Origin of the sequence: Klebsiella ornithinolytica, from assembly GCF_030505655.1 — a bacterium.
Lineage (GTDB): Bacteria > Pseudomonadota > Gammaproteobacteria > Enterobacterales > Enterobacteriaceae > Klebsiella > Klebsiella ornithinolytica.
The window spans coordinates 2,900,841-2,957,284 of record NZ_CP130153.1; the positions used below are offsets into that span (position 1 = coordinate 2,900,841).

Below are 56,444 nucleotides of genomic sequence, written 5' to 3' on the forward strand. Positions count from 1 at the left end.
GCGTAATGCGGACAATCACCAGCGTCTGGCAGCCCATGGTTGTCATTGAGAGTTTGTGCGGGCGAATGGTCGGGACATCAACCAGCCAGCTTTCAATGCGTTCTACGGTCGCGGTCATGTTTTCTTCCTGATCGTTAAATTCATAACTTTTTGTGACGCCAACCATAACGAAGGGTGACGGTGACTTTGACAATAGGGGGGAGCCGGTGAAATGGTCAACGGCGATAATCGAAATGTTGTGCGATTATCGACGCGCTTGTTAAAATGAGGTTAATAATGTGATCCGGGTGGTAAAACAGGCACATTCCGTCGCCGCCCTTTTTCCCCACGGTATAGTGGTGCCCGTGAGCTTTTGTTTTCGAATGGAGAGGAATTCAATGAGCGCGACACCGCCAACCCCCCTCAGCGCCAGGCAGGCCGAACACGACCCGAATTTCATGCTGTCGCTGGCGCGCGGGTTGGAAGTTCTCAGCGCCTTTACTCCCCAGCGCCAGCGGCTGACTATCTCGCAGCTCAGCCAGAAAACGCAGATTTCCCGCGCCGCCGTCCGCCGCTGCCTGTATACCCTGGCCGCACTCGGCATGGTGCACAGTCCTGACGGACGCAGCTATGAACTGTTGCCGCGGGTGTTGGCCGTCGGCCACGCCTATCTGGCCGGAACGCCGCTGGCGAAAGTGGCCCAGACCGCGCTGGATAACCTCGGTAAGAGCCTCGGCGAATCTTGCTCCGCCGCCACCCTCGATGGCGATAACGTGCTCTATATTGCCAGGGCCGCAGTCAATAATCTGCTGAGCGTTGATATCGGTCGCGGCAGCCGTCTCCCCGCATGGGCGACCTCAATGGGCCGCGTACTGCTTAGCGCCCTGGCGGAAGAGCAGCTGGACGTGACATTGTCACGCGCGAATTTAATTCGCTACACCCCGCATACGCTGTATGATTTAGCGGGATTGCGGGAGGAAATAACCAGAGTACGTATGCAGGGATATGCGATCGCCGATCGGCAAATTGAGGTAGGATTATGTTCGCTGGCGGTACCGCTGCTGTCACGCAGCGGCCAGGTGGTGGCGGCGCTCAACGTCGGCGTGCCCGCCAGTGCCATGAGCGCCGCCGCGCTGAGAGAGAAAGCGCTGGCCCCGCTGCGGCGGGCGGCCATGGAGCTTTCTCTCCAGCTGTAGGGCTAGTTCATTTTCGGCGCCTGCGCCAGACTGCGCCAGATCCCGGCTGCCAGCAGCAGCAGCAGCACCCCGGCGGTGGCCAGCACGATGCTGTGGGCGCTGATAAACGCGGTTTTCGCCGCTGCAATCAGCGAATGCGCCGGAACTGCGGGCAGCGATTGCGCCAGGGCGATCGCTTCGCTGATGGACGACGAGGCCTGCGCTGCGGCCTGACCGTCCACCCCGGCGGGCAGCACAATCGATGAACTGTAGCTGCGGGTCAGAATCAGGCCAAACAGCGCGATCCCCAGACCGGCCCCCAGCTCGTAGGCCATCGTTTCAATGGCGCCGGCCGCCGCCGCTTTCTCTTTCGGCGCCGCCGCCATAATGGCGGAGCCGGAAGCCAACAATGCGCTGGCGACGCTGAAGCCTAAGAGAATCATCAATCCCCATGCCAGCCACTGCTGGGAGCTGAAATCGGTCATCGACAGACCGAGGAAACTGAGCGCGCTCAGCAGCATACCGCCGGTTGCCACCAGCCGCAGGCCCAGGCGAGAAACCATCACCCCGGCAACAGGTCCGCTAAACCCGCTCGCCAGCATCAGCGGCAGCATAAACAGCCCGGCTTCAAACGGTGTTTTGCCGTGGACGAACTGTAGCTCCTGCGCCATCAGTAGCTCGAAGCCAACCAGGGTAATCAGGGCGGTCATCGCCATCATCACGCCGCTTAAGATAATGCGATGCGTAAACAGGCGCATATCGACCATCGGCGTCGCGGCGGAAAGCTGCTGGCGAACAAAGCGCACCAACAGCGCCAGGCCCACCAGCGCGATCGATCCGGTCAGCCATAATGCCATCTGCCCTTTCAGCGCCGATTTTGCGCTGAACACCAGCATCAGGATCGCCACAATCAGCATCAATGCCTGGGTCAGATTAAGCGGCTGTTCGCGCCGTGCCGGCTGGCGCGGCACCATCCGCGCACTGAAGGCGATAACCGCCAGCACGATGGGCACGTTGATCAGGAATACCGATCCCCAGTAAAAATGTTCCAGCAGGATCCCGCCCACCAGCGGGCCGAAGGCGGCGCCGCCAGAGCCAATCGCCGCCCACAGGCCGAGCGCCATGTTGCGGTGGCGCGCCTGAGAAAAAGTGTTACGGATACCGGCGAGCGTCGCCGGGACGATCATCGCCGCACCAATGGCCAGCAGCGCGCGGGAGGCGATCAGCGCCAGCGCAGTGGGTGAAAACGCCGCCGCCAGCGACGAAACGCCGAAAATAGCGCTGCCGAGCAGCAACAGCCGTTTAAAACCAATTTTATCGCCGAGCGCCCCCATCGGCAGCACCATACCGGCCATGACTAATGAATAAATATCAATGATCCACAGCAGCTCATTGCTGCTGGTCCCCAACGACATACTAAGCGTTGGCGCGGCGACATGCAGTACCGTGGCATCAATCGCCACCGGTAAATACACCAACAAAATCGCCACCAGGGTTAACCATTGCCGAGACATACTTTTTCCTCAATTTTGCAAATTGGACACGCGTCCAGGATTGCGATCCTGCCGGATTGTTGAACAACTGTCCAACTTTTTGTTACTATCGAAGAAAACCACGGCTCAGCGGGGAAATATGCACTACTTAAATCGGGAAGCGCGTCGGGAGGTGATCATGCTGGCGGCGATGCGTGTCGCGCTGCAGGGGGGCTTAGGCGCCATGACCGTCCGGCAAATCGCCGCCGAAGCTGGAGTCTCCACCGGGCAGTTGCATCACCATTTCACCTCCATCGGCGAGCTTAAGGCGCAGGCCTTCGTTCGTTTAATTCGTGAGATGCTGGATATCCAGCTGGTAGCGGAAGACGCCAGCTCGCGCGAGCGCCTGTTTTCAATGCTCGGCAGCGAAGATGGCCGCCTGGATCCCTATATCCGTTTGTGGCGCGAAGGCCAACTGCTCTCCGGGAGCGATAGCGACATCAAAGAGGCCTACCTGCTCACCATGTCGATGTGGCACGAAGAGACGGTCAATATTATTCGTCTCGGCAGCGAAAGCGGTGAATTTCATCCCGATGACAGCGCGGAGAATATCGCCTGGCGTTTAATTGCCCTGGTCTGCGGTCTGGATGGGATTTATGCGCTGGGAATGGAAGCGATCGACGACAGCGCATTTACACGCTATATAAACTACTATATAACGTTAGAACTACTGCGCCCACCAACCATTTAGCCAACTGAGCTTCTGAATGCACCGGGACGGCACGGTTGTCGGCCCGGCAGACCTGTCGCCGCTGCTGACAGGAGCGCAGTTTAAGTCACATTTCATTTACATTTAGTAACAAATAATAACCCCCTATTGCGCACGCGCTTTCCTGAAGCGTTTTTTTTTATCTATTCTTCAAACACTACAATAATTCATTCGACCAGCCTTAATCGCCTCTTCTGCTTAATTTGCGGTGTTGTCATCTTTAAATTTTCTTTGGTTACTGTGCATTCGAGGGCAATATGTCAAGAGAAAGTGAGAAAGATAATCATTACCTTTTAAAAGGGTGGCGCCCGGAAAATCCAGCATTCTGGGAAAATAAAGGCAAAGCTATTGCGCGAAGAAATCTTTTTATTTCAGTAAGTTGTTTACTTCTTGCCTTCTGCGTCTGGATGTTATTCAGCGCGGTTGCGGTGAATCTTAATAAAGTCGGCTTTAATTTCACTACCGATCAGCTTTTTTTATTAACCGCGCTTCCTTCGCTGTCCGGGGCAATATTACGCGTGCCCTATTCTTTTATGGTTCCTATATTTGGCGGACGCTACTGGACGGTGATCAGCACCGTTATTTTAGTGGTGCCCTGCCTGTGGCTTGGGATCGCGGTGCAAAACCCGGCAACCCCATTCTGGATATTTATTCTCATCGCTCTGCTCTGCGGTTTTGCCGGAGCTAACTTTGCCTCCAGCATGGGCAACATCAGTTTTTTCTACCCGAAAGCGAAGCAAGGCAGCGCCCTCGGCGTGAACGGCGGCCTGGGTAACCTCGGCGTCAGCGTGATGCAGCTGCTCTCGCCGGTAGTGATCTTCGTGCCGATCTTCACTTTTGTCGGCGTTCGCGGCGTCGATCAACCGGACGGCGCAACCCTGTGGCTCGGCAACTCGCCGCTCATCTGGGTGCCGCTGCTGCTCGCCGCTACCGTGGCGGCGTGGTTCGGGATGAACGATATCGCCGGTGCCAAAACCTCCATTCGCGATCAGCTCCCGGTGTTGAAACGCCCGCATATGTGGTTGCTGAGCCTGCTTTATCTCGCCACCTTCGGCTCGTTCATCGGGTTTTCCGCCGGCTTCGCGATGCTGGCCAAAACGCAGTTTCCGGATGTGAATATCCTGAAACTGGCCTTCTTTGGCCCGTTTATCGGCGCCCTGGCGCGCTCCTTCGGCGGCATCATTTCCGACCGTCTGGGCGGCGTCAACGTCACCCTGGTGAACTTCATTCTGATGGCGCTGTTTACCGGCCTGCTGTTCCTCACCCTACCCGGCTCCGGTTCCGGGAGTTTTCTGGCGTTTTACGTGGTGTTTATGGGGCTGTTTCTCACCGCGGGTCTCGGCAGCGGCTCTACGTTCCAGATGATCGCCGTGATCTTTCGCCAGATAACCATCGATAGCGTCAAGAAACGCGGCGGCAGCGATGAGCAGGCCCAGCACGAAGCGGTCACCGATACCGCCGCCGCGCTCGGGTTTATCTCCGCTATTGGCGCGGTCGGGGGCTTCTTCATCCCGAAAGCCTTTGGCACCTCGTTAGCCATGACCGGTTCCCCGGTTGGCGCCATGAAGGTTTTCTTTGTCTTTTATGTCGTTTGCGTACTGGTGACCTGGCTGGTCTACGGTCGTCGTAAACCGGCAAAAAAATAACGGCATCGTTGCCGGATGGCGGCTGACGCCTTTATCCGGCCTACGGGATCGTGCGGTCTTGCTGGCCGGATAAGGCGTTAACGCGTCGCATCCGGCAAGGGCTTGATGCCGGACATTATCGGAGCAGGAGAAACGTCATGAGTAAACTACTGGATCGCTTTCGCTACTTTAAGCAGAAACGCGAGACCTTTGCCAACGGCCACGGTCAGGTCCTGGATACCAACCGTGACTGGGAAGATAGTTACCGTCAGCGCTGGCAGTTCGACAAGATCGTCCGTTCCACGCACGGAGTAAACTGTACGGGCTCATGCAGCTGGAAAATTTACGTCAAAAACGGGCTGGTCACCTGGGAAACCCAGCAGACCGACTATCCGCGTACCCGCCCGGATCTGCCCAACCACGAACCGCGCGGCTGCCCGCGCGGCGCCAGCTACTCCTGGTATCTCTACAGCGCCAACCGACTCAAATACCCGCTGGCACGTAAACGGCTGATTGAGCTGTGGCGCACGGCGCTGGCCCGCCATCCCGACCCGGTCGATGCCTGGAACAGCATTATGGAAGATCCGCAGCAGTGTCTCAGCTACAAGCAGATGCGCGGCAAAGGCGGGTTCATTCGCTCGACCTGGAAAGAGCTGAACCAGCTGATTGCCGCCGCCAACGTCTGGACCATCAAGCACTATGGCCCGGACCGCATTGTCGGCTTCTCGCCGATCCCGGCGATGTCGATGGTCTCTTATGCCGCTGGTACCCGCTACCTGTCGCTAATTGGCGGTACCTGCCTGAGCTTCTACGACTGGTATTGCGACCTGCCCCCCGCCTCGCCGATGACCTGGGGCGAACAGACCGACGTACCGGAATCTGCCGACTGGTATAACTCCAGCTACATCATCGCCTGGGGCTCTAACGTGCCGCAGACCCGAACGCCTGACGCCCACTTTTTTACCGAGGTGCGCTACAAAGGCACCAAAACTATTGCTATTACGCCGGACTATTCGGAAGTGGCGAAACTGTGCGATCAGTGGCTGGCGCCGAAACAGGGTACCGACAGCGCGCTGGCCATGGCGATGGGCCATGTCATCTTAAAACGCTTCCATCTCGACAATCCGAGCGATTACTTCCTTAACTACTGCCGCCACTACACCGACATGCCGATGCTGGTGCTGCTCGACGATCGCGACGATGGTACCACCGTCCCCGGGCGAATGGTGCGCGCTTCTGACCTGCTGGACGGGCTGGGTGAGAGCAACAATCCGGAGTGGAAAACCGTGGCCTTCAGTTCCGCCGGTGAACTGGTCGCCCCCAATGGCTCTATCGGTTTTCGCTGGGGCGAAAAAGGGAAATGGAACCTCGAACCGCGGGCCGCCGGGAAGGAGACCGAACTGGCGCTGTCCCTGCTGAATATCAAAGATACCGTCGCCGCCGTGGGCTTCCCCTACTTTGGTGGCAACGAGAACCCGCATTTTCGCAGCGTTGAGCAGCAGCCGGTGCTGATTCATCGGCTTCCGGCCAAACGTCTGACCCTGGCCAGCGGCGAGAGCAAACTGGTGGTGAGCGTTTATGACCTGGTCCTGGCTAACTACGGCCTCGACCGGGGGCTCGACGATGAGAACGCGGCCGGCGATTTCAGCGAGGTGAAAGCCTACACTCCGGCCTGGGCGGAGCAGATTACCGGCGTTCCCCGCCACCACATAGAGCAAATCGCCTGGGAGTTCGCCGATACCGCGCATAAAACCCACGGTCGCTCGATGATTATCCTCGGTGCCGGCGTCAACCACTGGTACCACATGGATATGAACTACCGGGGGATGATCAATATGCTGGTGTTCTGCGGCTGCGTCGGACAGAGCGGCGGCGGCTGGTCGCACTATGTCGGCCAGGAAAAACTGCGTCCGCAGACCGGCTGGCTGCCGCTGGCGTTTGCCACCGACTGGAACCGCCCGCCGCGCCAGATGAACAGCACCTCTTATTTCTACAACCACTCCAGCCAGTGGCGCTATGAAAAGCTGACCGCCCAGGAGCTGCTTTCACCGCTGGCGGACGCCAGTCGATATACCGGACACCTGATTGATTTTAACGTGCGCGCCGAGCGCATGGGCTGGCTGCCTTCCGCCCCGCAGCTCAGCGTCAATCCGCTGACCATTAAGCAGCAGGCCGATGCCGCCGGCCTCTCACCCGCCGACTACACCGTGCAGGCGTTAAAATCCGGCGCCATCCGCTTTGCCTGCGAGCAGCCGGACAACGGTAAAAACCATCCGCGGAATATGTTTATCTGGCGCTCCAACCTGCTGGGTTCCTCCGGCAAGGGGCATGAGTACATGCTCAAATATCTGCTGGGCACCGACAGCGGCATCCAGGGCGATGAACTGGGGGCGACGGACGAGGTTAAACCGGAAGAGGTCGAGTGGCAGACCCCGGCGATTGAAGGCAAGCTCGATCTGCTGGTGACCCTCGATTTCCGCATGTCGAGCACCTGCCTGTTCTCAGATATCGTTCTGCCGACCGCCACCTGGTATGAAAAAGACGATATGAACACCTCGGATATGCATCCGTTTATCCACCCGCTTTCCGCCGCCGTCGACCCGGTCTGGGAAGCCAAAAGCGACTGGGAAATCTATAAAGAGATCGCCAACGTCTTTTCGACGGTCTGCGTCGGCCATCTCGACGCGGAGACCGATGTGGTGCTTCTGCCTCTGCAGCATGACTCTGCGGGCGAACTGTCCCAGCCTTTCGATGTGGTTGACTGGCATAAGGGCGAGTGCGATCTGATTCCGGGGAAAACGGCCCCGACCATTGCGGTAGTCGAGCGCGATTACCCTGCCACCTACGAGCGCTTCACTTCCCTGGGCCCGCTGCTGGATAAGCTGGGCAACGGCAGTAAAGGCATCAGCTGGAAAACGCAGGATGAGGTCGATTTCCTCGGCAAACTCAATTACGTCAAGCTCGACGGCCCGGCAAAAGGCCGCCCGCGCATCGACAGCGCCATCGACGCCACGGAAGTGATCCTCAGCCTGGCGCCAGAAACCAACGGCCAGGTGGCGGTCAAAGCCTGGCAGGCGCTGGGAGAGTTTACCGGACGCGATCACACCCATCTGGCTATCAACAAAGAAGATGAGAAGATTCGCTTTCGCGATATTCAGGCCCAGCCGCGCAAAATCATCTCCAGTCCGACCTGGTCCGGGCTGGAAAGCGAGCACGTCTCCTACAACGCCGGCTACACCAATGTCCATGAACTGATCCCCTGGCGCACGCTCTCCGGCCGCCAGCAGCTGTATCAGGATCATCCGTGGATGCGCGCCTTCGGTGAAAGTCTGGTGGTCTACCGGCCGCCGATTGATACCCGGAGCGTCAGCCATATGCATCAGATTCCGCCGAACGGCTTCCCGGAAAAGGCGCTCAATTTCCTCACCCCGCACCAGAAATGGGGGATTCACTCCACCTACAGCGAAAACCTGCTGATGCTGACCCTGTCGCGCGGCGGGCCGATCGTCTGGATCAGTGAAACCGACGCCAGAGAGCTTGGCATTGAGGACAACGACTGGATTGAGGCCTTCAACGCCAACGGTGCGCTCACCGCCCGGGCGGTGGTCAGCCAGCGCGTACCGCCCGGCATGACCATGATGTACCACGCGCAGGAGCGCATCATGAACATTCCCGGATCTGAAGTCACCGGCCGTCGCGGCGGCATTCATAACTCGGTGACCCGCATTTGCCCGAAACCCACCCACATGATTGGCGGCTATGCGCAGCTGGCCTACGGCTTTAACTATTACGGTACCGTCGGCTCCAACCGCGATGAGTTCATCATGATTCGTAAAATGAAAAACATTAACTGGCTGGATGACGAAGGTCGCGATCAGGTACAGGAGGCGAAAAAATGAAAATCCGCTCACAAGTTGGAATGGTGCTCAATCTCGACAAATGCATCGGCTGCCACACCTGCTCGGTCACCTGCAAGAACGTCTGGACCGGGCGCGAAGGGATGGAATACGCCTGGTTTAACAACGTCGAAACCAAACCCGGTATCGGCTACCCGAAAAACTGGGAAGACCAGGAAGAGTGGCAAGGCGGCTGGATCCGCGGGATCACCGGTAAGCTGACGCCGCGCCTCGGCAACCGCGTTGGCGTGTTGGCAAAAATCTTCGCCAACCCGCAGCTGCCGGGCATCGACGACTATTACGAACCCTTCACCTACGATTACCAGCATCTGCATACCGCGCCGGAGAGCCAGCATCTGCCTACCGCCCGCCCCCGTTCGCTGATTAGCGGTAAGCGAATGGATAAAATCAGCTGGGGCCCCAACTGGGAAGAGCTGCTTGGCGGCGAGTTTGAAAAGCGCGCCCGTGACCGTAACTTCGAAGCCATGCAGAAAGAGATGTACGGCCAGTTTGAAAACACCTTCATGATGTATCTGCCGCGCCTGTGCGAACACTGCCTTAACCCGAGCTGCGTCGCGACCTGCCCGAGCGGGGCTATCTATAAGCGCGAAGAGGATGGCATCGTACTGATCGATCAGGATAAATGCCGCGGCTGGCGCATGTGCATCAGCGGCTGCCCGTACAAAAAAATCTACTTTAACTGGAAGAGCGGCAAATCGGAGAAGTGCATCTTCTGCTATCCGCGGATTGAATCCGGCCAGCCGACGGTCTGTTCGGAAACCTGCGTCGGGCGCATTCGCTACCTCGGCGTGCTGCTGTATGACGCCGACCGGATTGAGGAAGCGGCCAGCACCGAACATGAAACCGACCTCTATGAACGCCAGTGCGAGGTATTCCTCGACCCGCACGACCCGGCGGTGATTGAAGAGGCGCTGAAACAAGGGATCCCGCATAACGTCATCGACGCGGCGCAGAAATCGCCGGTGTATAAACTGGCGATGGACTGGAAGCTGGCGCTACCGCTGCACCCGGAGTATCGCACCCTGCCGATGGTCTGGTACGTCCCGCCGCTGTCACCGATTCAGTCGGTCGCCGACGCCGGCGGCCTGCCAAATAATGGCAGCATTCTGCCTGCCGTCGAAAGCCTGCGCATTCCGGTGCAGTATCTCGCCAATCTGCTGAGCGCCGGCGATACCGGCCCGGTGCTGCGCGCCCTGAAACGCATGATGGCGATGCGCCACTACAAACGCTCACAGACCGTCGAAGGAGTGACCGATACCCGGGCTATCGAAGAGGTGGGCTTAAGCGTGGAACAGGTCGAGGAGATGTACCGCTACCTGGCCATCGCTAACTACGAAGATCGCTTCGTGATCCCCACCAGCCACCGGGAAATGGCGGAAGATGCCTTCCCGGAACGCAACGGCTGCGGATTTACCTTCGGCGACGGTTGCCACGGGTCGGATACCAAATTCAACCTGTTCAACAGCCAGCGCATCGATGCGATCAACATCGGGGAGAAAGAGTAATGCGGATCCTCAAAATTATCGGTCTGCTGCTGGAGTATCCGGATAGCCTGCTGTGGGACAACCGTGAAGAGGCGCTGGAGTTGGTCCGTGCCGATGCGCCGGCGCTACTGCCGTTTGTTGAATCGCTGCTGGCCGCCCCGCTGCTCGACCGCCAGGCCGAATGGTGTGAAGTGTTTGACCGCGGACGGGCCACCTCGCTGCTGCTGTTTGAGCACGTGCACGCGGAGTCCCGCGACCGCGGCCAGGCGATGGTCGAGCTGATGAATCAGTATGAGCAGGCCGGGCTGCACATCGACTGCCGGGAGCTGCCTGACCATTTACCGCTCTATCTGGAGTACCTCAGTAGCCTGCCGCCAGACGACGCCAGAGAAGGCTTGCAAAACGTGGCCCCGATTCTGGCGCTGCTTGGCGGGCGCGTCAAACAGCGCCAGTGTCAATATTATCAGCTGTTTGACGTCCTGCTGGCGCTGGCTGGCAGCGCGCTCAGCAGTGACAGTGTCACCAGGCAGGTGGCGGGTGAAAAGCGCGATGATACCCGCCAGGCGCTGGATGCGGTGTGGGAGGAGGAGCAGGTGAAGTTTATCGAAGATAACGCCACCGCCTGCGACAGCTCCCCGATGCAACATTATCAACGACGCTTTAGCCAGGACGTCGCGCCACAGTACGTCGACGTCGGTGCCGGAGGCCCGAAATGATACAGTACCTGAACGTCTTTTTTTACGATATCTACCCTTATCTGTGCGGGACGGTGTTTCTCATCGGCAGCTGGCTACGCTACGACTACGGGCAGTATACGTGGCGCGCCTCTTCCAGCCAGATGCTCGACAAACGCGGCATGGTGCTGTGGTCGAATCTGTTCCATATCGGCATCCTGGGCATCTTCTTCGGCCACCTCTTCGGGATGCTGACCCCGCACTGGGTTTACTCCTGGTTCCTGCCAATGTCGCAAAAGCAGCTAATGGCGATGATTCTCGGCGGGATCTGCGGCGTACTGACGCTGGTGGGCGGCGCCGGGCTGCTGATTCGTCGTCTGACCAACCCGCGCATTCGCGCCACCTCATCGACGGCGGATATTGTGATTCTGAGCATTCTGCTGATTCAGTGTGCGCTGGGTCTGACGACCATCCCCTTCTCCGCTCAACATCCTGACGGCAGTGAAATGCTGAAGCTGGTGGACTGGGCGCAGGCGGTGGTGACCTTCCACGGCGGCGCCTCGGCGCATCTTGATGGCGTGGCATTTATCTACCGCGTTCACCTGGTGCTGGGGATGACCATCTTCCTGATCTTCCCGTTCACTCGCCTGGTGCACGTCTGGAGCGCGCCAATAGAGTATTTGACCCGCCGCTACCAGCTGGTGAGATCCCGACGCTGAAGGTTTGACTCCCTCTCTGTCAACCCTTATGAGCTAACCCGTCAGCCTCCGCGCCAGGAGGCTGACGCTGTTAAAACAGGGGGAAAAGGTAAACCTGTAGTCGCTTCCCGCAATGACTTATACTGTTCCCGCACGTAATCTCTTCTCTTGAAACGCGCTGACTCAACCGGATGATACGTAGGTGAGGGAACCATGGGTAAATACGTCATTTTTATCAGCAGTCGCGGCGGGAGAGCCGTAGCAAAAGACGCAGTGACATCCTCTTTGCTTAAAGAGATGAAACGACAGGGATTCAGAAAACATCACGTTGAGGTAGAAGCTGAAAACGAAAACGATGCCGTTAAAGCGTTAAACAGATTTAATGACGATTATCTGACGGAGGTAAAGGAGTACACCGCGAGCGTCATATTTGTGTGCCTGTGCGCGATTGTTGCTTTCATCGTTTTTCTATTTTCAAACAGATAGCAAATTTACGCCTCCAGGCGCAACAAACAGATTAACAAGCGGATTTCAGCGCAAAGCGCAATTATCCGTCGGCGGCATATGCAGCGCAAAACAGGTGGTAATAGTGTGCAGCAGCAGTTTCGCCGGCCCGGTAAGCCGATTTTCATCGCCATATAATCCCACCCCAATGTCACCCGCCGCGGGCAATTTTGCGCAATCAACGATCTGCAGCGTAGCAGGCATGCCTATCGTTGTGCGTAGCGCCACCCCCAGTCCTGCAGATGCGGCAGCCCAGATTCCGTTCAGACTGCGACTGGTAAAGGCAATACGCCAGGGGATTCCGGCTTTATCTAACGCCGCGGTGGCGGCGGTGCGCATGACGCACGGCGCTTCAAAGGCCAGCAGCGGCAGCGGCTGGTTGCTGTCGAGATAACGGGCAACATCGAACGCCGCCGCCGCGATCCACTGCAGCGGCAGTCTCCCCAGCAGATGATCAAAAACCGGTGCGTCGCGCCCTTCCCAGCTCAGGGCCAGATCGAGCTCCTGGCGCATCATCGCCTCGCGCAGCGGCGCATTCCGCGTGACGGTAACCGCAATCTCCACCTCGGGACAGGCCCGGGAAAATTGCCCGAGGACCGCCGGCAGTAACACCTCGCCAAAGTCCTCCTGCAGTCCGAGACGAACCTCGCCGCTTACCCCTCTGGCCTGCAGCGCGGCCCAGGCCTCGTCATTCAGGCTAAGCATTCGCCGCGCGTAGCTCAGCATAATTTCCCCTTCCGCGGTCAACGCCAGATGACGCCCGGCCTTTTGTACCAGCGCCGTGCCGCTCTGCTGCTCAAGCTTTTTAAGCTGAGCGCTGATCGCCGACGTTGAACGCCCCAGGCGTTCGGCGGCAAGGGCAAAACTGCCGAGTTCCATTCCGGTCACGAAAGCGCGTAGCGCGTCGGCATCAAAGGTCAGTGGTCGTCTGGTCATCATTAATCATCCCGTTTTTCAGGATTATTACTCACAAATTATATGATTATCGAAACCATCATAACCGGATATCGTCTCCGTGACATCCCACCTATGAGGTTGCAAATGGACAAAGTTAATCTGACCCGGGAAACCCTGGCAGCGCTGGCGCCAAAGCTGGCATCACTGAGTGAAGAGATCCTGTTTGGCGATATCTGGCAACGCCCCGCGCTGTCACCGCGTGACAGAAGCCTCATCACTCTCAGCGCGCTGGTCGCAATGTATCGTCCTGAACAGCTTGCCTGGCACCTGACATTCGCCCGGGAAAACGGCGTAACGGAGAGCGAAATCACCGAGCTTTTTACCCACCTGTCGTTTTACGCCGGATGGCCAGCGGCGGTTTCAGCACTCAATGTGTTTAGCCAGCTTGATACCGAATGAGGAGACGCGCATGCCCATAACCCGCATCGCCATTTCTGCGCAGCGTTTCGCGCAATGGCACGCTCGAATCTCTATCGATTTGCAGCAGGCGCTTGAAGATCATTTTTCGGTCCCGGCCGGCGACTGCTTTCAGCTTTTTGACTGCTACAGCCCAGGGCAGCGGATAGTTAACCCGCACTATCTCTGTAGGGCTGAAGCCGGACGCAGCGATGATTTCCTGCTGTTTCAGATAACCGCCGGTAAGCCACGCAGCCATCTGCAAAAGCAGCGTTTTTATCAGGATTTAGTGACGCGACTTGAGCAGTCGCTGGGCATCAGCCCGCATGAGGTGATGGTAGTGATCGGCTTTACCGAGCCGGAAGACTGGTCATTCGGCAGCGGGAAAATGTTCAGCCTGACGGATATTCCTCCGCCGCGCTAAGCAACGCTGCAATAACAGAGGCTGTGACCAGTCAGGAGCCGGAAGCCGACCCGGTTGCTGAGGATGCTTCCCGGCGGCTGACGCTACAGGAGACGCAGCGCCACCACGTTGGGTCATCGCGAAGCATGACTCTCGGGTAAAGAGCAGGTGCCCGATACCGCTCGCGGCCGGGATTAGCAGACCGCGGCCCCGGGGGATACTGGTGAACAACGGGTGACGCTGGAAGCATGTCTCTTGTGGGTTAACATCGCCGAAAGTGACAGGACAAATGCCGCAGTTCCCCGGTTTATGGCCGAGAAAAGGCGGTCGCTATACTCTGTTTTCGCCAGGACGACGCCCTGAAAAAAACCGGGGAGGATTTCAGATGCGACCTTTCACCTTGCAGGTCTGGCGATGCGATAGATGCGGTCCGCCTGCACGGCCGACCGCCCCTTCTGTCTGGACAGCGTCGCCCCTACTTCCCCGCCTCAGGATGGGTATCAAACGCCGCCATGACCGCTGCGAGCTCACCTTCAGTAAAGCCATATTTGGCATCATCGACGCCAAGACCGAAGCGGGTTTGCAGCGCCTCATACAGCGCAGGAACATCCGGTAAATCGATCTTCTCCACCACATGGGCATTATCCCAATGGGTAAAGTGGAAGTTAGTTAACGTCATTTTCCCGCCGTCCGGCAAATGACGACACATCAGCAGATGGTGGCGGAAATGCGATTGCGGCCAGTGCGCCGACCAGAAATTCCCCATGACATAGTCAGCGGCATACTGGCGCCCGAGGTCGAAAACGTACATCGACTGCCAGTGGCCGTGATGGCTGTACTGTAACGTCCACTCATCCCCTTCGCAAATCAGTCGGTAGACACCGTGCGGGGTTGACTGTTCCGCATCCGCCAGCAGCCGGACAGGCGCGGTCAGGGTCTGGCCGCCGAAGCCGACATCGGCGATCCAGCGCTCACCATCGACCTCAACCAGCAGCAGGCGATGGGTTCGCGGCGGCATCTGCGACGGATTGGCCAGCACCACGCGCCCCAGCAGACTACGGACGTTAAAACCCAGCTCGCGAAGTACCCGCTCCAGCAGCCCATTTTGCTCGAAGCAGTAACCGCCGCGACGGCCGTTAATCAGCTTCTCTTCCAGAGTCCGATCGTCAAGATGGATCTCTCTGGGCAGCAGAACATCCAGATTTTCAAACGGGATCGCGCCATTGTGGTGAATATGCAGTTCGCGCAAGGTGTTAAGCGATACATCAGGGTTTCCCGTCCAGCCCAGACGAGAAAAATAAGCGCTTAAAAATCGACTCATCAATGCCTCCAGCAATCGGTGTTCGACATTTATAGCCTATTTTCCCCGGCCGACTGCATATTTTGTGCGGTCACCCTTAACCGCGCGTGCCGCGTTGCATCAAGGCCAGCGCGCCGAGCATCAACGCCAGGCCGGTCAACAGTGTCAGCGAAGCCATGGCCATGCCCTGGCCGATCGACCCTTGCTCAAACTGACGCCAGATAAACACGGACACGGTTTGCGTCCCCGCCGGAGCCAACAGCAGCGATGTCACCAGTTCACGCGAAGCGACGGCAAACACCATCAGCATCGCCGCCAGCAGCGCCGGAAAGACCAGCGGCAGCACAATCAGCCGCAGCGCCTGCAGCGGCGATGCGCCGTGGACCCGCGCCGCCGGTTCGAGATTATTCCCCAGCTGGCGCAGAGCGCTGCCAACATAGCGCACCGGCCACGGCAGCAGCAGGCAACAGTATGACAATAGCAGCATCCATCCGCTGTTATAGGGCGAAACCGGCCAGAACGGCTGGTTCCACAGCAGAATCAGCCCGACGCCCACGACCACCCCCGGCAGCGCCGCCGGCATCAGCGACAGCGCATCGACGATGCCACGGCCTTTGATTTTCTGCACCAGCACCAGCCATGCGACAATCAGCCCCACCAGGCCGACGATCAGCGCCGACGCCAGCGCCAGCGACAGACTGGTTCCCAGCGCCGACAGCGCATCCCCCTGCCTGGCAAACAGCGCGGCAAAATGGCGGAAAGTAAAATTATCGGCATGAATGCCGCCTGATAAGGTCCCCATCAGGCCGGTCAGGACCATCGCCGCGCCCGGCAGCACCACGGCGACGCCTGCGATACCCAGCATCAGCAGAACAGCGGGCAGCGCCAGCCACCCCAGTTCCGCCCCGCTGTTTTCCCCCGGTTTGCCGGTCACGCTGGTGACCTCGGTATCCCCCACCAACCGCTTTTGCAGCCACCAGGCCAGCAGCGCGACGCCAATCAGCAGCAGCGACAGTAGCGACGCGCCCGGCAGATCGATGGGCCAGTCAGCCAGTTTTTTCTCAATACCGACGGTGAGCATCACCAGACCGGCCCGCGATCCTAACGCCGCCGGGACGCCAAACTCCTCAATTGCCAGGGTAAACGCCAGCAGCATCCCCGCCGCCAGCGCCGGGGAAAGCATCGGCAGCGTAATATGCCAGAAGGCTCGCCAGGCGCTGGCGCCGTGAACGCGCGCGACGATCGCCAGCCGCTGACCGCTCGCCAGCAGGCTGCGGGAAACGGCAAAATAGACCACCGGGAAGATATTAAAGGTCATCACCAGCACGATCCCGCCGCGGCTGAACAGCAGATCGTTCAGATCCCAGCCGGTGAGCTGTTGCAGATAGCCGTTGCTTTGCAGCACCAGCATCCACGACAGCGCCGCGATATATGGCGGCGTGAGGAACGGGATCAGGAACAGCAGATCCCACAGGCGCGGCAGCGGAACATTAAACAGGCCGCGCAGCACCCCCAGCGGCAGGCCGATAACCACGCTCATCAGCGCGACGCCGCTGGCCACCCACAGGGTGCCGCCGAGCATCGGCAGGAGCTGAGGATCGGCTAACAGCATCGGTACGCCCGTCAGCGCTCCGCTCAGGGAACCGGCGCTGAAATGGGGGAAAATCGCCTGTAAGACGATGAATAAAAGCGGTAACGCCACCAGCACCAGCAGCACCGTCAGAGTGACGCCGGAAATCAGTTTCTGTTTCACGGTAGAGTCCTGGGAATACGGCCCCGTCTCCCGGGTCAGGCGTCAACCGCCCCCGGGAGAAAGGCAAATTACTGCGCGAAAAGGGTATTGAAGCGGGAAAGTACCGTACTGCGTTCGCTGCTGCCATCGCTGGTGGTCGGCAGAATTTTCAGTTCATTAAGCAGCGGACGTTTAGCCGGGATATCGCTACGTGCGGGCATCAGCCACGCGCCGGCGACCAGCGCCTGGCCTTCCGGCGACAGGACATAGTCAACGAAGGCTTTGGCATCGTCAGCATGCGCCGTGGTTTTAAGGATCATCATCGGCCGCGGGGCAATCACCGTGCCGCTGGCGGGGAAAATCACTTTCAGGGATTCCCCCTGGTCGATATTACCGTAAGAGACATAGTCCACCGCGCCGAACACCGCCGCTTTCGCCCCCTGCATGACCGGCGTCACCGCCTGAGCGTTCGGCCCGCTGACCACCATGCCGTTCTTTTTCAGTTCGTCGAACAATGCCCAGGCCTTGTCGCCCATGCCATTCTGCAACCCGATCAGCAAATCCAGCGATGCGCCGGAGAGCGCCGGATCTGGCGTCGTGACCTTATCTTTAAACGCCGCTTCGGTCAGGTCGCGCCACTCTTTCGGCTCCGGGGTGCCGCTTTTGCTGTTCCAGACGATCCCCAGTGCCGATATCCCCTGCGCAACGTAATCCGCAGATTTCAGGTTCGCCGGGACCTTATCGGCATTGGCGCTTTGATACGGCAGCAGCCAGCCGCGTTGATGCAAATCTTCCGCGGTATCCCAGGAGGCGGAGATCAGCACATCCGCCTGCGGATTGGCCTGCTCCGCGTCGAGACGCGCCATCACCTTACCGGTCGTGGCCTGGAAAATATTGACCTTCACCCCGGTTTTCTTTTCATAGCCGCTGGCGAGACTTTTCGCCAGCGAACCCGGCCCGGCGGTATATACGGTCAGCGCGTGGGCGCTGGACATCATGGTGGCAGACAACAACATCGCGAGCACAGCTCCTTTCTTAACGGTCATAACGGTTTTCATGCGAGTTCCCCGGAGGATGAAGTGATGGTGCGAACGGCGGCAATAGTGCCGGCAGATAAATGAACAATTCGGTCGGCCAGCAGTTCGGCTTCGCGGCGGTCGTGAGTGACATATACCGCGGTGATCCCCAGCTGACGCAGCAGACGGCTCATCTCGACACACAGCGATTCGCGCAGTTCGCTATCGAGGTTGGAGAGCGGTTCGTCAAACAACAGCACGCGAGGTTCGGCAACGATGGCGCGAGCCAGCGCGACGCGCTGCTGCTGACCGCCGGAAAGACCGGAGGGTTTACGATCGGCAAAGCCGTTGAGGCCAACCATCGCCAGCGCATCATTAACCCGCTGTTGTCGCGCTGCGCGCGCTACGCCGCGCATCCGCAGTGGAAAGGCGACATTCTGCGCCGCCGTCATATGCGGCCACAGGGCGTAGTCCTGAAAAACCATGCCGATGTCACGCTGCTCCGGCGCCATACCCCAGCCGGGTTTCGCCACCAGACGATCGCCAAAGCGTATCTCGCCTGCTGCCGGAACGCTGAGCCCCGCCAACAGGCGCAACAGGGTACTTTTGCCGCAGCCAGAAGGCCCCAGCAGCGCCACGATGCTACCCGCATCGATATGCAGGTCTATTTGATTCAGGACAGTATGAGTGCCGAAGGCGAACGAAACGCCGTCGAGTTTGATGCCGGTAAGCGCGCGCATTATCGCCCTCCCTGCCGGGAAAGCGTTGCTCCGCCCGCCGTCAACAGCCGGCGGGCCGCACTCACCTGTGATAAAGACAGGAGAGCTAACATATTGTTATCCTCTTTGGGATTTAGTGGTGCCGACTATAGGGAGCCCGCATGACATATTGATTACATTTTCATTGCGGATTAACGTGTTGTCTGGCATCAGACCCATTTACCAAGGAACGCTTATGAGCCGTTTTCGCCACGTGGAACTCCAGTACGCCAGTCGCCTGCTCAATCATGGCCCGACCATTCTGATAACCAGTTACGATGCCGCTTCTCAACGCCGTAACGTCATGGCCGCCGCGTGGTCGATGCCGGTGGAATTTGCCCCGCCGCGACTCGCCATCGTGGTGGATAAAAGTGCCTGGACAAGGGAGATCATTGAGCGCAACGGTACCTTCGGCATCGTGGTCCCCGGCGTAGAAGCTGCCAGCTGGACCTACGCGGTCGGCAGCATCAGTGGACGTGATGAGGATAAATTTAACGCTTACGGCATCCCCGTGGTGCAGGGGCCGGAGCTGGGATTACCGCTGATTGAAGAGAAGTGCCTGGCGTGGATGGAGTGCCGACTGTTGCCGCCAACGGCAGCTCAGGAGCAGTACGACACGCTGTTTGGCGAGGTGGTTTCCGCCGCCGCCGATGAGCGCGCTTTCGTCACCGGACGCTGGCAGTTCGACGACGATAAGATCAATACGCTGCATCATCTCGGCACCGGAAACTTTGTCGCCAGCGGCCGCCACGTGCGCGCCAATACTCCGGAAGAGTAACCCCATTCGCCGGCGCAGGCAGGGTTTACCGGCCTGCCTGGCTTGCTGGCCGCATATGCGCTTCGTGGAAATTGCCCGGCGGCGCTTCGCTGGCACGGGCCTACACGATCGGCGCATAACATCCACGCCCTCGCCGGTCAGGCTATTCCGCTACCACATCCGCAACCCCGTATTTACTGGTTGGCCTGCCTGGCGTGCTGGCCGCATATGCGCTTCGGGGAATTGCCCGGCGGCGCTTCGCTGGCACGGGCCTACACGATCGGCGCATGACATCCACGCCCTCGCCAGTCAGGCTATTCTGCTATCACATCCGCAACCCCGTATTTACTGGCTCGCCTGCCTGGCTTGCTTGCCGCATATACGCTTCGTGGAAATTGCCCGGCGGCGCTTCGCTGGCACGGGCCTACACGATCGGCGCATGACATCCACTCCCTCGCCGGTCAGGCTATTCCGCTATCACCCGTGTCCCCCTGTAGGCCGGGTAAGGCGTCAGCCGCCACCCGGCAAAATACCGGCACGCTGTCCAGGCCCGATTTATCATCTTTTATGCTGATGTTCACAAAACGCGCGTTGACATTTGATTATCGATAAACTCACCCATATAGTTAGGCGCCATACTATATTGCAGAGGCCGCGATGGAGCTTGAACAGAAATATCTTTCGTTATTGCAGGAGGCCCGGCGTCTTCAGCTTGCCGATGTCGATACGATCCGTCTCTGTTTTCAGACCCTCTCGCTGGCCGCTGCGATTGATCGCGATTGTGCGCTGCTGCTGGCGCCATGGGGATTGTCCGAGGGGCGCTTTGTTCTGTTGTTTATACTCGATGGCGCGCCTGACGGTCTGGCCCCCAACGTACTGGCGGAAAAAGCCGGCGTCACCCGGGCAACCATTACCGGATTGCTGAACGGTCTCGAACGCGACCGGCTGATTGAACGCCACGCCGATCCCCTTGATGGCCGGGCCATGCGTATCGCATTAACCTCTGAGGGGAAGCAGCTTATCGCCCGCGTTTTTGCCCGACACAGCCGCTGGATCGCCGGTTTGTTCAGCCCTCTCTCGGCGCAAGAACGCACCCAGCTGTCTGAACTGCTGGCGAAAGTTGCCGCCGGTACCCAGGCAGGAAAAGGAGATGCCCATGCCGGTTGAACAACAACGTAAAGGCGCAACCCGCGTCGCGGATATCCCTGACGACATTTTGCACCGGCTTTCGCGGGGAGAGCTGCCAGGTGCCAACCTGACGGAAATCCTGGCCATCGATCAGGCCGTTCTGCTGCGCTCGGTCTTTCCAGAGCTGTCGCCGGTTTCCCACCAGGCCGCAGAGGGATTGGCTGCGCAGGGTATTGTTAAACGAATGGCGGGTATTGCTCGTCTGTTGCTGAGCGAACTCGGGGAGAGTGGATTCGACCGCTGTGCGGCTCATTCGTCGGATACCGTGCGCGGCTGGGCCTGTTTTATGCTCGGCGCCGCGCCGGATTTAACGCTCGATGCGCGCTTACACGCTATCTATCCCCTGGCCGACGATAGTCATTTTGGTGTTCGCGAATGGGCGTGGCTGGCGCTGCGTCCGCATCTGGCGCACGATCTGGATCTTACTATCGCCCTGCTCACCCCCTGGACCTGTTGCGCATCGCAGTACATTCGCCGTTTTGCCTGCGAGTCCCTGCGCCCGCGCGGCGTCTGGTGCGCGCATATCGCTGAGCTGAAACAACAGCCCCAGCGGGCGCTGGCAATACTTTCCCCACTGCGTGCTGATCCGTCGAGATATGTCCAGGATTCTGTGGCCAACTGGCTGAATGACGCGGGTAAAGAGAGAGCAGAGTGGGTACAGTCGCTCTGCGCGCAATGGCTGGCAGACAACCCGTCTCCCGCCACCTTGCGCATTTGCCAGCGCGCGAGGCGAAATTTAATCTGATGAGCGACGCAGGCGCCCTGCCCGGGCGACAAACGGCGCCGATTGTTGAGCACGGTCGCCCCCTGCGTCGTTCTGCGCAAACATACCGTATAACCAACTCATCCCACCGAAAGGAACTCGCTATGAGCGTACCGCAAACCCAGGCGCAACTCCTGCAAGCCATCAATAAAAACTACGCTAAACTAGCCGGCTATTTGACGCATATTCCCCCGGAGATGACGGAGCAAAAGACCCTTCCCGGTCATGCACAGAACACCGAAATGAGCGTTCGCGATCTGGTCTGTTATCTGCTGGGATGGAATGAACTGGTTCTCAAATGGCTGGCTCACGATGAAGCGCAGCAGCCCATCGACTTCCCGGAAACCGGTTTTCAATGGAACCAGCTTGGGCTGCTGGCGCAAAAGTTCTACCTCGATTACCCCGCGCAGGACTACCCGGCTCTGCTCGATTCTCTGCATCAGGCTAAACGGCGGCTTATCGCCTGCATCGAAGCCCAGGACAATGATTCGCTTTACGGTCGGCCGTGGTATGGGAAATGGACTCTGGGGCGGATGATTTCACTCAACACCTCGTCGCCTTATGCCAACGCCTGCGCCCGCCTGCGCAAGTGGGCGAAGGCACAAAATGTCGCCTTGAAATAGTGGCTCCCTCAGCGCAGCAAACGACGCCTGTCTTCGCTGGGGGTCACCCCAAAAACCTTTTTGTACAGGGTCGTGAAGTGGTTACTGTTGGCAAATCCACACAAATAAGCCACATCGGTAATCGTCATATCCGTTTCCCGGAGCTTTACTCGCGCTGAGACTAAACGCAGGCGTTTTAAATAATTATCCGGCGTCATCCCGGTGGCTTCTTTTATATGGCGAAAAGCAGTACGTGACGTCAGATGAAATTTTTCGGCCAGCTGTTGCCAGTTATGGTCTTCAAAACAGTGCTCCTGTAACCAGGTCAGCAGCTTATGCAGTTTATATTTGGTATTGCTATATTCCGCTTCGGTTTCCGCATACATTATGGTCGTCACCAGCTGGAAAAATGCGGCTTCCCGCAGCGCCCTGTTTTCCCCCCGCTGGCCATCCGCTGAAAATATTTTCCCCACCAGTTCCTTGCAGATATGGCGGGCATCTGGCGCCAGCCAGCCGTAGCAGGAGGCCTGCCGGGAAGAGAAGGTCTGCAATAGCGAATCGAGATGCTGTAAATAATGAAATTCAACCTCGGGGTTAATCAATACATTAATTAATTTCAGTGTTCCAAGCTCATCATAATAATGTACATCCCCAGGCTGAACATAAAAAACGTCGCCCTGCTGAATATATAATGGCCGGCCGTTAATAATATGTAAGCCGTGCCCCTCGTCCACTATCACCAGTTCAGCAAACTCGTGGCTGTGTTCATGACTGTTATCTTCCGGATCGCTGGCGTACATCCCCAGTTTATCCTGCGGATCGGCGAAATAATACTCAACGGTTAATATCATCGTTAACAATATCCAAAACGGCATTCGGGCAGTGGCACGATAATGCATTTTACTGGCTGCCACGCACAAGATTTATAGAATTGTGATCGCCAACCGTCCTACCCCACTATCAGTGCCATTTTCATAACAGGATTGGCATTGCCAGAGTGGTTGTGGCGGGCGTCGACATCTTATGCTGCGTGAAAATCAACTCAGAGGACGCAGTATGTCACAGGCCATTCAACGCAACGCGCAGGTCGCGATGACCCGCCACCCGCATTTTTTACGTACCGCCGAAGCGCTCAGACCCGTACTGCGCAGCCAGTCGCGCCAGCCGATGGCGGTGATACAAGCCCATGCCGACCCCGAGGCCCTGTTCGGCTGGCGCGGGGATGAAGTAGGCACCTTAGCGGACTTTTCCCGGCGTGAACTGACCAGCGGTGACAGTGCGATCATCGATTTCGGCAGCCACATCGTCGGCTATCTGCACTTCACCTGTCTGAGCGCCGGCAGCCCCCCCGACGCCCCGGCCCATTTGCAATTGACCTTCGGCGAAACCCTGTGCGAAGTGTGCGAACCCTTCAGCGATTATCAGGGCTGGCTCAGCAGCAGCTGGTTGCAGCAGCAGGACCTGTGGCTTGACGTGTTGCCCGCCGCCGTCGACCTGCCACGCCGCTACTGCTTTCGCTACCTGAAAGTGGAGGTTAAGGCGGTGTCGGAGAAATTCCGCCTGCGTCTCAACCAGATCCAGGTCAATGCCGTGACGTCAGCAACGCAAACCTGCCCACCGGCGGTGACCACCGATCCGCAGCTTCAGGCTATTGACCGGGTTGCCGTCCTGACCCTGAAGAACTGTATGCAGGAGGTGTTTGAAGATGGTCCGAAACGTGACCGCCGCCTGTGGCTCGGGGATTTACGCCTGCAGGCGTTGGTCAATGATGTTACCTTCGCGCACCACGATCTGGTCCGCCGCTGTCTGTACCTGTTTGCCGGTCATACCCGGGAAGACGGGATGGTGTCAGCCAACGTTTTCGTCCAGCCGGACGTGCTGGCTGATGATACCTTTCTCTTTGATTACTCTCTTTTTTTTGCCGACATTCTCTATAACTATCTGCACAGTACCGAAGATGACAAAACCGCTCGCGAACTCTGGCCGACGGCGCGTCGACAAATCGACCTCGCCCTGGCCCGCTGCGAAGCGTCTGGCCTGGTGCGCGATAGCGATGACTGGTGGGTCTTTATCGACTGGCAGGCATCATTGAATAAACAAGCCGCGGCTCAGGGCGTGCTGATCTATTGCCTGCGCCGCGCCATCCGGCTGGCCGAGCGCTTTGAGCCTGAGCGGGTGCCGGACTACCGCGCCCGTTTGCAGCAGCTCTGCGCAGCGGTACAGGAGAGACTGTGGGATGAGAAGCAGGGATTTTACGTCAGCGGCGCACAGCGCCAGGTCTCCTGGGCCTCGCAGATCTGGCTGGTGTTGGCGGAAGTCGGTAGCGCCGGGCAGCGTCGGGAGATCATGCATAACCTGCGACGCCATCCGCCGGCCATCGCCATGAATACCCCCTATTTGCGCCATCACTATATCGCCGCCCTGCTGCAGTGCGGGCTCCGTGAAGAAGCCATTGCCGAAATCAAGGCCTACTGGGGCGCGATGATCAACTACGGCGCCGATACCTTCTGGGAAATTTTTGACCCGGCGGATCCTGAGTTTTCCCCTTATGGCAGCAAACTGATCAACAGCTATTGCCATGCGTGGAGCTGTACCCCGGCCTGGTTTATTCGCCAGTACGGACTTTAACAACAACAATAAGCGAGTGCATTTTATGGCAGAAACATTCTTTACCCGATGGCGGCAGCGCATTGGCTATGGCATCGCCGACCTCTCCTGCAACCTCGTGTGGCAGATGATCTCTTTATATCTGATGTTCTTTTATACCGATGTGATGGGCCTTCCCGCCTACTATGTCGGCCTGATGTTCCTCGTCACCCGTCTGGTTGATGGCGTCGCTGACGTACTGATGGGGCTGGTGATCGATAATACCGCCACCCGCTGGGGGCGCTGCCGTCCGTACCTGCTGATTGGCGCAGTACCCTTCGGTGTGCTCTGTATTCTGGCCTTCTACGTGCCCGATTTTGGCACCACCGGTAAGCTGCTCTACGCCTTTGTGACCTACCTGTGTCTGTCGTTTCTCTACACCCTGGTCAATATTCCATTTTGCGCGATGCTACCGTTTCTGACCAACGACTCGCGGGAGCGCACCACGCTATCGGCGGTGCGTATTCTGCTGGGCTCACTTGGGGCAACGATTGTCGCGGTCGCTACCCTACCGCTGGTCGGGGCGCTGGGCAACGGTAGCCAGGCCGATGGTTTCTTCTATACCGCGGTGGTTTTCGGCGTGATGGCCACCTTCTTCCTGCTGGTGAGCTTCCGTAACGTCAAAGAAAACATCCGCATCACCGAAGAACGGATGACCTTAAAACGTGCGTGGGTCAGCCTGCGCGCCAATCGTCCCTGGTTGGTCTTCGCGGTGAACATTTTCCTGATGTGGGGGGCGTTCTTCTTCCAGACCGGGGCGCTGGTCTATTTCTTCCACTACTACGTTGGCAATAACGATCTGACGGCGATCGTTGCCGGGATCTCCACGTTTGTCCCGCTGCTGGGCACTCTCACCGTTCCGCTGCTCGCCAGCCGGATGAAAAAGCGCCACGTTTATCTGTGGGCGAGCACGATTAACCTCATGGGTATGGGCATGATGATGGCGGCCGGCGCTAACAGCTGGGGGCTGATTGCCGGGGCGGTGGTACTGTCCCTCGGCGCCGGTCAGCGAACGGCCATTTACTTCTCCATGCAGGCGGATCCCGTGGATTACGGCGTGTGGAAAACCGGCATCAATACGGCGGGGATTTTAACCTCCATCAACGGTTTTTTGGGGAAAGTGGCGATGGCCGGCGCGGGTGCGATCACCGGCGTGCTGCTCTCTTCCGGCGGCTATATCGCTAACCAGGTACAGAGCAACAGCGCAATGTTGGCGATTAAAGCCTGTTATCTCTACATCCCGGCGCTGCTGATCGTTGCCTCAATGCTGTGGATCGGGCGCTTCTATCGCCTTGACGATCATTACGAACAGATTCGCGCCGACCTCGATGCAGGCCGCCGCGCGCCGCCCGACCCGTCGGTGGCTTCAGGAGAAAAACACGCCATCTAAGGCGCCCCTGCACCGTTCTACCTCTGGAATAAATAAGGATTGATATGCGCATCTCTGTGATAAGCGCAGCGGTTTGCTGCGCCCTTTTTTCGGCCTTCGCCGCCGATGCCACGCCGCTTTCTGTCGAACAAAGGCTGGCGCAGCTGGAAGCTCGCCTGAACCATGCCGAACGTGAGGCGGGAGAAGCAAACCGCCGGGTGCAACAGGCGGAACAACGGACCACCGCCGCCGAGCAACGTGCGGCGGCAGCGGAAAAACAGATACAGACCCTGAGCCAAAGAACCGCGGTGGCCGAACAAAAACAGCAGGCGACCGATAAGCAGCTGGCGAAGAGCAGCCTAAGCGACGGGTTTGAGTTCAATGCCTATGCCCGCGCCGGGATGCTGGTTGACAGCCACGGCAAAGGCGCACGCGGCGGCCCGGGGATCTCTCCGGCCAGTTCGCTCAACGGTGATGCCCACGTTGGCCGTCTTGGCAATGAAAAGGATAACTACGTCGAGCTAAGCTTTGGCAAGAAGATGACCTTCAGCGACGGGTCGTGGGCACGCTTCAAAACGATGCTGGCCGATGGTGCGACCAACCCGGACCCGTGGGTACAGGATAACGACAGCCATCATCTGAACGTGCGCCAGCTGTACGTCGAGATGGGAAACTTCGCCGACTTCTCCGGACCGTTTAAGCACGCGTCGATCTGGGCGGGTAAACGCTTTGACCGCGATAACTTTGATATCCACTTTACCGACAGCGATATCATGTTCCTTGGCGGCACCGGCGGCGGGATCTACGACGTCAACTGGGGCGACAGCCTGCGCGGCGATTATTCGCTCTATGCGCGTAATTTTGGCGACCTGGGAAGCGATAACTACGCAGATAACGACATTCAGAACCTGATGTTTACGGCAAACCACTTCTGGCAAAAATGGCAGCTGATGACCACCGCGATGACCGCTCAGGGCAATGATTCGCTGAAAGATAATACCTCCACCACCGGCAGCTACGCTCTGCGCAGCGACAATACGGCGAAAAATGGCTATTACGCGATGCTCGCGTATCACGACAAAGAGCGGTTCTACGGTCTGGCTCCGGGAGTATCGGAAAGTGCTCTGCAGTACGGCAGCGGACTGGGCGCCGAGGCGCGGCAGCCCGGTAGCGATGGCGACCTCACCGAGAACGCCAAATCGTTACGTTTTGCCTCGTACGGCATTTTACCGCTGGGGAAAAACTGGCAGCTGGCGCCATCGGTGATTGCCCAGCATAGTGAAAACCGCTACCGCGACGGCGACCGCTACGACTGGGCGACCTTCAACCTGCGCGTCTCGCAGGCGCTGACCCGTAACTTCGCTCTGCTGTACGAAGCGTCATGGCAGTATATGGACCTGAATCCTGACGGGCGTAGCTACCGCTATAACGACAATCTGTACCAGTATCAGGCGGTGAGCGGCGATTTCTATAAGCTGACCTTTGCGCCGACGTTTAAGGTCGGCGATGTGTTTGATATCAAGGCTCGCCCGGAAATTCGGTTCTTCGTAACGTGGATGAACTGGGACAAAGCGCTGGATCACTACGCTATCAACGATGATTTTGGCAGCAAAGGCTTTACCGCCGGGGGGAACTGGAACTTCGGCATCCAGTCGGAGATTTGGTTCTAATCGGCAAAACCGTGGCCGCTGCTGCGGATGATGATCTGCAGAAAACAGGTCGCCCGGCCCCTGCACAGCATCGCCCGGGCGACAACATCCGCACTCTTTTAAAACCGTATTCCGTGACAACAGACCGCCACGGCGACGGGCCTGGCAGCGGCCTGCTGACAGGTAGCCCGGACAAGTGCGGCAATCACTGTCCGGGAAAGGTTCGCCATTACATGCTGTAACCCGGCTTCTTAATCAGCTGCTCCATCTGCGGGGCGATTTCGCTGTCCCAGACTTTTTGCCAGTCGCTTTGCTCAACCTGATTGAGGGCGACGCTCACCGCCCCGTCTTTACTGTTCAGATGGCGGATCAGCACCTCGGTAATGTCGGCGGCCAGGGCGCTTTTTTGATCATCGGTCAGTTCGCGGGGAAAACATTTAATATCAACATGCGGCATAGCAGGCTCCTTATTGTGAGAGCGATAAACTAGCATAGCGGTAGTCAGTCGGTTGGCCTTTTGTGCTTTAAATCAACTCGTTGTCACGCAGTACCTGCTGCAGATCCGGGTGCTGACAGACTTTGTCAGCCACGGCGACAAACTTCGGCGTATGGGCGGAAAACCACTCCCGCCGCGGACCCCAGCGGCACATCGTCGCAATATAACAATCCAGCAGGGTTATCTCCGCCCCCAGCGCATAAGGCGCCGCCGCCAGCTGCTGCTCCAGCCACAGGTACAGCGATTGACGATAGAGGATGCAGTTTTGCCGCAGTTGCTCCGCCGCATCGGCGGCCCAGCGCTGCGGATAATCGGCGTAGGTAAAGGTGGGATAAACATTGGCCACCAGCCAGATCAACAGACGCTGAAACTGATGGCGCTGCGCTGTGCCCGGCGCCGGCGCCAGATCCGGACGGCTATCGAGGATCATCAGAGCCATCGCGGCGGTTTCGGTCATCACGCTGCCATCCGCCAGTCGCAAAGTGGGAACCTGACACAGCGGGTTTATCTGCATCAGGCTATCGCGCTGCGGCCCCGGCTGGTCGAAGCCTGCTACGTTAACGAAATGGTAAGGAATGTTGGCGAGGGTCAGCATCAGCTCACCGATCGCCGATCCCCAGCCGGGAACGCCATAGACAGTAATCATCATCTGCCTCCACGATAAAGCTTAAGTTTAGACACAAAATCGGGCTGACATGCTGGAGATCCGGCCAGCAGTACGGCGCAAGATGCTACAGAACAGGCGTTATCCGCGATGATCTTTGACCGGTAGCGCTACGTTTCGCGTAGCGACGCCCTGCTTTTCAATACCTCATACCTTACCGCTTATCCGCAGAATACTCGCGGCGTTGCAAGCAATATTCATGGCTGACGATTGAGAAAGGGTGAAAATGTCTTCCAGAATTTTTTGGCACACTGAATGTCATATAAGCTGTTAACCACGGCACTGACAATCAGAATAAACATCGCCAGGTAAACAAGAAATAAAACGACAAAACAGGCTACCGCGGCCGCGCCTGACATTTCGGCTACCACATCGGGCACCGACATAAAGAATCCGTATATGATAGCGGCAATCATCAGCCCGCCGAAAATAACTATCTCCCGGCGCGCCTTTTTCCTTTTACTGGACGGTTGCGTCACGCCTGAATTCGTAACATTCAGCAGCCTCGACATCCGAAGAAAGCTATTCAGGGTTGGCTCATTGAAATCGATATTGTTGCTGGCAATATACTCGAGAATTTTATGACTGATGGTCACCGGATATCTTATGCCGATACCTTCATATAACGCCTTGATAGCCAGTAAATCAAACGGGGTAAGATCGTTTTTATTTTTCAATTGATTAATACGGCGAAACGTTGCCAGGCGCTTTTCCACATTCACTTTATCAAACTGACTGTCACGATGAAGCTTCCTGCCTTCTCCCCAGCGATTATAAACAGCGCGAATGAATGCGACAACAGCAGGAAACACCACGCCCGATAAGGGTATAATAACTTCTGATAATATATTCACTTCAATCCCTTGATGATTATTGATGTAAAGAGATGGTCCCAGCAGAACCGCGGAGTGAAAATATTAACCACACGAAAAATATACGGATTTTGATAAAAATCAAAATCGTCATCATCATATTTATCTTTGGAATTAAAAACCGGCGAGCTGAAAATGATGGTGCAGTTATCATATTAAATACGTTGCCGAAAGTTAAATCCGCCACACAACGCATAAAGTGACATTGACATCATCTTTGCCGATTGCTGAACACCGCGATGAAAGTCGCTATCAATAATAATCCCCCGCTGTTTCGCCCCGTACTCCGGCGAAACAGCGGTTTTTTTAGTAGGTAATGCCCGGCGGATTCACCTGCGATTGTGTCACCGCCTCCCCCTGTTCGCCCCAGCGCGCCAGCACCTGCTGGTACTCTCCGCGCGCAATGGCGCCATCGAGCGCCGCCTGCAACGCATACACCAGGCCATTGCCCTTTTTGGTGGTGGTGGCGACCCAGGCCTTTTTCGGCCCCAGCCCAACCACTTTGGTTGCTCCGGTCAACGCCGCTTTATAGGCTGCCGTGGACTGCGGGCCAAAAAAGACGTCGGCGCGCCCTGACTGAATATAGAGGTTGCCGGAGGCGTCATCGGTCAAATAGATCGGCAAAGCCGGTTGACGTCCCGCCGCTTCATTTTCCCCGTTCCAGCCCAGCAAAATGCGCTCCTGATTCGTGCCGGATCCGACGATCACCTTCCGCCCGGAGAGATCCGCCGCACCGCTGATTTTGTCGATGGCGCTGGTGGATTTAACCGAAAATGCCAGCGAATCGACGCGATAGGTGGCGAAATCGAACTTCTCTTTGCGCGGTTCGGTGACGGCGATATTGACCAGCGCCACGTCATAGCGCCCGGAGGTGATCCCCAGCGGCCAGTCTTCCCATGCCGTCGGCACCAGTTTCAGCTTGAGGCCTAAACTGCCGGCCAGCAGGCGGGCAATATCCGGGTCGCTACCGATCCGCGTCCGGTTGTCGCTGGCCAGCAGCGCCAGCGGCGGGGAATTAAGCGCTGAAATCGCCACCGTCAGCGTACCGGGTTCAACAAAGCGATAGCTGGCCGGGATCCTGGCGATCGCGGCGTTGTCCACCGTTACCGGCAGCGGCCGTTCATTCGCCTGGAGATCGATTTCCGCCTGCGCTCCCGCAGAGAGCGCGCCCAGCGCCAGGGCGACTATCCTTTTTTTCATGCCAGCACCTTTGATAAAAATTGCCGCGTACGCTGATGCTGCGGATGATTGAGCACCGCATCGCTGCTGCCCTGCTCAATAATTTTCCCCTCGACCATAAACACCACCTGATCGGCCACTTCGCGGGCAAAACCAATCTCATGCGTCACCACCACCAGCGTGGTACCGGAGCGGGCCAGCTTTTTAATCACATCGAGCACTTCGCCCACCAGCTCCGGATCCAGCGCCGATGTCGGTTCATCGAACAGCAGCACTCGCGGCTTGAGGGCCAGCGCCCTGGCGATGGCAATACGCTGCTGCTGGCCGCCGGAGAGATGGCGCGACCAGGCCTCGGCCTTGTGGCGCAGCCCCACCACGTCCAGCAGCTCATAAGCGCGCGCGATGGCCTCTTTGCGGCTCGCCTGCCGGTGGGCAATCGGCGCTTCAATCAGGTTTTCCAGCACCGTCAGATGCGGGAACAGGTTGAAGTTCTGAAAGACGTAGCCGACGTTAACGCGCTGGCGCAGAATCTCTCTCTCCTTCAGCTCATAGAGCTTATCGCCCTGGCGCCGATAGCCAATGTAGTCGCCATCAATCTGAATAAACCCTTCATCCACTCGCTCAAGATGGTTTATGGCACGCAGCAGGGTTGATTTCCCCGAACCGGATGGCCCGAGGATCACCGTCACCGTGCCGGGCGCAATTTCCAGCGAGACATCATCCAGCGCTTTATGGCGGCCAAAATACTTACTGACGCCGGTAATCGAAATATGGCCGTTATGAGAGTTGGGCATGAATGGCCTCCTGCGGTTTCTGCGGCTGGCGAGAGGATTCATCGGCGCGCGCCCGGCGCGGCGAGTTGACCGCCGAACGGCGTTCGCTGCGCGCCAGGGCGCGTTCCACCAGATATTGAATCAGCGACAGGACGCTGGTGATAGCCAGATACCAGACGGCCCCCACCATCAACAGCGGGATCACCTCCTGGGTTCGGTTGTAAATCATCTGGATGGTGTAAAACAGCTCGGGCATCGCCAGTACATAAACCATCGCGGTCCCTTTGGCGAGGCTGATAATCTCATTGAAACCAGAGGGTAAAATCGTGCGCAGCGCCTGAGGCAGAATAATACGCAGCGTACGCCGCCACGCCGGCAGCCCCAGCGCCGCAGCCGCCTCATACTGACCGTGGTCAACGCCGAGGAAACCGCCGCGAATGATCTCCGCGGTATAGGCGCTCTGCACCAGCGTCAGCCCCACGACCGCGGTGGAGAACTGCCCCAGCACATTGATGGTCTGATAACTCCCCCAGCTGATCCCGGTAAACGGAATACCGAGCGATAGCGTGTCATACAGATAAGAGAAGTTGTAGAGGATGATCAGCACCACAATCAGCGGCAGCGATCGAAACAGCCAGATATAGCCCCAGGCCAGGCTGCTCAGCAGCCACGAGGAAGAGAGCCTGGCCAGCGCCAGCAGTCCGCCAAAAATCACGCTCAGGACGGTACCCAGCAGCGTCAGCAGCAGCGTTTGTCCCAGCCCTTCAAGAATGACCGGGTCAAAGAACCAGCGGGCGAAAACCGCCCACTCCCAGCGCGGGTTAAAGGCTACCGACTGCACGACGACCGCCAGCACCAGCAGCGCCACCACCGCGCCAACGGCGCGCAGCGGATAGCGCGCCGGGATCACTTTAATCGTTTCCGATCTGTTCATGTTCTCTCCTCAGGCGCTGCGGCTTAAAACGCTTACTGCCAGCGCTTTGGTGAACCGTAACCGTCCGTCAAATGGCGGCTGGCTGTACTCTTCCGGGTTGCGTGCCAGGTCAAACTGCGCGTCGTACCCCTGACTCAGATAGAGCCTGACCGCTTCCGGCTGGCGAAAGCCGGTCGTCAGGTAGATATGGCTGTAACTTGCCAAAACCGCCGCCGCTCCAGCTCCTGTACCACTTTCGCCGCCAGCCCCTGCTGGCGCAGGGCCGAATGGGTCCAGATGCGTTTGATTTCCGCCGTATGACTGTCCTTCGGCTTATAGGCGCCGGTGGCGATAATTTCGCCTTCACGTTCAAGGACGATAAACAGCCCCTGCGGCGGCAGATACCACTCGGTCAGCTCAACCTCCGCATCGCGAGAAAAATAGTCGCCATAGCGCGACGCGTATTCGGCGAACAGGCCGTGAATAATCGGCTGGAGTTCCGGCGCTTCAGGTGAGATATCGCGAAATGCTGCACTCATATTGCCTCCTGTTAATCGCCCAGCCCGGCCGGGTTAATTTCGGATTGCGGGATGCTCTCCACGCTTTCCCCCCAGCGGGTAAGCACTTTGCCATAGTCACCGTTCTGAATGGCGCCGTTTAACGCCGTCTGCACGGCCTCAACCAACCCGCTGCCTTTTTTCAGCGTAACTGCAATGTGCGCCGCTTTCGGCCAACCGCCGTCCACGCTGCCCACCAGTTTGGTCTTCCCGGTCAGCGCGGCCTTCCAGGCGCCGATCACGTTCGGGCCAAAAAAGGCGTCGGCGCGACCGGACTGAATGGCCAGCGTCTGGGCGGCATCATCCTTGGTGTAGACCGGCGTAAAGGGCTTCAGCCCCTTTTTCAGGTTTTCCGCATTCCACGCCAGCAGAATGGCTTCCTGGTTAGTGCCGGAGCCGACGATAATCCGCAGCCCGGCAATGTCTTCCGCCTGGTCAATTTTACTCAGCGGGCTGGTACTCTTGACGTAGAAACCCAGCGAGTCCTTACGATAGGTGGCAAAGTCGAACTTCTCTTTGCGCTCTTTGGTGACGGTAATATTGCTGATCGCGGCATCATATTTGCCGGAGGAGACGCCCAGCGGCCAGTCCTCCCAGGAGGTCGGCACGACGTTCAGCTCCAGCCCCAGGCTGTCGGCGACCAGGCGGGCGATATCGACTTCGCTGCCGAGCAGGGTCTTGTTGTCGTCCGAGAAGACGGTCAGTGGCGGCGAGTTCAGCGCCGCAACCGCCACGGTAAATTTACCCGGTACCGCAAGGTGATAATTCGCCGGCAGCCGGGCGATCGCCTGCGGATTTTTGGCCGTGTGCACCGGCGCTTTATTGGCCTCCACGCTTACGCCGGTACCGTTGATGTTGACGTCCTGCGCCCATAATGGCGCGCTGAAACCCAGCGCAAGGGCCAGTAAAAGTGACTTTTTCTGCATAGCGAGCGTTCTCTGTTGTTATTGTTGTTGGAATTGATTAACCGGCTGCGTCAGCCCCAGGCTTTCGCGCAACGTCGTTCCCGGATACTCCCGACGGAACAGCCCGCGCGCTTGCAAAATCGGCACCACCCGATCGACAAAGCGCGGGAAGGTATCCGGCGTGCCGCCCTGAATGATAAAACCGTCGGCCCCTCGCTGTTCAAACCAGAGCTGTAAACCGTCGGCGACCTCCTGCGGCGTACCGGCGAAAAGCGGGCGCGGGCTGGCGGCTTCCAGCGCGACCTGGCGCAGGGTCAGTCCACGTTCGCGCGCATTGTGCTTAATTTCATCGGTGGTGCTGCGGAAGCTGTTTTTCCCGAGGTCGCCAATATCGGGGAACGGTTCATCCAGCGGATACTGCGCAAAGTCATGATGTTCGAAATAGCGTCCGAGGTAGTTGAGGGCGTCCTCAATCGATACCAGCGCGGCGGTCGTCTGGTATTGCTGTTCGACGTCGTCGGCATCGTCACCAACAATCACGCTGACGCCCTGGAAGATATGTAGTTGGTTATCCTGACGACCGCAGGCCGCCAGCTGATGCTTCACATCTCGATAAAACGCCTGCGCTTCCGCCAGTGACGCCTGATGGGTAAAAATGGCATCGGCATGGCGGGCCGCCAGCTTTTTACCGTCATCGGAGGCCCCGGCCTGAAAAATAATCGGTCGCCCCTGCGGCGTACGGGAAATATTGAGCGGGCCGGCAACCTGGAAAAAATCACCGCGATGGTCGAGGGTATGCAGCTTATTTTTATCGAAGAACTGTCCGGTAGCTTTATTACGGACGAAGGCATCTTGTTCCCAGGAATCCCATAATCCTTTCACCACCCGCAAATATTCATCGGCAATACGGTAGCGCAGCGCGTGGTCAGGATGCTGCGCGCGCGAAAAGTTTTTTGCCGATCCTTCCAGCGGCGAGGTCACCACGTTCCAGCCCGCGCGTCCCTGGCTCAGATGGTCAAGGCTAGCAAACTGCCTCGCGGTGGTAAAAGGCTCGCTGTAGGAGGTCGATAAGGTGCCCACCAGCCCGAGATTGCGGGTGACCGCCGCCAGCGTCGAGAGCACGGTCAGCGGTTCAAAACGGTTTAAAAAATGCGGGATAGATTTCTCATTAATATATAAACCATCGGCAACAAATAAAAAGTCCAGCTTGCCCTCTTCGGCTTTTAAGGCCGTCTGCTTAACGAACTCAAAATTAATACTGGCATCCGCCTGCGCGGCCGGATGACGCCAGGCGGACATATTTCCCGATGCGCCGTGTAATATTGTGCCCAGACGCAATTGTCGTTTTTCAGACATAGCAACCCCTTTCCTTGCCGAAAATAAAAACAGAAGCCCGAACGCTCAGGCGTCAGATCTGGCCTAAAGCCTGCTCCGCCAGCGCCGCAAAATAGCGGGCCGCCGGGGCAATTAAGTTGTCATCCGGATTGTAGGCCGGGTGGTGAAGACCAAATTCGCTGGCGCTGCCGATACTGACAAACGCGCCGGGAATATGCTGTAGATAGACGGCGAAATCCTCGCCGCCCATATGCAGATCCGCATGGCGGGTGCGGTAGCCGGAGCGAGCGGCAACGTCGCTGGCAAATTCCGCCCAGCTCGGGTCATTGACCAACGCCGTGGGACCGGCGTACCAGAACACATCTATCTGGGCGCCAAAAGCACTGGCGAAACCGGCGGCAATATCGCTGACCCGCGCCTTGACCCGCTGCTGCACCTCGCTGCTGTGGGTACGCAGGGTACCTTCCAGCTCCACGCTTTCCGGCAGCACGTTCCAGGTATTGCCCCCCTGGATCCGCGTTACGCTCAGGACCACCGAATCGAGGGTGTTCACCTCGCGGCTGGCCACGCTCTGCAGGACGGTGACCAGCTGGCTGGCCAGCAAAATCGCATCTTTGCCTTCGTGCGGTCGGGCGGCATGCGCCCCTTTGCCGGTGACCTTAAAGACGAAACGATCGACGTTGGCGTAGAACGCCCCGCCGCGGGTGGCGAACTCGCCCAGCGGCAGGCCGGGTTCATTATGCATACCGAAGATCGCCGAGACGCCCTCCAGCGCCCCGGCGCGAATCAGGGTTTTCGCCCCGCCAAAATTCTCTTCCGCCGGCTGGAACAGAATCCGTACTCGTCCCGGGAGCGTCGCTTCGCGTTCTTTCAGCAGCAGCGCCGCCCCCAGCATCACGCTGGTGTGAATATCATGGCCGCAGGCGTGCATCACCCCTTCGTTTTGCGAGCGATACGGCAGGCCGGTGGTCTCAGCGATCGGCAGCGCATCGATATCTGCACGCAGGGCGATAATCTTCTCGCCGCGGCCCACTTCGACGACCAGGCCGGTTTTCAGCGCGTAGGGCAGCACCCGCAGGCCGCCGCTCTCAAGCCAGTCGCGGATGCGCGCCGTCGTCGCCACCTCCTGCAACGAAAGTTCCGGATACTGATGCAGCTCGCGCCGCCAGCTAATCAGCTGTTGTTCAAAGCTCATGGCAACACCTCCGCGCCAAGATGGGCCTGAGCCAGCAGGCGGAGTGAGTCGAGGCGCGCCTGCCCCTCGGCGATCGGCGTGTCGATGATAAATTCGTCAATATGCCAGGCGGCATGCAGGGCGTCGAGCTGCGCTTTTACTTCGTCTGCGGTTCCCGCCAGCAGCGAGGCCTCGCGGCGGGCGATGCGCACCGGCGGACTTCCGGCCTGACGGGCAAAGGCGGCCGCCTGCGCTTCGCTACCTACCGTCACCCGCTGGCCGTTTTCCAGTTCGACGCCCCAGATTTCAATCTGCTTCGCCAGTTCAATCGCCGTGGCGCTCTCTTCAGCGACAATGACCTGGATAGCGATGATGGCGTCGCGGCGACTCAGCGCCCGCCAGCGGGTTAACACCTCGCGCAGCAGCGTTTTGTCGCCGTTAAGGTGGGCGGCGAAAACGAAATTCCAGTCCAGCCGGGCGGCGAGCTGAACGCTCTCCAGGCTGGCGCCGAGCAGGAAGCCGTCGGCGCGACGCGGCGGGATTGGCGTGGCGCGCAGGTTCTCTTCCCCTGCGGCATCGGTGAGCGACAGCCAGTTATCCAGCTGGGCGAGGCTATCGGCAAAAGTCTCCTTCTGCGCCGGATCAATCCCCTGCTGCAGCGCCCGCGTTGCCAGCGGCAGGCCGCCCGGCGCTTTTCCGACGCCAAGATCGACGCGGCCAGGCGCTATCGAGGCCAACAGGTTGAAGTTTTCCGCCACTTTGTACGGGCTGTAGTGTTGCAGCATGACGCCGCCGGATCCGACGCGAATCTGCCGGGTCTGGCCAAGGATCCAGGCAATCACCACTTCCGGCGACGGGCTGGCTAATTGATCGGTGTTGTGGTGCTCGGCAATCCAGAAGCGGTGATAGCCCCAGGCTTCCGCCTGTTGCGCCAACGTTAATGTACGCGTCAGCGCCTGAGCGGCCGTTTCTCCCGCCGCCAGCGGACTTTTATCCAGGATACTGATTCGATAAGACATTTCGCAGGCTCGTATTAATTAACATGCCTGCATTATTAGAATCTGCCGCGGCCACTGAGAAACAATTTATTTACATGTACTCTGCCGGAAAATAGATATACGCACTTAACGCGGCGCCACCTGCCGCTGCAGCTGACGGATGAAATCCTCGGTCTGCCGCGGGTGACGCAGGCGTACAAAGCGGATGTGCCGATACGCCGGGTCGGTCATATCAGACTGATAACGCTGGCGATTGTTCTTCCAGGTTTTGAGGGTCCACCAGATAATCGAGTCGCGGCTGAGGAAGGCGCGACGGAAGCTTTCACGGTTGCCGGTTCCCGGCCACAGCTCCTGACCGCTGCTTGCCCGGGAGATGGCCCGACAGATGGCCTGGCGCAGAGTTCGGGCGAAACCATAATCCACCCACACCACCAGATCGACATTGCGCCACTTAACCGGGCGGCTGCGGTTGAAGTTGCCGTCCAGCACCCAGCCGGGAGTCTCGGTGGCTGCAACCACCCTGGCGAAGAACACCTCATCCGGCACGCCCTGCCACTCCGCGCGCCAGTAAAGCCTGTCCATCTCAATGTAGGGAACGGACAAGATCTGCGCGAGCCTTCGCGCCAGCGTCGATTTGCCGACGCCACTGGTCCCCACTACGTTGATATTCATCGCTGTCTCCCAGCCGTTGCGCCGCTGAGAATCATAGCCCGAAAAAGCCCAACGGCGCTACCGGCTGCCCCACGGAACACGGCCGGTAGCTCGGGCCGGACGCGGGGCCAACGGGATTAGCCTGCCGGATACTGGTCGTCGGTCACTTTTTCCAGCCAGCTTACCGGGCTGCCGTTTTCGGCTTCGGCAATCGCAATATGCACCAGGGCGGTCTCGCTGCTGGCGCCGTGCCAGTGTTTTACGCCCGGAGGAATCCAGGCAATATCGCCCTGATTCAGCGCCTGCGGCTCTTTGCCCCACTCCTGCAGCCAGCCGCGCCCCTGGGTGACGATCAGCGTCTGACCAAGCGGATGGGTGTGCCAGGCGGTACGCGCGCCGGGTTCAAAAGTGACCGTCGCACCGCCCACTTTTGCCGGCTCGCTGGCCTGGAACGGCGCATCAATACGAACATCGCCGGTAAACCAGCTATCCGGCCCCTTTCTCGAAGGCTGTGAGCCGCTACGAATAATGTTCATTTCTGTTCCTCTCAACATGACGTGTCTGTTCAAAGTAGTGCAATCTGGCAACGAGGATTAGACTGCAAAATCAGAAAGGAACCATGAACGAAATTCATTAATCCGGAAAAGTGATGTTAAAAGATAACGTTAACGACCTGTTGTTGTTTATGGTGGTCGCCCGCGAGCGTAGCTTCACCCGTGCGGCCGCTCAGCTTGGCGTCTCCCAGTCCGCCCTCAGCCACGCGATGCGCAACCTCGAGGCCCGGCTCGACGTGCGGCTGCTGACCCGCACCACCCGCAGCGTGGCGCCTACCGAAGCGGGCGAAAAGTTGTTCCAGCGCCTGAGTCCGCACCTGCAAGAGATAGAACAGGAGCTTCACGCTCTGCGCGATACCCGCGACCGTCCGGCGGGTAACCTCCGCCTGACCGCCAGCGAGCATGCCACCAGCGCCGTGCTCTGGCCGGCGCTGAAAAACTTCATGTTGCAATACCCGGAGATCAATATCGAAATCACCGTGGACAACGGCCTGACCGATATTGTCGACGGCCGCTATGACGCCGGCGTTCGTCTGGGTGAACAGGTTGCCAGAGATATGATTGCCGTGCGCATCGGGCCCGATATGCGCATGGCGGTAATCGGTTCAGCGGCCTATTTTCAGCGCTACGGTATCCCGCAAACGCCCTACGATCTCGCACAACATCGCTGTATTAATCTGCGCCTGCCGACCCTCGGCGGTATCTATGCCTGGGAGTTTGCGCAGGACGATCACGAAGTCCGCGTGCGGGTTGAAGGACAAATTACCTTAAACAGCCTGCCGCAGCGAATTGATGCCGCGGAATCGGGGCTGGGTCTGGCCTATGTCCCGGAAGATAGCGTGCAACAGGCGCTGGCGGAAGGACGACTCATCCGGGTCCTCGAGGCCTGGACTCCCGCCTTCCCCGGCTATCACCTATACTACCCCAGCCGCCGCCAGCATACGACGGCCTTCAGCCTGCTGGTGGACGCCCTCCGTCTTTGAACTCATTGATATTTAAGCAAGTGCGGTCGAGAAATGTTTTACGTGCGTGACTATCTCGATACGTGTAGGATGCTGCGCCATGCTCTGCTTATCTCCTACGTCAGAATGATGGGAAAGCCAGCATAACGTACTGCTACTCAGCGGTGCGATGAACCACTCATGGACATTGACAGGAAAATGGGTACATCAATGAATACAAAGCAACACTCGACGGCGGAACACCATGCCGCCAGACGTCACTGGCTCAACTCCCAGGAATCGGGCTATCACAAAGCGATGGGCAACCGTCAGGTACAGATGATTGCCATCGGCGGCGCCATCGGTACCGGCCTGTTCCTCGGCGCAGGCGCGCGTTTACAGATGGCTGGCCCCGCGCTGGCGCTGGTTTATCTGGTCTGCGGCCTGTTCTCATTCTTTATCTTACGCGCCCTCGGCGAACTGGTGCTGCATCGTCCTTCCAGCGGCAGTTTCGTCTCCTACGCCCGCGAGTTTTTGGGTGAAAAAGCGGCCTACGTCGCCGGCTGGATGTACTTCGTTAACTGGGCGATGACCGGGATTGTCGATATCACCGCCGTGGCGCTGTATATGCACTACTGGGGCGCCTTCGGCGATGTCCCGCAGTGGGTCTTTGCGCTCGGGGCGCTGGCGATCGTCGGTACCATGAACATGATCGGCGTGAAGTGGTTCGCCGAAATGGAGTTCTGGTTCGCCCTGATCAAAGTGCTGGCGATTGTCGCCTTCCTGGTGGTCGGGACCATTTTCCTCGGCAGCGGCAAACCGCTGGACGGGAATGCCACCGGCTTCCACCTGATTACCGATAACGGCGGTCTGTTCCCGCACGGGCTGATGCCTGCGCTGGTACTGGTTCAGGGGGTGGTGTTTGCCTTTGCCTCCATCGAACTGGTCGGGACCGCCGCCGGCGAGTGTAAAGAGCCGCAGACGATGGTGCCGCGCGCCATTAACAGCGTGATCTGGCGTATCGGCCTGTTCTACGTCGGCTCGGTGCTGCTGCTGGTGCTGCTGCTGCCGTGGAATGCCTATCAGGCCGGGCAAAGTCCGTTTGTGACCTTCTTCTCGAAGCTGGGCGTACCGTACATCGGTAGCGTAATGAATATCGTGGTGCTCACCGCCGCGCTCTCCAGCCTCAACTCTGGCCTGTACTGCACCGGGCGTATTCTGCGTTCGATGTCGATGGGCGGTTCCGCGCCGAAGTTTATGTCGAAGATGAGCCGTCATCAGGTGCCGTATGCCGGGATTCTGGCCACGCTGGCGGTGTATGTCGTCGGGGTGTTCCTGAACTATCTGGTGCCGTCGCAGGTCTTCGAAATCGTCTTAAACGTGGCTTCGTTGGGGATTATCGCGTCGTGGGGCTTTATCGTGGTGTGCCAGATGCGCCTGCGTAAAGCTATCAAGGAAGGGAAAGCGGCGGATGTCAGCTTCAAGATGCCGGGTGCGCCGTTCACCTCCTGGCTGACCCTGTTGTTCCTGCTCAGCGTGCTGGTGCTGATGGCCTTCGATTACCCGAACGGTACCTATACCATCGGTTCCATTCCGCTGATTGCGGTACTGCTGGTGGCCGGTTGGTTCGGCGTGCGTAAGCGCGTTCATGCTATTCATAGTACGGCGCCGGGCGTACAGTCAGCGCAAAAATAACCCTATCGCGGTTTGTCCGTCACCGGGCAAACCGCCGCTTCCTGCTTAGTTATCTTCCACCAGCTGCGACACATCGCTGCTGTTAATCTGGCGGTGATTGCCGGATTCATCCACATAGCTGGTCATACCGGTGTCTTTATCCAGACGCGGCTTACCCTGAGTCACAATGGTCTGCCCGCTTTTCGTCGTCATTACATAGTTTGAAGTACAGCCCGCAAGCAGTGCCAGCATCGCGCCAGCGCACAGAACCATAAATGGCTTATTCATACATCCTCCAGAATGATTAATTCCGCCAGGCAGCAGGCGGCAAAACGATGATTGTAAAACCATAACCGCAATCGGGCCAATAAGTGTTTGTAACAGAGGGTGATTCTGGCGGGCGGGAGGGGTTTCCCCCTCCTCAATCACGACTTACAGCGCGATACGGATAACGTCATCCGGCTGGGTCGCTTCTTTCTGACGGGTCGACTCCTGCTTCACGCTGACATACAGCGTTTTACCGTCGGCGGAGAGCGTCAGGCTGTTCGGGTAGGTCGGCGTTTTGAAGGTTTTGACCACTTTATAGGTTTTAGCATCAATTACGCTGACTTCGCCGGCTTTGCGATGGGTCACGTAGGCTTCATTGCGCGTCGGGTTGAACAGCACCGCCAGGGATTCCGGCGCAGCGATTTTCTGCAGCACTTTGCCGTCGCGCAGATCAACAACCAGCACTTCCGGCTGTTTACTGTCGGTGATGAAGGCGCGGTGGCCGGCGGTATCCAGGCTCAGGTTCAGATAGAAGTGTTCTTTACCGTCATCCTGCAGCTTCTTGCGGCTGAGAATTTTGTTGCTCTCGCTGTCGATGGTCAGCAGCTCGCCATCGGCATTGGTGGTGTAAATACGCTTCGCATCAGCATCCACCGCCAGCCCGGTCGCCATGGCGCCAGTATTGGTGATAGTGTCTTTCAGCGTCAGCTTTTCACCATCCACAACCCAGATCACACTCTCTTTACCCAACCCGGTGATATAGACCGTGTTGGTTTTTTCATTGACCGCCAGCTCACGCGGCGCCAGCGGACGCACGGTTTCACTGCGTTGACGATTGTCGAGCACCAGACGGCCTTTCACCGCGCCGGTTTTCGCGTCAATGGCGGTAACGGTGCTGTCAGTGGTGTTACCAAACCACAGCGTTTGCGTAGCAGTGTTGATCGTCGCGCCGAACGGTTTCAGATCGTTATGAATAACCTGCGTCACTTCCAGCGTGGTCGGGTCGAGACGATAAACAATCCCGCCTTTATCCAGTGAACGGCTTTGAGAAGTTGCGACCCACAGCGCATTTTCCTGCTGGCTGTAAGCCATTTCGTATGCGCCCTTACCGACCGCCTTGCGCAACATTTCTTCTGCCGCATGAGCGCTGAAGCTCCCCGCCAGCAGTAAAGAGGTTAATAACAGTGAACGACGCAGACGCGGCGCGGACAGATGACGTAATGACATGACGACTCCCTTGAATAAAACACCTATGTGCCTGCTCGACATTGCTTCCCTGACACAAAGTCCTGGCTTTGCGTTCATTTTCAAATGCGAATAGTAATCATTATTTGACATGAAGTGGAGCGTTATTTATGAAAACTGACGGCGAAAATAACCATTCGGTGCCATTATTTAACGAAAATAACGTTAATAATTTTCAAAAAATTACAAAAGGGTTAACATGTGGACATATGTTCCGTTTGGTTCGTTTCACGAGTAGCTCTATGAAAATCCTTTCCGTGCGCACGGCTGCGCTACCTGCCCTCCTCTTTCCGCTGATCGCTGTGGCCCAGCCCGGCACCAGCGATGAACAAACTATGGTTGTGACCGCCGCGCCGACCGCGGTCTCCGAGCTCGATACCCCCGCCGCGGTCAGCGTCGTTAACGGCGATGAGATGCGTCAGGCGGCGCCGCGAGTCAATCTCTCTGAATCGCTGGGCGCCGTACCGGGACTGCAGGTTCAGAACCGACAGAACTATGCTCAGGATCTGCAGCTATCGATTCGCGGCTTTGGTTCCCGTTCCACCTACGGCGTGCGCGGGCTGCGCATTTACGTCGACGGTATTCCGGCCACCATGCCCGATGGCCAGGGCCAAACCTCGAATATTGATATCGGCAGCGTCGATAGCCTCGATGTCCTGCGCGGTCCGTTCTCTGCGCTGTACGGCAACTCCTCCGGCGGGGTGATCAATGTGACGACCCAAACCGGCAGCCAGCCGCCAACCATCGAAGCCAGCAGCTATTACGGCAGCTTCGGCACCTGGCACTATGGCCTGAAGGCGACCGGCGCCGTCGGCGACGGAACGCATGCCGGGGACGTCGATTACACCGTATCGACCAACCGCTTTACCACTCACGGCTACCGCGATCACAGCGGCGCCCGCAAAAACCTGGCGAACGCCAAACTGGGCGTGCGCATCAATGACGTCAGTAAGCTGACCCTGCTGTTTAACAGCGTGGATATCAAAGCCAATGACGCCGGCGGCCTGACCTACGATGAATGGCGGAATAACCCGCGTCAGTCGCCACGCGGCGATCAGTACAATACCCGTAAGTCGACGAAGCAGACCCAGGCAGGATTGCGCTACGAGCGTCAGCTCAGCGAGCAGGATGACCTGAGCGTGATGATGTACGCCGGTGAACGTGAAACCACGCAATATCAGTCAATCCCACGCGCGCCTCAGATAAACCCCTCTCACGCGGGCGGCGTTATCGACCTGACGCGCCACTATCAGGGGATCGATACCCGCTGGACTCACCGCGGCGAACTGCTGGTGCCGGTCACCTTCACCACCGGTCTCGACTATGAAAACATGAGCGAGCGGCGCAAAGGGTTTGAAAACTTCGTGATGGTCAACGGCGCGCCGCAGTACGGCGAAGAGGGGAACCTGCGCCGTAATGAACGTAATCTGATGTGGAACATCGACCCGTATCTGCAGACCCAGTGGCAGCTGACGGACAAACTCTCCCTCGATGCCGGCGTGCGCTACAGTTCGGTATGGTTTGACTCCAACGATTATTACGTTACCCCAGGTAACGGCGATGACAGCGGCGACGCCAGCTACCATAAATGGCTGCCGGCCGGCTCGTTAAAGTATGCGGTCACCGAGGCGTGGAACGTCTATCTCTCCGCCGGGCGCGGCTTTGAGACCCCCACCATTAACGAACTCTCCTACCGTTCCGATAACCAGAGCGGTCTGAACTTCGGCCTGCAGCCTGCGACTAACGACACGGTCGAGATCGGCAGTAAGACGCGGATCGGCAATGGCCTGTTTACCGCCGCGTTGTTCCAGACCAACACCGATAACGAGATCGTGGTGGATGCCAGCAGCGGCGGCCGTACCAGCTACAAAAACGCCGGCAAAACCCGCCGTCAGGGGATGGAGCTGGGGCTGGATCAGCAGTTTGGCGAAAGCTGGCGTCTGAAAGCCGCATGGACCTGGCTGGATGCGACCTACCGGACCAATGTCTGCGATGACGCCAGCTGCAACGGCAACCGTATTCCGGGCATCGCGCGCAATATGGGCTACGCCTCGTTCGGCTATCAGCCGGATCGCGGCTGGTACGCCGGCAGCGATATTCGCTATATGAGCGATATCATGGCTAACGACGAAAACACCGCCAAAGCCCCGTCCTGGACGGTGGTCGGTCTCACCACCGGTTATAAGTGGAGCTATGGCAAGATGGACATGGATCTGTTTGGCCGCGTCGATAACCTCTTCGATCGCAGCTACGTCGGCTCGGTGATTGTCAACGAGTCCAACGGTCGTTACTACGAACCCGCGCCGGGACGTAACTATGGCGTCGGCCTGAATCTCGCCTGGCGTTTTGAGTAACCCCAGCCTTAGATCGTACAAACCTGACTCCCCGGGAAGCGTAGCGCCACCGGGGAAACAGACCGCACAAACCCGTAGCCCCGGTATGCGCAGCGCCACCGGGGAAACAGACCGCACAAACCCGTAGCCCCGGTAAGCGCAGCGCCACCGGGGAAGCAGACCGCACAAACCCGTAGCCCCGGTAAGCGCAGCGCCACCGGAGAAGCAGACCGCACAAACCCGTAGCCCCGGTAAGCGCAGCGCCACCGGGGAAACAGCCCCCACATCCCCGTAGCCCCGGTAAGCACAGCGCCACCGGGGAAGCAGACCGCACAAACCCGTAGCCCCGGTAAGCATAGCGCCACCGGAGAAGCAGACCGCACAAACCCGTAGCCCCGGCAAGCATAGCGCCACCGGGGAAACAGACCGCACAAACCCGTAGCCCGGGATGCACAGCGCCACCGGCGGATCGTCCCCACGCGCGTCTTATTGCGGCTTACATCACGCTTTGTTTTATCCTTTCTCGTCTGTTGTGCCCTCGAGCGTTACCCTTGTCACAAATAACGCCCAACAAGGAGCTGCTATGGCACTGCCGATCATTCTCGATTGCGACCCCGGTCATGATGACGCCATCGCGATGGTTCTCGCCCTCGCCTCACCCGAACTTGACGTCAAGGCGATCACTGCCTCCGCTGGCAACCAGACGCCGGACAAAACCCTGCGCAACGTGCTGCGCATGCTGACGCTGCTGGGAAGACAGGACATTCCTGTCGCCGGCGGCGCGCGTAAGCCGCTGATGCGGGAGCTGATCATCGCCGAAAACGTTCACGGCGAAAGCGGGCTTGATGGCCCGGCGCTGCCGGAACCAGATTTTACGCCGCAGGCCTGCACCGCCGTCGAGCTGATGGCCAAAACGCTACGCGAAAGCCCGCAACCGGTGACGATTGTCGCCACCGGCCCGCAAACCAACGTCGCCCTGCTGCTCAACAGCCACCCGGAACTGCATGACAAGATCGCCCGCATTGTCCTGATGGGCGGCGCGATGGTGTTGGGCAACTGGCAGCCCGCCGCCGAGTTTAATATCTACGTCGACCCGGAAGCGGCGGAGATCGTCTTCCAGTCGGGTATTCCGGTGGTGATGGCCGGGCTGGACGTCACGCATCGGGCGCAGATTCATGGCCTGGATATCGAACGTTTCCGCCAGGTGGGCAACCCGGTGGCGACCATTGTTGCCGAGCTGCTCGACTTCTTTATGGAGTATCACAAGGATGCCAAATGGGGTTTCACCGGTGCTCCGCTGCACGATCCCTGCACCATCGCCTGGCTGCTGAAGCCGGAGTTGTTTACCAGCGTTGAGCGCTGGGTGGGCGTGGAAACTCAGGGGAAATACACCCAGGGGATGACGGTGGTTGATTATTACTTTCTCACCGGCAAGCAGCCAAATACCACGGTGTTGCTGGATATCGACCGGGAGCGGTTTGTGGACCTGTTAGTCGAGCGGCTGGCGTTTTATGGCTGAATAAGGATTCTGAGAGACGTTAAAGGCTGCGATACTGCCTTCTGGATAAAGACGAGCGTCGGCAGTTTGCAGAGTATCAGGCGATGAGTTTGTCAGACGCAGAGCCTGTCCGCTCGTTCGTCAATAAACCTGCCTTTGGTCTGTCCGGGTTGGATCTATCAGAGGCAGGCAGCTTCGTTAATTCCAGTATCGTGACCGACAAACAGCGTTTACCCTGGAAAGGTATTCAAGGATAACGGCTCCGAAGAGCCGTTATGACTAGCGGTGTATCAGGTCCAGTCTTCATAGCCGTTCTCGTGGATCCAGACAATGCCACCAGGGCATTTTTCAGTCAGAAACCAGAAGCCATCAAAAGCATCCTCTTCCATTTCCTCCTGGTTTTTGGGGAATCTCTTTTTAAAGAACGATATTTGCTCAGTAGTACTACCTTGCAAATACCTCCCATGTGATGCCAACTTAATTTTTCCATCATCAAGAAGCATCTGCAATAATTGAAAGAAGAATGTCTTTCGTTGATTAAAATTAAGTTCAACTCCATAACATTCTGGAGGTGTCACATGCCATATAGCATTCATTGAATGCCCTTCTAAGGCATTTTTATATTCGAGATACTCCTCATTTGTAATTTTCATATGATTTACCTAAATTTAATTTCAATCGGCTTTTTAACTTTTCCCTGCAGATTATTGAGTTGTTCATTTTTTATAATTTCAACGGTCCACCGTGCTTTTGTATCATCCTTGCTCCTGGAAAAATCCCTAAGATTGATAGTCATTCCATCTTTCTTCGCATAATAAACTATTCCTAATGGGGTTTTCTGCTCTTGTAGCGGTACTGTTCCAGCTAGTGATTGTGCATAGTTAAGGATATCCCGCTCAGACAGTTTTTCCGTCGCAAAGACCTTGGTCGTTCCGTACTTATTACTTCCCCCATCACCCAACACCTGCGCAAACTCCTTCCCGAATACATTGAGCTTATCGCTACTCTGTTTTGGATCAAACACTTTAACTAACTGGTCAGTATTGGTTTTCTGGATATTGCGGACATAATCTGCTGTTTTCGTTGACAAACTCGCACCAGCAGCCGTTTCGCCTTTAATGAAACCGGCAACAGGCTGAATATTTAATGTTTTTGTTATATTCAGTTCATCATAGACCTTCACCAACTGCAGCGAAAGCTTCTTCAAGCTGTCTTCGGTTTTCCCGATAATCAGCGTACTGGCAGTGGTAATGGCCCCGGTACCGATAAGCGCTTCTGGTGCCACAATATCTGCCGCATAAATACCAGCCTGATTCAGACAAAGCGCGGGGTTGGTTTTGTAACCAGCGATGACCAGCCTTGCCGCCAGAACCAGCTCGGGTGCAGCACCAATCAGAGTCATGCCACCTGCGGTCAGTGCCATACCTCCGCCGCTGGCAGCTGCCACGATAATCGCTGCTTCCCGCCGGGCCTGGACGCGTTTAGCTGCCTCCTTATCCCCCTTATCACGGTCGCGGAAGAAAGGTAAGGCAGGATATTTAACAAAGAGATGAGTTAAGGAAAACCCCGGATGGGGCGCGCCATTTCTGGTGCCTGGCCGATCCTCGCCCCGGCGCTCTGCCGCCGGGGCATAAGACCTATTCGTCGGGTGAAACCCGGACCACGACTTTGCCGAAGTTTTCGCCCTTCAGCAGACCAATCAGCGCATTGGGCGCACGCTCCAGGCCATCGACAAGCTGCTCGCGGTACTTGATTTTGCCTTCCCGTACCCAGCGCCCCATCTCCTCCTGGAACTCGGCAATACGATGCCCGTAGTCCTGACCGATAATAAAGCCCTGCATCCGGATCCGTTTTTTCAGCAGCGTCGCCATCAATAGCGGCAGACGATCCGGCCCCTCCGGCAGTCCGGTCGCATTATACCCGCTGACCAGGCCGCACACCGGTACCCGCGCCGAGGTATTGAGTAGCGGCAGCACGGCATCAAACACCTTGCCGCCGACGTTTTCATAGTAAACGTCAATGCCCTGCGGGCAGGCCTGCGCCAGCTGTTCGGCAAAATCCGGCGCGCGATGATCGAGGCAGACGTCAAAGCCCAGCGTCTCGACCGCGTAGCGGCATTTCTCACTGCCCCCGGCAATCCCTACCGTACGGCAGCCTTTTAGCTTCGCGATCTGGCCGACCGTACCGCCAACCGGCCCGGTGGCCGCGGCCACCACCAGCGTTTCTCCCGCCTTCGGCTGACCGATATCCAGCAGCCCCATATAGGCCGTAAAACCAGGCATCCCAAGGATGCCGAGCGCCCACGAGGGGTGTTGCGGATGTTCACCCAGCTTCACCAGCCCGTTGCCATCGGAGAGTTCAAAATCCTGCCAGCCGCCGGAGCTCAGCACCCACTCTCCCGGTGTAAAGTCAGCGTGGTCAGACGCTTCAACGCGACTCACCGTTCCACCGACCATCACGGCGCCGATGGCAACCGGAGGCGAGTAGGACGGCGCATCGCTCATGCGCCCGCGCATGTAGGGATCTAACGAGAGATAAACCGTGCGCAGAAGCACCTGCCCGGGACCCGGCGTCGGGGCCTCGCTCTCTTCCAGACGGAAATTATCCCCTGTCGGCTCGCCGTGCGGGCGAGAAGCCAGCACCCAGCGGCGGTGACGTTGCGGATTAAAAGCCATAGCAAACTCCTCTTGTTTAGGACCTGTACTGAGGCTAGTCGCAATTGCCGCCGCGCACATTGGCATTATGAGGCAGGTTGATTTAATCGCACGACCAGATAGGTGCAGGATGTGCTGGATTCATTGATAAAACGACAGTCGTTAGGCGGCCCCAGTTCGAGACAATCACCGGCTCGCATCTCATGCCGGGTCGCGCCCTCGACAAAAACCAGCTCCCCCTGTTGCAGCCAGATCAGCTGACGCGCCAGCGCGTAGGAGGCTGCGGGCATCGGTACATCGCTACCCGCCGGCAGCTCCACCTGCACCAGATCGATAGGCAGATCGCTGCGCGGCGAAACGTGACGCCGTAAATATTGGCTTTGCGGATCGCGCCATACCGGCTGCTGGGCAAAGCGCAGCAGTTTACCTTCCTGCATCTCCGCTCGGGCAATCAGCGTCGACATACTAATGCCAAAAGCGCCGGACAGCCGCCCCAGCATCGATGCCGTCGGACTACTCTCGCCGCGTTCGATCTTGTGGATCATGGCGCGTGAGGCGCCGGCGCGCTCGGCCAGTTCGCTGAGCGACCAGCCGCGAGATTCGCGCTCGATGCGGATACGTGCGCTAATGCGCTGATTCATATTGTCTTCAATAGTATTCATAGCGTAGTACTATAGTGTATGAATTAATCTCAAACAAGGCGACCTCAGGCAAAACCCGCGTCGTCTCGTCTGGCCACCTCACCCCCGATATACCTGCACGCAGACGACAGGCCATGATAAATTTCTTGCTAAAACAGATGACAGCGTCGCGTACATTATTGTAATAATACCGTACTACTATAGTGTACGGATATTGAGTTGAGGTTTGCTATGACCATTCGTTATGCCTGCAAAGAAGATTGCGCGGCGATTGCCGAAATTTACAACCACGCGGTGCTGCACACTGCCGCCATCTGGAATGACAAAACCGTCGATACCGATAATCGCATCGCCTGGTTTGAAGCGCGTCAGCTGGCAGGCTATCCGGTCCTGGTGAGCGAAGAAAACGGCGTCGTGACCGGCTATTCTTCGTTTGGCGACTGGCGCGCATTTGACGGCTTTCGCCATACCGTCGAACATTCGGTCTACGTCCACCCCGATCATCAGGGTAAAGGATTAGGCCGCAGCCTGCTGGTGGCGCTGATTAAGGAGGCCCGTCGCCTGAACAAACATGTCATGGTGGCCGGTATCGAAGCGCAAAACCAGGCCTCTTTGCATCTGCACGAAACGCTCGGGTTTGTGACCACCGGACAGATGCCGCAGGTCGGCACAAAATTTGGCCGCTGGCTGGATCTGACCTTTATGCAGCTCCAGCTCGACGATCGTCACGATCCGGACGCCAGCGCATGAACGCTTCGCTGACCCTCGCCTGTCTGATTGCCGCCGGCGTCGGACTGGTCGTGCAAAATACGCTGATGGTGCGTATTACGCAGTCCGCCTCCACAATACTCATTGCGATGCTGCTGAACTCGCTGGTGGGGATTGTGATTTTCGTTACCATCCTGCTCCTGCGCCACGGTGCAGCGGGCTTTCAGGAGCTGGCGCTCAGCATAAAATGGTGGACGCTCATTCCAGGATTGCTGGGATCGTTTTTTGTCTTCGCCAGCATCAGTGGCTATCAGAACGTTGGTGCCGCCACGACGATTGCGGTGCTGATTGCCAGCCAGCTGGTGGGGGGACTCGTGATGGATATCATTCGCGCGCACGGCGTGCCGTGGCGGGCGTTGCTGGGGCCGCTGTGCGGCGCGGTTATGCTGGTGGCAGGCGCCTGGCTGGTAGCCAGACGCCAGTTTTAGCGCGCAATATCAGAGAATGGCGCCGCCTTTATTCAACTGCTCGCGGCGCGTTTCCTGCTCTTCATGCTGCTGACGGCCGTGGTGGGCAATCGTGGTGCGTAAACGCTGCTGCTGGGTATAGCGTTCGTCGCGGCTCAGCTCAGCATCATCGCTCAGCGCCACCAGCAGTTCATTCATGTGAGTAATCACCCCTTCGGCGATCGCCGCATCGACGCGGGCGATAACGTCATCCAGATGTGCCATATGTGCTCCTTTCGGCTTAGTTCAATTTGACCTTCGAAAAATCGCTCCCCATCAGGCTCACGCTATACCCGCTAACGTTGCTGCGCGTGGCGTAGTAGGTTTTCCCGGTCGCCAGGGTGATCCATGGCGCCTGCTGATAAAAGATCTCTTGCGCCTGACCATACAGCGCGGCGCGTTGCTGCGGATCGCTGACCAGGATCGCTTTTTTGACCAGCGCGTCATACGACTTATCGCACCAGCGGGCAACGTTGGAACCGGTCTTGATATTATCACAGCTCAGCAATGTCCCGGCAAAGTTGTCCGGGTCGCCATTGTCCGACATCCAGCCAAACAGGGCGCTGTCGTGTTCGCCTTTGCGCATGCCGGAGAGATATTCCCCCCACTCATACGTGACGATTTTGGCTTTGATGCCCACTTTGCTCCAGTCGTTCTGAATCATTTCGGCAATGCGGCGCGAATTGGGGTTGTAGGGGCGCTGTACCGGCATCGACCACAAGGTCACCTCCGCCCCTTTTTCCAGCCCGGCCTGCTTCAGCAGCGCTTTCGCCTTTTGCGGATCGTAGTCGTAATCCGGCAGATCTTTCTTATAACCGAGCATATTCGCCGGCAGCGGAGATTTGGCTACCGCGCCCGAATCCATAAATACCGCTTTGACGATTGCCTGTTTGTCGGTGGCGTAGTTCAGCGCCTGACGTACCAGCACGTTATCAAACGGTTTTTTCTCGGTATTAAACGCCAGATAGCCGACGTTCAACGCTTCAACAGCCTGCAGCGCCAGATCTTTATTGCCCTTGATCGCGGCGAACTGTACCGGCGACGGCGCCGGGATAATCTGACATTCGTTGGTTTGCAGCTTCGCCAGGCGAGTCTCGACATTCGGGGTGATGGAGAAGATCAGATGTTTTGTCGGCACCTCGCCTTCCCAATAATGCGGGTTAGCAATGTAGCGGATAAGCGAATCGACTTTATACTGCTGAAGCGCATACGGGCCGGTCCCGACAGGCCAGGTATCAACATACTCCGGCGTGCCTTTCTTCATCATGGCATCGGCGTATTCCGCGGAGAGTATTGAGGCGAAATCCATTCCCCAGTCGGCAAGGAAGGCAGCATTCGGCTCGCTCAGTACGAACTGGACATGATAATCATCGACCTTTTTCACCTCTTTAATCAGCTTATCCAGCCCGACATCATGAAAATATTCATAGTTGCCCTGCGAAACGTTATGGTACGGATGTTTCGCATCCTGTTGACGCAGGACGGAGAACAGAACGTCATCGGCGTTAAAATCGCGGCTCGGGGTAAAGTACTTATTGCTGTTGAACTTCACTCCTTTACGCAGGGTAAAGGTCCAGGTCTTGCCATCTGGCGATACCGTCCACGCGGTGGCCAATGAAGGGATCGGTGTGTTTTTAAGCGGATCAAAGGTGATCAGGCGGTTATACAGCACCTGCGAGCTGGCCACAAACGAGGGGCCGGAGCTGGCAATCTGCGGGTTAAATGATTCCGGCGATGCTTCGGAGCAATAGATCAGCGTATCGTTACCGGCCGCCCACGCGGCGCCAGCCGGCAACCAGGCGCTTAACGCCAGCGCAATTAACGTTTTCCCTGTAGACATGGTTATAAACCTTATCAATTTGTTATAAGTGCTCTAATAACAGCACAGCGGCATGCAACCGGCAAATAATCAATCGGTATCAGGTTATGCTGAAAGCGCTGTTTTCGCCGATTTATTCTCCAGTCCGGGCCAACCTGCTGAAGTTGTGAACTGCCTATAAAACCAGAAAAAAAACGTGCGATAACCGCCCTGCCTGTCCCATGCGCTCCCGTCGCCCGATACACTCGGAAAACCGCAGAACACAACCCAACGAGGTTTTCCCATGACAATTACCTGCAACTTATATACCGATGGCCAGTGGCATGATGCTGAAGGCCAGGCCACTTTTACCCGCACCAATCCGCTCAGCGAACAGCCGGCTTCCACCGCACCGGCTGCGAGCCTGGCCGACGCCCGGCGCAGCGTCGAGGCCGCCGCTGCCGCCTTCCCGCAATGGCGCGACACGGCCCCCGCCGAGCGTCGCCGCCTGCTGCTGGAGGCGGCGGAGCAAATGCAGCAACGTGAGGCAAAATTCATCGCCGCAATGTCGGCTGAGACGGGCGCGACGGCACACTGGGCGGGTTTTAACGTTCATCTCGCCGCCGACATTTTGCGGGAAGCCGCCGCCCTCACCACCCAGATTGAAGGGCAGATTATTCCGTCGAATGTACCGGGCAATCTGGCTATGGCCGTCCGCCAGGGGGCTGGAGTGGTACTGGGGATGGCGCCGTGGAATGCGCCGCTGATCCTCGCCACGCGCGCGATTGCAACTCCGTTAGCCTGCGGGAATACGGTGATCCTCAAAGGAGCCGAGATGTCGCCCGCCAGTCAGGCGCTGATTATTGATGCCCTGGCTGCGGCGGGATTACCGGACGGTGTCGTGAACTATCTCACCTGCGCGCCGGAAGATGCGCCCGCGCTGGTGGAGTCGCTTATCGCCCATCCGGCAGTACGCCGCGTTAACTTTACCGGCTCTACGCCGGTCGGACGCATTATCGCCCGCACCTGCGGACAGTACCTGAAACCGGCAGTGCTTGAACTGGGCGGCAAAGCGCCGCTGCTGGTCCTCGATGATGCCGATCTCGAACAAGCGGCGGCCGGAGCCCTCTTTGGCTCATTCGCTAACGCCGGGCAGATCTGTATGTCGACCGAGCGCATTATCGTCGACCAATCGATAGCCGATGCCTTTATCGCCCTGCTCAGCCGCCGCGCGGCAACGTTGCCCGCAGGGCTGATGGGGCCGGTTGTCGATATGAAGACCGTTACACGCTGCAATGCGCTGATTGACGACGCGCTGGCAAAAGGGGCCCGGCTTTTAACCGGTGGTAAAGCCGACACAACCCAGATGCGCGCCACGTTGCTTGATGGGGTGACCCGCAGCATGCGGATATGGCAGGAGGAGTCCTTTGGCCCGGTAAAAGCCATTATCCGGGTGCAGGATGAGCAGGAGGCGCTGACGGTAGCCAACGAAAGTGAATACGGACTCTCCTCGGCGGTATACAGTCGCGACACCGCCCGGGCGTGGAATGTTGCCCAGAGATTGCAAACCGGCATTTGCCACATTAATGGCCCCACCGTGCACGATGAAGCGCAGATGCCGTTTGGCGGCTGCAAAGCTTCCGGCTACGGACGCTTTGGTGGCCGCGCAGGTGTTGCTGAATTTACCGAACTGCGCTGGATAACGCTGCAGACCAGCCCGCGCGAACTGCCGTTTTAATCAGCGGATCTGCCGGTTGCCGATTCTCATCACCAGTTTAAAACAGCCCCATTGCGCTGCCGTTCCGGGGAAGGCTAACCGCGGAACGGTCGCAACGCCGTGACGACAGCGCGCCACAACGAAAGATGCTGATCTTTAACCAGCGCATCTCCTGCCAACCGGGCCGAGAAAGTTAGTCCCGCTACACGCCAGCGTCTTCGCAAGCCACGGCTGGCGGTTCCGTCCTCCGCGCGGTCGGGCAAACAAGTGATCACGGCGATATTTAGCCGTCCGCCTGCATACCCCCGAAGAATTGCGCCATGCAATCGGCCAGGGCAACGGGATTCTCCCAGGCCATAGAGTGGCCCGCATCCGGCACCACCAGCAGCGGAATACCGACGGCGACAACGTCGTCAGCTTCCTGAGCCGGGAGCGACAGCTCACCGTAAATCAGCGCCTTGCGGCAGGATAATTGCTGAAAGCGGGCGAACCAGGACGGCGACGTCCCGTCGACCAGGCTGCTGGCTCCTCGCCATACTGCCCAGGGGGCGCTGTTTTGCAGACATCCGCTCCAGGGAGACGTTTCCGCTGCCAGCAGATCGGCAAAGCCGCGGGCGACAAACTCGGCTTCCGGCTGGGCGACGATAGCCCGACTGTACGTGCCGCCGCCGGCATAAAGATTAGGTTCGGAGACCAGCAGAGCCTGGACGCGACGGCCCAGAAGCTCCGCCGCTTCAATGGCAATACTGCCGCCCATGCTATGCCCGAACAGTGAGCAGCGGGTCAGCTGCAGACTGTCAAGCCACTCCACAACAACCCGCGCCTGTTCAGCAATACCGTAACCAAAAGAGCCGGGCTTGTCGCTATAGCCAAAGCCCGGCAGATCGATCAGCAGGGCCCGCCGGCCGGAAAAAGCCGGATCGGTCGCCACGCCGGGATAATCATAAGAGGATGCACAACCCAGCCCGTGAATAAAGACCACCGGGTCGCCGTGCCCTGGGAAATCAAACCAGCGCACGTTCGCGCCAGCGAATGAGGAAAAATAGCGCTTCATAAGGTTGCCCCGCCAACAGTTACTGTGTTTTTATACAGTAATATTGTGGCGGTTGCCATCGCTTTATGCTGTCAGAATAAAGAGACCAGCAGCGCCATCGGAAAGCTAAACGGCCAGGTGGCGCCGATCAACAGAGCGGCCAGCAGGCGAATCAAACGGCTCTCTTTTGTCAGAAACCAGCTAATGATTGCACAAATACATCCCATAACTGCATAAAAAACCAGCATTTTCTGGTATAAGGTCATTCTTCTTCCTTCCCTGATAAGCCCCATTATGATACGGAGATGCGTGGCAGCAGAAGTGCGACACAGTCCGCAAAATCACACAATGAATCGCACGCTTAATCAGCGGAAAACAACCAATTCATCCTTGTCTGATAGCACTTCCTTTCGCCTCGTACTATACCTGTAGAGGCTTACTCATAAAGGTGGCGTTATGGATGTTTCCAGCAAAACCGTAATTCTGATTAATGTCGGCGTAGCTTTCGCGCTTATCAGCCTGTTA

Annotated in this window: 53 protein-coding genes and 2 pseudogenes (2 of these 55 cut by a window edge); 25 read left to right on the forward strand and 30 right to left on the reverse strand. The window is 57.9% G+C overall.

Annotated features, from left to right (window positions below):
• A protein-coding gene (locus Q1L34_RS13920) for a muconate cycloisomerase family protein (RefSeq protein ID WP_370313355.1) crosses the window boundary here: on the reverse strand, nt 1–166 show its start. It extends 1,001 nt beyond the left edge of the window; only the first 166 of its 1,167 coding nucleotides appear in the window; it begins with the start codon at nt 164–166; its stop codon lies beyond the left edge, outside the window.
• 211 nt (nt 167–377) lie between these two features.
• Here Q1L34_RS13920 and Q1L34_RS13925 point away from each other — a divergent pair, with 211 nt between their 5' ends.
• Nucleotides 378–1,175 carry an IclR family transcriptional regulator domain-containing protein gene (locus tag Q1L34_RS13925; protein ID WP_151333669.1) on the forward strand — a complete coding sequence of 266 codons (798 nt, stop codon included), beginning with the start codon at nt 378–380 and terminating at the stop codon, nt 1,173–1,175.
• A gap of 2 nt (nt 1,176–1,177) precedes the next feature.
• Here the strand turns inward: Q1L34_RS13925 and Q1L34_RS13930 are convergent, their stop codons facing one another.
• Nucleotides 1,178–2,668 (reverse strand): MFS transporter, encoded by a 1,491-nt coding sequence (locus tag Q1L34_RS13930; RefSeq protein WP_004861697.1) that lies wholly within the window; start codon nt 2,666–2,668, stop codon nt 1,178–1,180.
• A gap of 118 nt (nt 2,669–2,786) precedes the next feature.
• On the opposite strand from Q1L34_RS13930, the gene Q1L34_RS13935 reads away from it, so the two are divergent.
• From Q1L34_RS13935 to Q1L34_RS13965, 7 genes are all read left to right on the forward strand, one after another.
• Entirely contained in the window at nt 2,787–3,377 is a 591-nt protein-coding gene (locus Q1L34_RS13935; protein ID WP_032717407.1) for a TetR family transcriptional regulator, read from the forward strand.
• A gap of 275 nt (nt 3,378–3,652) precedes the next feature.
• On the forward strand, nt 3,653–5,041 hold the full coding sequence (locus Q1L34_RS13940; RefSeq protein ID WP_004861692.1) for a NarK family nitrate/nitrite MFS transporter: 1,389 nt from the start codon (nt 3,653–3,655) through the stop codon (nt 5,039–5,041).
• A gap of 137 nt (nt 5,042–5,178) precedes the next feature.
• Nucleotides 5,179–8,919: a nitrate reductase subunit alpha gene (locus tag Q1L34_RS13945; RefSeq protein ID WP_327204109.1), complete on the forward strand. Its 3,741-nt coding sequence runs from the start codon at nt 5,179–5,181 to the stop codon at nt 8,917–8,919.
• Nucleotides 8,916–10,442, forward strand: coding sequence for a nitrate reductase subunit beta (gene narH, locus Q1L34_RS13950; RefSeq protein WP_015584391.1), 1,527 nt, complete (start codon nt 8,916–8,918; stop codon nt 10,440–10,442). The genes Q1L34_RS13945 and narH overlap by 4 nt, the downstream gene beginning before the upstream one ends.
• A complete protein-coding gene (narW, locus tag Q1L34_RS13955; RefSeq protein ID WP_004861686.1) occupies nt 10,442–11,137 on the forward strand; it encodes a nitrate reductase molybdenum cofactor assembly chaperone in 696 nt (231 codons plus the stop codon). Before narH ends, narW begins: the two co-directional genes overlap by 1 nt.
• On the forward strand, nt 11,134–11,814 hold the full coding sequence (gene narI, locus Q1L34_RS13960; RefSeq protein ID WP_004861681.1) for a respiratory nitrate reductase subunit gamma: 681 nt from the start codon (nt 11,134–11,136) through the stop codon (nt 11,812–11,814). The genes narW and narI overlap by 4 nt, the downstream gene beginning before the upstream one ends.
• Before the next feature lie 192 nt (nt 11,815–12,006).
• Nucleotides 12,007–12,279 carry a hypothetical protein gene (locus tag Q1L34_RS13965; RefSeq protein WP_032717404.1) on the forward strand — a complete coding sequence of 91 codons (273 nt, stop codon included), beginning with the start codon at nt 12,007–12,009 and terminating at the stop codon, nt 12,277–12,279.
• A gap of 45 nt (nt 12,280–12,324) precedes the next feature.
• On the opposite strand, the gene Q1L34_RS13970 is transcribed toward Q1L34_RS13965, so the two are convergent.
• Nucleotides 12,325–13,233: a LysR substrate-binding domain-containing protein gene (locus Q1L34_RS13970; protein ID WP_327204582.1), complete on the reverse strand. Its 909-nt coding sequence runs from the start codon at nt 13,231–13,233 to the stop codon at nt 12,325–12,327.
• A 105-nt stretch (nt 13,234–13,338) separates the two neighbouring features.
• Between Q1L34_RS13970 and Q1L34_RS13975 the strand changes: the two genes are divergently transcribed.
• Nucleotides 13,339–13,653, forward strand: coding sequence for a carboxymuconolactone decarboxylase family protein (locus tag Q1L34_RS13975; protein WP_004861674.1), 315 nt, complete (start codon nt 13,339–13,341; stop codon nt 13,651–13,653).
• A gap of 10 nt (nt 13,654–13,663) precedes the next feature.
• Nucleotides 13,664–14,074, forward strand: a complete 411-nt coding sequence (locus Q1L34_RS13980) for a tautomerase family protein (RefSeq protein ID WP_004861671.1) — start codon at nt 13,664–13,666, stop codon at nt 14,072–14,074.
• A 454-nt stretch (nt 14,075–14,528) separates the two neighbouring features.
• On the opposite strand, the gene nhoA is transcribed toward Q1L34_RS13980, so the two are convergent.
• The 4 genes from nhoA to Q1L34_RS14000 all read right to left on the reverse strand — a co-directional run bounded on the left by nhoA (nt 14,529) and on the right by Q1L34_RS14000 (nt 18,844).
• Nucleotides 14,529–15,374: an N-hydroxyarylamine O-acetyltransferase gene (gene nhoA, locus Q1L34_RS13985; RefSeq protein WP_044348284.1), complete on the reverse strand. Its 846-nt coding sequence runs from the start codon at nt 15,372–15,374 to the stop codon at nt 14,529–14,531.
• Nucleotides 15,375–15,450: 76 nt separating this feature from the next.
• Nucleotides 15,451–17,106 carry an ABC transporter permease gene (locus tag Q1L34_RS13990; RefSeq protein ID WP_088402640.1) on the reverse strand — a complete coding sequence of 552 codons (1,656 nt, stop codon included), beginning with the start codon at nt 17,104–17,106 and terminating at the stop codon, nt 15,451–15,453.
• A gap of 68 nt (nt 17,107–17,174) precedes the next feature.
• Entirely contained in the window at nt 17,175–18,143 is a 969-nt protein-coding gene (locus Q1L34_RS13995; protein WP_004861664.1) for an ABC transporter substrate-binding protein, read from the reverse strand.
• Nucleotides 18,140–18,844, reverse strand: a complete 705-nt coding sequence (locus tag Q1L34_RS14000; protein ID WP_162098180.1) for an ABC transporter ATP-binding protein — start codon at nt 18,842–18,844, stop codon at nt 18,140–18,142. Before Q1L34_RS14000 ends, Q1L34_RS13995 begins: the two co-directional genes overlap by 4 nt.
• Nucleotides 18,845–19,055: 211 nt before the next feature.
• On the opposite strand from Q1L34_RS14000, the gene Q1L34_RS14005 reads away from it, so the two are divergent.
• The 4 genes from Q1L34_RS14005 (at nt 19,056) to Q1L34_RS14020 (ending at nt 22,190) form a co-directional block, all read left to right on the forward strand.
• Nucleotides 19,056–19,637 carry a flavin reductase family protein gene (locus tag Q1L34_RS14005; protein ID WP_004861659.1) on the forward strand — a complete coding sequence of 194 codons (582 nt, stop codon included), beginning with the start codon at nt 19,056–19,058 and terminating at the stop codon, nt 19,635–19,637.
• 636 nt (nt 19,638–20,273) lie between these two features.
• Complete coding sequence (locus Q1L34_RS14010; protein ID WP_004861657.1) at nt 20,274–20,783, forward strand: MarR family winged helix-turn-helix transcriptional regulator; 510 nt, start codon at nt 20,274–20,276, stop codon at nt 20,781–20,783.
• A complete protein-coding gene (locus Q1L34_RS14015) occupies nt 20,773–21,549 on the forward strand; it encodes a DNA alkylation repair protein (RefSeq protein WP_004861654.1) in 777 nt (258 codons plus the stop codon). The genes Q1L34_RS14010 and Q1L34_RS14015 overlap by 11 nt, the downstream gene beginning before the upstream one ends.
• A 122-nt stretch (nt 21,550–21,671) precedes the next feature.
• Nucleotides 21,672–22,190, forward strand: a complete 519-nt coding sequence (locus Q1L34_RS14020) for a ClbS/DfsB family four-helix bundle protein (RefSeq protein WP_004861652.1) — start codon at nt 21,672–21,674, stop codon at nt 22,188–22,190.
• A gap of 8 nt (nt 22,191–22,198) precedes the next feature.
• On the opposite strand, the gene Q1L34_RS14025 is transcribed toward Q1L34_RS14020, so the two are convergent.
• A complete protein-coding gene (locus Q1L34_RS14025) occupies nt 22,199–23,020 on the reverse strand; it encodes a helix-turn-helix domain-containing protein (protein ID WP_004861650.1) in 822 nt (273 codons plus the stop codon).
• Between the two features lie 205 nt (nt 23,021–23,225).
• Between Q1L34_RS14025 and Q1L34_RS14030 the strand changes: the two genes are divergently transcribed.
• Genes Q1L34_RS14030 through Q1L34_RS14040 form a run of 3 tightly spaced genes read left to right on the forward strand, consistent with a single transcriptional unit; the run spans nt 23,226 to nt 27,854 of the window.
• Entirely contained in the window at nt 23,226–24,797 is a 1,572-nt protein-coding gene (locus Q1L34_RS14030; protein WP_044351475.1) for an alpha-L-rhamnosidase-related protein, read from the forward strand.
• 25 nt (nt 24,798–24,822) lie between these two features.
• Nucleotides 24,823–26,205, forward strand: coding sequence for an MFS transporter (locus tag Q1L34_RS14035; RefSeq protein ID WP_327204110.1), 1,383 nt, complete (start codon nt 24,823–24,825; stop codon nt 26,203–26,205).
• A gap of 44 nt (nt 26,206–26,249) precedes the next feature.
• Nucleotides 26,250–27,854, forward strand: a complete 1,605-nt coding sequence (locus tag Q1L34_RS14040) for a carbohydrate porin (protein ID WP_032717399.1) — start codon at nt 26,250–26,252, stop codon at nt 27,852–27,854.
• 208 nt (nt 27,855–28,062) lie between these two features.
• Here Q1L34_RS14040 and pptA read toward each other — a convergent pair whose 3' ends face one another.
• The 12 genes and pseudogenes from pptA to Q1L34_RS14100 form a co-directional block, all read right to left on the reverse strand.
• Nucleotides 28,063–28,290: a tautomerase PptA gene (gene pptA, locus Q1L34_RS14045; RefSeq protein WP_069475968.1), complete on the reverse strand. Its 228-nt coding sequence runs from the start codon at nt 28,288–28,290 to the stop codon at nt 28,063–28,065.
• Nucleotides 28,291–28,357: 67 nt separating this feature from the next.
• Nucleotides 28,358–28,975, reverse strand: a complete 618-nt coding sequence (locus Q1L34_RS14050; protein WP_088402665.1) for a glutathione S-transferase family protein — start codon at nt 28,973–28,975, stop codon at nt 28,358–28,360.
• Nucleotides 28,976–29,190: 215 nt separating this feature from the next.
• Entirely contained in the window at nt 29,191–29,847 is a 657-nt protein-coding gene (locus Q1L34_RS14055; RefSeq protein WP_048023505.1) for a hypothetical protein, read from the reverse strand.
• Nucleotides 29,848–30,171: 324 nt separating this feature from the next.
• Entirely contained in the window at nt 30,172–31,065 is an 894-nt protein-coding gene (locus Q1L34_RS14060; RefSeq protein ID WP_015584401.1) for a transporter substrate-binding domain-containing protein, read from the reverse strand.
• Nucleotides 31,062–31,838, reverse strand: coding sequence for an amino acid ABC transporter ATP-binding protein (locus tag Q1L34_RS14065; RefSeq protein WP_004861634.1), 777 nt, complete (start codon nt 31,836–31,838; stop codon nt 31,062–31,064). The genes Q1L34_RS14060 and Q1L34_RS14065 overlap by 4 nt, the downstream gene beginning before the upstream one ends.
• Nucleotides 31,822–32,751 (reverse strand): amino acid ABC transporter permease, encoded by a 930-nt coding sequence (locus Q1L34_RS14070; protein ID WP_004861632.1) that lies wholly within the window; start codon nt 32,749–32,751, stop codon nt 31,822–31,824. Before Q1L34_RS14070 ends, Q1L34_RS14065 begins: the two co-directional genes overlap by 17 nt.
• Before the next feature lie 9 nt (nt 32,752–32,760).
• Nucleotides 32,761–33,269: pseudogene (locus Q1L34_RS14075) on the reverse strand (GNAT family N-acetyltransferase).
• A gap of 11 nt (nt 33,270–33,280) precedes the next feature.
• A pseudogene (locus Q1L34_RS14080) lies at nt 33,281–35,548 on the reverse strand (NtaA/DmoA family FMN-dependent monooxygenase).
• A gap of 52 nt (nt 35,549–35,600) precedes the next feature.
• A complete protein-coding gene (locus tag Q1L34_RS14085) occupies nt 35,601–36,722 on the reverse strand; it encodes a M20 peptidase aminoacylase family protein (RefSeq protein ID WP_064367547.1) in 1,122 nt (373 codons plus the stop codon).
• Nucleotides 36,719–37,720, reverse strand: coding sequence for an MsnO8 family LLM class oxidoreductase (locus tag Q1L34_RS14090; protein ID WP_327204111.1), 1,002 nt, complete (start codon nt 37,718–37,720; stop codon nt 36,719–36,721). The genes Q1L34_RS14085 and Q1L34_RS14090 overlap by 4 nt, the downstream gene beginning before the upstream one ends.
• Nucleotides 37,721–37,825: 105 nt before the next feature.
• Nucleotides 37,826–38,371 (reverse strand): P-loop NTPase family protein, encoded by a 546-nt coding sequence (locus tag Q1L34_RS14095; protein WP_327204112.1) that lies wholly within the window; start codon nt 38,369–38,371, stop codon nt 37,826–37,828.
• Between the two features lie 116 nt (nt 38,372–38,487).
• Nucleotides 38,488–38,886: a (R)-mandelonitrile lyase gene (locus Q1L34_RS14100; protein WP_004861615.1), complete on the reverse strand. Its 399-nt coding sequence runs from the start codon at nt 38,884–38,886 to the stop codon at nt 38,488–38,490.
• 113 nt (nt 38,887–38,999) lie between these two features.
• Between Q1L34_RS14100 and Q1L34_RS14105 the strand changes: the two genes are divergently transcribed.
• On the forward strand, nt 39,000–39,887 hold the full coding sequence (locus tag Q1L34_RS14105) for a LysR family transcriptional regulator (protein ID WP_327204113.1): 888 nt from the start codon (nt 39,000–39,002) through the stop codon (nt 39,885–39,887).
• A 189-nt stretch (nt 39,888–40,076) separates the two neighbouring features.
• On the forward strand, nt 40,077–41,540 hold the full coding sequence (gene ansP, locus Q1L34_RS14110; protein WP_004861610.1) for an L-asparagine permease: 1,464 nt from the start codon (nt 40,077–40,079) through the stop codon (nt 41,538–41,540).
• Between the two features lie 45 nt (nt 41,541–41,585).
• Here the strand turns inward: ansP and Q1L34_RS14115 are convergent, their stop codons facing one another.
• Together Q1L34_RS14115 and yncE are read right to left on the reverse strand one after the other, a co-directional pair.
• Nucleotides 41,586–41,807, reverse strand: a complete 222-nt coding sequence (locus tag Q1L34_RS14115) for a YgdI/YgdR family lipoprotein (RefSeq protein WP_004861607.1) — start codon at nt 41,805–41,807, stop codon at nt 41,586–41,588.
• Between the two features lie 144 nt (nt 41,808–41,951).
• On the reverse strand, nt 41,952–43,013 hold the full coding sequence (yncE, locus tag Q1L34_RS14120; RefSeq protein WP_004861605.1) for a 7-bladed beta-propeller protein YncE: 1,062 nt from the start codon (nt 43,011–43,013) through the stop codon (nt 41,952–41,954).
• A 260-nt stretch (nt 43,014–43,273) separates the two neighbouring features.
• Between yncE and pqqU the strand changes: the two genes are divergently transcribed.
• On the forward strand, nt 43,274–45,385 hold the full coding sequence (gene pqqU, locus Q1L34_RS14125) for a TonB-dependent receptor PqqU (protein WP_075808691.1): 2,112 nt from the start codon (nt 43,274–43,276) through the stop codon (nt 45,383–45,385).
• Between the two features lie 562 nt (nt 45,386–45,947).
• A complete protein-coding gene (rihA, locus tag Q1L34_RS14130) occupies nt 45,948–46,883 on the forward strand; it encodes a pyrimidine-specific ribonucleoside hydrolase RihA (protein ID WP_004861601.1) in 936 nt (311 codons plus the stop codon).
• A 269-nt stretch (nt 46,884–47,152) separates the two neighbouring features.
• Here the strand turns inward: rihA and Q1L34_RS14135 are convergent, their stop codons facing one another.
• The 4 genes from Q1L34_RS14135 to Q1L34_RS14150 all read right to left on the reverse strand — a co-directional run bounded on the left by Q1L34_RS14135 (nt 47,153) and on the right by Q1L34_RS14150 (nt 50,178).
• Complete coding sequence (locus Q1L34_RS14135; RefSeq protein WP_064357090.1) at nt 47,153–47,515, reverse strand: DUF596 domain-containing protein; 363 nt, start codon at nt 47,513–47,515, stop codon at nt 47,153–47,155.
• 5 nt (nt 47,516–47,520) lie between these two features.
• Nucleotides 47,521–48,285 carry a hypothetical protein gene (locus Q1L34_RS14140; protein WP_327204114.1) on the reverse strand — a complete coding sequence of 255 codons (765 nt, stop codon included), beginning with the start codon at nt 48,283–48,285 and terminating at the stop codon, nt 47,521–47,523.
• 214 nt (nt 48,286–48,499) lie between these two features.
• Entirely contained in the window at nt 48,500–49,537 is a 1,038-nt protein-coding gene (curA, locus tag Q1L34_RS14145; protein ID WP_327204115.1) for an NADPH-dependent curcumin/dihydrocurcumin reductase, read from the reverse strand.
• A 65-nt stretch (nt 49,538–49,602) separates the two neighbouring features.
• Nucleotides 49,603–50,178 carry a helix-turn-helix domain-containing protein gene (locus Q1L34_RS14150; RefSeq protein ID WP_327204116.1) on the reverse strand — a complete coding sequence of 192 codons (576 nt, stop codon included), beginning with the start codon at nt 50,176–50,178 and terminating at the stop codon, nt 49,603–49,605.
• 210 nt (nt 50,179–50,388) lie between these two features.
• Here Q1L34_RS14150 and Q1L34_RS14155 point away from each other — a divergent pair, with 210 nt between their 5' ends.
• Both Q1L34_RS14155 and Q1L34_RS14160 read left to right on the forward strand, forming a co-directional pair.
• The gene (locus Q1L34_RS14155; RefSeq protein WP_064357092.1) at nt 50,389–50,907 is read left to right on the forward strand and encodes a GNAT family N-acetyltransferase; all 519 of its coding nucleotides are present in this window, start codon (nt 50,389–50,391) and stop codon (nt 50,905–50,907) included.
• Entirely contained in the window at nt 50,904–51,353 is a 450-nt protein-coding gene (locus Q1L34_RS14160) for a DMT family transporter (protein WP_004861584.1), read from the forward strand. The genes Q1L34_RS14155 and Q1L34_RS14160 overlap by 4 nt, the downstream gene beginning before the upstream one ends.
• 9 nt (nt 51,354–51,362) lie before the next feature.
• Here Q1L34_RS14160 and Q1L34_RS14165 read toward each other — a convergent pair whose 3' ends face one another.
• Nucleotides 51,363–51,596, reverse strand: a complete 234-nt coding sequence (locus tag Q1L34_RS14165) for a YdcY family protein (protein WP_004861582.1) — start codon at nt 51,594–51,596, stop codon at nt 51,363–51,365.
• A gap of 16 nt (nt 51,597–51,612) precedes the next feature.
• Nucleotides 51,613–53,211 carry an ABC transporter substrate-binding protein gene (locus Q1L34_RS14170; RefSeq protein WP_134936607.1) on the reverse strand — a complete coding sequence of 533 codons (1,599 nt, stop codon included), beginning with the start codon at nt 53,209–53,211 and terminating at the stop codon, nt 51,613–51,615.
• 262 nt (nt 53,212–53,473) lie between these two features.
• On the opposite strand from Q1L34_RS14170, the gene Q1L34_RS14175 reads away from it, so the two are divergent.
• A complete protein-coding gene (locus tag Q1L34_RS14175) occupies nt 53,474–54,907 on the forward strand; it encodes an aldehyde dehydrogenase (protein WP_327204117.1) in 1,434 nt (477 codons plus the stop codon).
• A 262-nt stretch (nt 54,908–55,169) separates the two neighbouring features.
• Here Q1L34_RS14175 and Q1L34_RS14180 read toward each other — a convergent pair whose 3' ends face one another.
• Together Q1L34_RS14180 and Q1L34_RS14185 are read right to left on the reverse strand one after the other, a co-directional pair.
• On the reverse strand, nt 55,170–55,940 hold the full coding sequence (locus Q1L34_RS14180) for an alpha/beta fold hydrolase (protein ID WP_327204118.1): 771 nt from the start codon (nt 55,938–55,940) through the stop codon (nt 55,170–55,172).
• 71 nt (nt 55,941–56,011) lie between these two features.
• A complete protein-coding gene (locus Q1L34_RS14185) occupies nt 56,012–56,185 on the reverse strand; it encodes a GhoT/OrtT family toxin (RefSeq protein WP_004861568.1) in 174 nt (57 codons plus the stop codon).
• A 190-nt stretch (nt 56,186–56,375) separates the two neighbouring features.
• Between Q1L34_RS14185 and yncL the strand changes: the two genes are divergently transcribed.
• Nucleotides 56,376–56,444: the 5' portion of a stress response membrane protein YncL gene (gene yncL / locus Q1L34_RS14190; RefSeq protein ID WP_004861562.1), read on the forward strand. 24 nt of this gene lie beyond the right edge of the window; 69 of the gene's 93 nt are visible here — the first part of the coding sequence; the start codon lies at nt 56,376–56,378; its stop codon lies off the right edge, out of view.

Bases quoted from the DNA above. Each gene is read 5' to 3' on its own strand.
- Q1L34_RS13925 (WP_151333669.1), top strand. From the start codon at position 378: ATGAGCGCGACACCGCCAACCCCCCTCAGCGCCAGGCAGGCCGAACAC.
- Q1L34_RS13995 (WP_004861664.1), bottom strand. From the start codon at position 18,143: ATGAAAACCGTTATGACCGTTAAGAAAGGAGCTGTGCTCGCGATGTTG.
- narH (WP_015584391.1), top strand. From the start codon at position 8,916: ATGAAAATCCGCTCACAAGTTGGAATGGTGCTCAATCTCGACAAATGC.
- Q1L34_RS14040 (WP_032717399.1), top strand. From the start codon at position 26,250: ATGCGCATCTCTGTGATAAGCGCAGCGGTTTGCTGCGCCCTTTTTTCG.
- Q1L34_RS14135 (WP_064357090.1), bottom strand. From the start codon at position 47,515: ATGAAAATTACAAATGAGGAGTATCTCGAATATAAAAATGCCTTAGAA.
- Q1L34_RS14165 (WP_004861582.1), bottom strand. From the start codon at position 51,596: ATGGCACATCTGGATGACGTTATCGCCCGCGTCGATGCGGCGATCGCC.
- Q1L34_RS14050 (WP_088402665.1), bottom strand. From the start codon at position 28,975: ATGATTACTGTCTATGGCGTTCCCGGCTGGGGATCGGCGATCGGTGAG.
- pqqU (WP_075808691.1), top strand. From the start codon at position 43,274: ATGAAAATCCTTTCCGTGCGCACGGCTGCGCTACCTGCCCTCCTCTTT.
- Q1L34_RS13945 (WP_327204109.1), top strand. From the start codon at position 5,179: ATGAGTAAACTACTGGATCGCTTTCGCTACTTTAAGCAGAAACGCGAG.
- Q1L34_RS13965 (WP_032717404.1), top strand. From the start codon at position 12,007: ATGGGTAAATACGTCATTTTTATCAGCAGTCGCGGCGGGAGAGCCGTA.
- Q1L34_RS14155 (WP_064357092.1), top strand. From the start codon at position 50,389: ATGACCATTCGTTATGCCTGCAAAGAAGATTGCGCGGCGATTGCCGAA.
- Q1L34_RS14105 (WP_327204113.1), top strand. From the start codon at position 39,000: ATGTTAAAAGATAACGTTAACGACCTGTTGTTGTTTATGGTGGTCGCC.
- yncE (WP_004861605.1), bottom strand. From the start codon at position 43,013: ATGTCATTACGTCATCTGTCCGCGCCGCGTCTGCGTCGTTCACTGTTA.
- ansP (WP_004861610.1), top strand. From the start codon at position 40,077: ATGAATACAAAGCAACACTCGACGGCGGAACACCATGCCGCCAGACGT.
- Q1L34_RS14115 (WP_004861607.1), bottom strand. From the start codon at position 41,807: ATGAATAAGCCATTTATGGTTCTGTGCGCTGGCGCGATGCTGGCACTG.
- Q1L34_RS14025 (WP_004861650.1), bottom strand. From the start codon at position 23,020: ATGATATTAACCGTTGAGTATTATTTCGCCGATCCGCAGGATAAACTG.
- Q1L34_RS14035 (WP_327204110.1), top strand. From the start codon at position 24,823: ATGGCAGAAACATTCTTTACCCGATGGCGGCAGCGCATTGGCTATGGC.
- Q1L34_RS14160 (WP_004861584.1), top strand. From the start codon at position 50,904: ATGAACGCTTCGCTGACCCTCGCCTGTCTGATTGCCGCCGGCGTCGGA.
- Q1L34_RS14140 (WP_327204114.1), bottom strand. From the start codon at position 48,285: ATGGCACTGACCGCAGGTGGCATGACTCTGATTGGTGCTGCACCCGAG.
- curA (WP_327204115.1), bottom strand. From the start codon at position 49,537: ATGGCTTTTAATCCGCAACGTCACCGCCGCTGGGTGCTGGCTTCTCGC.
- Q1L34_RS14085 (WP_064367547.1), bottom strand. From the start codon at position 36,722: ATGAGCTTTGAACAACAGCTGATTAGCTGGCGGCGCGAGCTGCATCAG.
- Q1L34_RS14010 (WP_004861657.1), top strand. From the start codon at position 20,274: ATGGAGCTTGAACAGAAATATCTTTCGTTATTGCAGGAGGCCCGGCGT.
- Q1L34_RS13940 (WP_004861692.1), top strand. From the start codon at position 3,653: ATGTCAAGAGAAAGTGAGAAAGATAATCATTACCTTTTAAAAGGGTGG.
- Q1L34_RS13975 (WP_004861674.1), top strand. From the start codon at position 13,339: ATGGACAAAGTTAATCTGACCCGGGAAACCCTGGCAGCGCTGGCGCCA.
- Q1L34_RS14090 (WP_327204111.1), bottom strand. From the start codon at position 37,720: ATGTCTTATCGAATCAGTATCCTGGATAAAAGTCCGCTGGCGGCGGGA.
- Q1L34_RS14030 (WP_044351475.1), top strand. From the start codon at position 23,226: ATGTCACAGGCCATTCAACGCAACGCGCAGGTCGCGATGACCCGCCAC.
- Q1L34_RS14150 (WP_327204116.1), bottom strand. From the start codon at position 50,178: ATGAATACTATTGAAGACAATATGAATCAGCGCATTAGCGCACGTATC.
- Q1L34_RS14170 (WP_134936607.1), bottom strand. From the start codon at position 53,211: ATGTCTACAGGGAAAACGTTAATTGCGCTGGCGTTAAGCGCCTGGTTG.
- Q1L34_RS14180 (WP_327204118.1), bottom strand. From the start codon at position 55,940: ATGAAGCGCTATTTTTCCTCATTCGCTGGCGCGAACGTGCGCTGGTTT.
- Q1L34_RS14100 (WP_004861615.1), bottom strand. From the start codon at position 38,886: ATGAACATTATTCGTAGCGGCTCACAGCCTTCGAGAAAGGGGCCGGAT.
- Q1L34_RS14015 (WP_004861654.1), top strand. From the start codon at position 20,773: ATGCCGGTTGAACAACAACGTAAAGGCGCAACCCGCGTCGCGGATATC.
- Q1L34_RS14070 (WP_004861632.1), bottom strand. From the start codon at position 32,751: ATGAACAGATCGGAAACGATTAAAGTGATCCCGGCGCGCTATCCGCTG.
- Q1L34_RS14005 (WP_004861659.1), top strand. From the start codon at position 19,056: ATGAGCCGTTTTCGCCACGTGGAACTCCAGTACGCCAGTCGCCTGCTC.
- Q1L34_RS14095 (WP_327204112.1), bottom strand. From the start codon at position 38,371: ATGAATATCAACGTAGTGGGGACCAGTGGCGTCGGCAAATCGACGCTG.
- Q1L34_RS14065 (WP_004861634.1), bottom strand. From the start codon at position 31,838: ATGCCCAACTCTCATAACGGCCATATTTCGATTACCGGCGTCAGTAAG.
- nhoA (WP_044348284.1), bottom strand. From the start codon at position 15,374: ATGAGTCGATTTTTAAGCGCTTATTTTTCTCGTCTGGGCTGGACGGGA.
- Q1L34_RS14185 (WP_004861568.1), bottom strand. From the start codon at position 56,185: ATGACCTTATACCAGAAAATGCTGGTTTTTTATGCAGTTATGGGATGT.
- Q1L34_RS13930 (WP_004861697.1), bottom strand. From the start codon at position 2,668: ATGTCTCGGCAATGGTTAACCCTGGTGGCGATTTTGTTGGTGTATTTA.
- Q1L34_RS13935 (WP_032717407.1), top strand. From the start codon at position 2,787: ATGCACTACTTAAATCGGGAAGCGCGTCGGGAGGTGATCATGCTGGCG.
- Q1L34_RS13980 (WP_004861671.1), top strand. From the start codon at position 13,664: ATGCCCATAACCCGCATCGCCATTTCTGCGCAGCGTTTCGCGCAATGG.
- Q1L34_RS14020 (WP_004861652.1), top strand. From the start codon at position 21,672: ATGAGCGTACCGCAAACCCAGGCGCAACTCCTGCAAGCCATCAATAAA.
- narI (WP_004861681.1), top strand. From the start codon at position 11,134: ATGATACAGTACCTGAACGTCTTTTTTTACGATATCTACCCTTATCTG.
- narW (WP_004861686.1), top strand. From the start codon at position 10,442: ATGCGGATCCTCAAAATTATCGGTCTGCTGCTGGAGTATCCGGATAGC.
- Q1L34_RS14060 (WP_015584401.1), bottom strand. From the start codon at position 31,065: ATGAAAAAAAGGATAGTCGCCCTGGCGCTGGGCGCGCTCTCTGCGGGA.
- pptA (WP_069475968.1), bottom strand. From the start codon at position 28,290: ATGCCGCATGTTGATATTAAATGTTTTCCCCGCGAACTGACCGATGAT.
- Q1L34_RS14175 (WP_327204117.1), top strand. From the start codon at position 53,474: ATGACAATTACCTGCAACTTATATACCGATGGCCAGTGGCATGATGCT.
- rihA (WP_004861601.1), top strand. From the start codon at position 45,948: ATGGCACTGCCGATCATTCTCGATTGCGACCCCGGTCATGATGACGCC.
- Q1L34_RS13970 (WP_327204582.1), bottom strand. From the start codon at position 13,233: ATGACCAGACGACCACTGACCTTTGATGCCGACGCGCTACGCGCTTTC.